The organism is Streptomyces sp. NPDC051677, assembly GCF_044453465.1.
Taxonomy (GTDB): Bacteria; Actinomycetota; Actinomycetes; order Streptomycetales; family Streptomycetaceae; genus Streptomyces.
Map to the genome: position 1 here is coordinate 1 of NZ_JBITCT010000054.1, position 57186 is coordinate 57186.

Below are 57186 nucleotides of genomic sequence, written 5' to 3' on the forward strand. Positions count from 1 at the left end.
ACCCCCCAGGTCATGCCTTCGACAGGGGGACACAGTCATGCCGGGCCCGGAGGCCAGCGGCCCCGTTGCAGGACCGCGAAGAACATAACGGGGGTTGGTGTGGACCTGCATGTGGAAGCGGATCCCGGCGAGGGGCGGCGGGCCGGGCTCGAGCGGGCCCTGCGCGACGCCGTGCGGGACGGGCGGCTGTCGCCCGGGACGCGGCTGCCCGCGACGCGCCGGCTCGCGGGGGAGCTCGGCATCTCACGGAACACGGTCAAGGCGGCCTACGACCAGCTCGTCGCCGAGGGCTACCTCACCGCCCGCCAGGGGTCCGGCACGCAGGTCGCGCCGCTGCCCCCCGTCGCCGCCGAACCGCCGGAGGCCGCCGCACGCGCGCGTGCGCCGCGTTTCGACCTGCGGCCCGGCAGCCCGGACGTCGGGGCGTTCCCGGCCGCGGCCTGGCTGCGCGCACTGCGCCGCGCCATCGCGACGGCGCCCTCACTGGCGTACGACTACGGCGACCCGCGCGGCCGTGTCGAGCTGCGCACCGCGCTGTCGGGGTACCTGGGGCGGGCCCGGGGCGTCGTCGCGCCGCCGGAGCGGATCGTGGTCACCTCCGGGTACGTGCAGGGCCTGGCGCTGCTCACCCGCGTGCTGGACGGCGCCCGGATCGCGATGGAGGACCCGGGGCTGCCCTTCCACCGCGAGGTCGTACGGCGGGGCGGCGGGAGCGTGACGCCGGCGCCGGTCGACGAGCGGGGGGTGCGGGTCGGGGAACTGGGCGACGTGGCGGCCGTGGTCGTCACGCCCGCGCACCAGTACCCGACCGGCGTGACGCTGCATCCCGGACGGCGGCGGGCGCTGACGGAGTGGGCACGCGCGCGTGGCGGACTGATCGTCGAGGACGACTACGACGGCGAGTTCCGCTACGACCGCCAACCCGTCGGCGCGCTCCAGGGCATGGCGCCGGGGCAGGTCGTCTATCTGGGCACCGCCTCCAAGACCCTCGGGCCCGCGCTGCGGCTGGGCTGGATGGTGCTGCCGCCACACCTGGTCGACGCGGTCGCCGACGCCAAACTGCACAGCGACCACCACACCGAGACCATCGGCCAGCTCGCCCTCGCCGAACTGATCGACAGTCACGCCTACGACCGCCACGTGCGCGCGTGCCGGCTGCGCTATCGGCGGCGCCGCGACCTGCTGCTGGACCGGCTCGGTGCGCGCCGGGGCGTACGCGGGATCGCGGCCGGGCTGCACGCGCTGGTGGAGGTCGGCGACGAGGCAGAGGTGCTGGCGCGCGCGGACGCGACGGGTCTGGCCGTGGGCCGACTGAGCGAGCACTGGCACGAGCCGTCCGGCGACCGCCCCCAGGGGCTCGTGATCGGGTACGGCACGCCCCGGGAGCGGGTGTATCCGGAGGCGTTGGAGGCGCTGGCGAGGGTGCTGGACGGAAGCTGACGGGAGCACCGGCACCGGCTGGGCCGACCGATTGATCGAGCTCATTGGGTTGATCGGGCTCATGGGGCTCATGAGGCAGATCGGGCTGATTGGGCCAGTCATATGGTGGGTGATTGGCGCTGTTGAGCGCTCCATTGCGCTTCTAACGTCGTCCGCATGACGAAGAGTTCCCCGCAACGCCTGCTCGCCCTCGCCCAGTTGAGCAACTCGGTCGGGGACGGCGCGTACTACACGACGTCGGCCCTCTACTTCACCCAGGTGATCGGACTCGCCCCCGCGCGCGTGGGGCTCGGTTTGACCGTCGGGTGGGCGGTCGGTTCGTTGGCGGGGGTGCCGCTGGGGCGGCTGGCCGACCGGCGCGGGGCGCGCGGTACGGCGGTGCTGCTGGCGCTGGCGACAGGGCTCGCGGTGGCGTCGTTCACCCTGGTGCGCGGGTTCGTGCCGTTCGTCGTCGTGGCGTGCGGGTATGCGGCGGCGCAGTCGGGGCTCGCGGCGGCGCGGCAGGCGCTGCTGGCCGGCCTGGTGCCCGCCGGGGAGCGGACGCGGCTGCTCGCACGCCTCCAGGCGACGCTGAACGCCGGTCTGGCGGTGGGCGCCGGGCTCGGCGGACTCGCACTGCACGCGGGGACGCGGGCGGCGTATCTGGGGGTGTTCGCAGTCGACGCCGTGAGCTTCCTGCTGTGCGCGCTGCTGCTCGTCGGGCTGCCGCGGGTCGCGTCCGGCGCAGGGCGCCCGCGCGGGGACGGCCTGGGAGTGCTGCGGGACCGGCCGTATGCGTTGGTGGCGCTCCTCAACACGGTCCTGTTGCTGCGGCTGCCCCTGCTCAGCCTCGTGCTGCCGCTGTGGATCACCGAGCGGACCGGGGCGCCCGCCTGGTTGGTCTCCGCGCTGTTCGTGCTCAACACCGCCGCGGTGACGGCGTTCCAGGTCCGGGCGGCGCGTGGCGTGACCGGATTGGCGAGCGCCACGCGCGCGGTACGGCGCTCGGGCTGGGTGATGTGCGCCGCGTGCGCGGTGTTCGCACTGTCGGCGGGCGCCTCGCCGTGGGTGGCGGCGGGCGCGCTGGTGCTGGGTGCGGTGCTTCAAGTGGCGGCGGAGATGGCCCAGTCGGCGGGCTCCTGGCAGCTCTCCTTCGACCTCGCCCCGGCCGACCGGGTCGGCGAGTACCAGGGCCTGTTCGGCACCGGCGTCACCGTGGCCCGCACCCTCGGCCCACTGGCGCTGACCTGGCTGCTCATCGAGTGGGGCACGCCCGGCTGGCTGCTTCTGGGCGCGGCCATGGTCGCGGCGTCGCACGCGATGGGCCCAGCGGCCCGAAGGGCTGCGGCGGGCCGGGAGCGGGACCAGACGACGGCGACCCGGCTGGTACCGGCGAGTTGACGGCGCCGGGCGTGCGGCGGGGAGCGGACGGCGGGCACGCGGGCGGACGGCGACAGACACGCGGGCGTGCGGGCGGCAGGCACTCGGGCGGGCGAGGCCCCTCCCGAGGCCGACGACGGCCGTCGTCGGCCTCGGGAGGGGCCTCGTCGGCGTCGAGTGGCTCGCGCCGGGGGAGACCGGTCCGCGTCGGCCTCAAGGTCCCAGCACAGGGCCCGCGCCCGCCCGTCGACCGTCGTGCCGGTCTCAGGCCGCCCGGGTCAGTGCGGTCGTCGGCAGGGCGTCCACGAACAGGGCGCCTGCCAGGAGGCCTGCGCTGCCGCGGGGGCTCCACGCGCGCGCGTGCAGGTCGGCGTCGAGGTCCGAGAGGGCAGTGCGGCCCGCCGGGGTCGCCGTGCCGCCCGCCTCCAGGACGGCCCGGGCGCCGGCCTGGACGTGGCGCAGGCCCAGGGGCCCGGCGGTGTGCAGGAGTTCGGTGTCCTGGAGGGTGGACATCACGGTGAGCAGGGCGTCGAGCCGGGCCGTGGGATCGTCCGCGCCGGCCGCGCGGGCGGCGGCGAGGGCGCCCAGGGCCCGTCGTACGTGCGGGAAACCGGCGCGGGCCTCGCCGCGGGCGCCGGCCGCGCCGTACTTCGCCGAGACGGTCGCGCCCCGCGAGGGCCGCCGCGGGGCGGCCCGGTCGGGGTGGGCGGCGATCCGCTTGGCGGTCGCGGCGACGTCGACGCCCCGCGCGCGGGGGTCGAGGGCGGCCGCCGCGACGAGCAGGCCGAGCGTCCACAGGGCGCCCCGGTGCCCGCCGCCGGCGAGGCCCACCGAGTGCTCGGTGCACCTCCCGATCGCGCCCAGCTCCGCGCGGAGCCGGGGCGTGGGTTCGCCGGTGCGGCGGGCGGCCGCGGCCATCGCCGCGAGGCCGGGTGCGAGCGCCTTGGCCGACCAGCGCAGCCCGCAGTGGTCCCTGCGGGTGACGCGGGCGGCCAGGTCACGGGGGTCGGGCAGGCCCGGCTTGGGAGCCAGGGCCAGCTGACCGGTCAGCGCGGCCACCGCGGCCTGGGCGAGCTCCTCGTCCTCACGGCTTGTCATGTACCGACCTTATGAGGACGCGGAGGCCGACGGGGCGTCGCTCGGCGGGGCGCCCGTCGGGGCGTCACCGGGCGCACCGCTCGGCGGGGTGCCGCCGCCACCGCCGCTGCCCGCACCGGTGTTCTCGGCGTCGGGGTCGACGCCCAGGGTGAGGGACCCCTTGTAGCCCTTGGACGGGTCGGCCTTGTGCACGGCCTTCAGCGTCAGCAGCCCGCTGGAGGCGCCGCCGCCGTCGTACACCATGTCGTTGTCGAGGGTGGTGTAGCTGCCGGAGTGCTTCGAGTAGGGCTCCAGTGTGAAGATCTCCTCGGCGACGTCGTCGGGGAAGAACAGCTGGCCGGTGTAGTTGACCTTGCCGCCCTCGTAGGTGCCGTCCTCCTTCTGGCCGCCGGTGTGCACCTTGAGGTGGATGTGGCAGGTGCGCGGCGTGTACCAGCCGGGGAAGATCGTCTCGAACTTGACGACCCCGTTGGCGTTGGCGATCTGGTAGCCGCGCAGGTAGGTGTCGTCGTCGGCGGTGGAGCCGTCCTCGCTCTCCGCCGGGGCCGAGCCGCCGGGGTTGGCGGTGGTGTAGCCGGAGTAGTAGCCCCAGGCGTCGCAGTGCCAGATCTCGACGGCGGCGCCGGAGACCGGCGTACAGCCGTCGGTGGCGTCGACGACGGTCAGCCGCAGGGTCAGCGGCACACCGCTCTTGCCCTCGGTGATGTCCTTGCGCACCAGGGCGCCGTCGAGGTAGTACGGCCCTTCCGTGACGCTCGTCATCAGCGTCATGCAACTGCTGCTCGTCGAGGTGGCGGTGGCGGACGCCGACGCGCTCGCCTCCGCGTCCGTGGCCGTGTCGGCGAAGGCCGACTGGTAGCCGGCGACGGCGAGTCCGCAGGCCGCGACCGTGCCGCCGGTCACCGCGAGGGCGCGGCGCCGGGTGAGGGTGGTGTCCTTGTGATGTCCCGTCATGAACAGGAACGTAGGAACGCCACCCGTCAGCGGCATGGGGGAACGCTGGGAGGCGCCTGTGAGTGCTGAGAAAGCTGAAGTGACAGGCGCTCAGACGGCGTTCAGACGACGATCAGACGGCGATGAGAGGCGCGTCCTTGCGCCACTTGAGGATCTTGTCGAAGCTCACCACCGCGCCGCTGAGCCCCGGCTTGTTGCCGATGTGGACGTGGTCGGCGAGTTCCTGGATGAGGTAGAGGCCGCGGCCCTGCTCGGCGTCGGTGTTGGTGCGGACCGGGGCGGGGGCGGGGCTCTCGCCCGTGAACCCCGGGCCCGAGTCGGCGACCTCGATGCGGCACTTCTCGCCGTCGAGGTACGCGGTGACGCGGTACGCCTCCGAACAGCCGCCGTGCGCGGTGTCCCCGCCGTGCTCGACGGCGTTGGCACAGGCCTCACTGAGGGCGACGGACAGGTCGTAACTGACGTCGGGATCGACGCCTGCCGTCTCCATGGTGCCGATCAGCAGGCGGCGGGCGAGCGGCACGCTCGCGGCTTCGCGCCGGAGATGGAGTGACCACCAGATGCTCATGCTCCAGCCTCCTGGCCGCGGCTCGACATACCGATACGTATTGCCGCCCAACGCCGTATGTAAGCGCGATTTCCGCGTGATGCCGCCCATATGGGGGATGCACGCAAGCCGGGAATCGGTGTATGTGGGACCCAACAGCACCAGTCGTACCAGCCGGAACCAGAAGGTGATCTTCCATATCGTAGGGAACCTTGTGGACCTGCCGTATGGGCGCAGTGAGGCCAGTGCGATGATGAGCCCGCCATGACTGCCCCCCACGGTGAGCGCTCCGGACGCGATCTACGGCTGCTGCGGGCCGCGGTGTTCGCCGCGGTCTGCGTCGTGCTGGCCGCGGCCGGGCACACCATGGCCTCCTGCGCCACCGTTCCGCCGTGGACGCTGGGCGCGGGATTCCTGGGCGCCCTCGCGGTCGTGCTGCCGCTCGCCGGACGCACGCGCTCGCTGCCGGGCATCGCGGCGCTTCTCGCGCTCGGACAGACCGTGCTGCACACGCTCCTCGGCCTCGGTCAGCACACCGCCACCGCCACCACCACCGCCGGCTCCGGTGCGCTGTCCGCGTCCGACGCCACGCTCGTCGAACGCGCGGCCCGGCTGGTGTGCGGGGCCTCGGCCGCCGCGATCAGCCCCGCCCAGGCGCAGAAGCTGCTCGTCGACGCGCGGCTCTACCGTCCCCAGGGCGCCGGCAGCGGCGCCGGGGCGGACATGAGCGGGATGCGCGGCATGAGCGGGGCGGGCTCCATGAGCGGGACGGGCGGGATGAGCGGGATGGGTTCCGCGCACCATCCGGCGGACGCCCTGTCCACCGCCGGGTCGTCGATGTCCCTGCTGCCGTCCGTGCCCATGCTGCTCGGCCATCTCCTCGCGGCCGTCGCCGCGGGGTGGCTGCTGCGGCGCGGCGACACGGCCCTGCTGCGACTGCTCGCGCTGTCGGCCCACGGCGTCGCCGAGGGGACGCTCGTACGGTCCCTGCGCGGGGCGCTCGCGCTGGTGCGCGCCCTGCTCGCGGGGCTGCCCGGCCTGCCCGGGGCGGGACCGCGCGTCCCGCACACCGCCCTGCTCGCGCCGTCCGCGCCCCGCACCATCGCACTTCAGCACTCGGTGATCAGACGAGGACCGCCGGCCGCATCGGTTCTCGTCCTCGCTGCCTGACGCGACACGACCAGCACTCCACCACACCCGGGGGGCGGCCGCCGTCGTGCGGCACGCGCGCGTGCACACCACCGAGTGCGCGCCTCTCTCACCCGCAGATTCACTCAGAGTGGAGTGCTCCCTGTCATGAAGGCCTCTCGCATCGCCTCCCGCACCGCCTCCCGCGTCGCCGCCGCCGCTGCCGTCGCCGGCTGTGCCGTTCTCGCCCTGTCCGCGCCCGCCTTCGCGCACGTCAGCGTCGCCGCCGAGGGCGCCGCCGCCAAGGGCGGCTACGCGGTCGTCGACTTCAAGGTCCCCAACGAGCGGGACGACGCCTCGACCACCAAGCTCGAGGTCGCCTTCCCGACCGACCACCCGCTGGCCTCCGCGATGCCGGAGCCGATCAACGGCTGGAAGATCGAGGTCACCAAGGCGAAGCTCGCCAAGCCCCTCACGGTGCACGGCAAGCAGATCTCCGAGGCCGTCTCCAAGATCACCTGGACCGCCACCGGCAAGGGCATCGAGGCCGGCTACTTCCAGAAGTTCCCGGTCTCCGTCGGCGCGCTGCCCGAAGACGCCGAGGAACTCGTCTTCAAGGCGATCCAGACGTACTCCAACAAGGAGGTCGTGCGCTGGATCGAGGTCCAGGAGGACGGCGCGGAGGAGCCGGAGAACCCGGCCCCGGTGCTGGCCCTGTCGGCCGCCTCCGAGGACGGCCACCACGGTACGAGCGCCGAGGACGCCTCCGACAAGTCCACCGACGACGCCAAGGCGTCCGCCGCGAAGACGACCGAGGCCGCCTCGGACTCCGACAGCAGTGACACGACCGCCCGGGTCCTCGGCGTGGTCGGCATCGTCGTCGGCGCCGCCGGTGTGGCGTACGGCGTGCTCGCCGGCCGCCGCCGGACGACGACCGAGGCCTGAGCCCCACCCCACGTCGGACCGACGGCCCCGCGGCCCGGCGCCCGACGCCTGCTCGTCCGCGACGCGCACCGGGGACACGCACGCACCCGCGCGTGCGACCCCGGTGCACGCCGGAGTTCACACATCTGGGACATTTTTCTATGCGCAAGAAGACGTTCGCCGTGGCCGCGCTGCTCGCCGCCGCCACCCTCACCCTCTCCGCCTGCGGCAGCGGCGACAGCGGCGACAGCTCCGTCGCCGCCGTCTCCGAGGACGGCGCCTCGAAGCAGGCCGCGACCGTGCTCGACCAGCCCTTCACCAAGCCCGACCTGGTCCTCACCGACACCCAGGGGAAGTCGTACGACCTCCGCAAGGAGACCGCGGGCCGGCCGACGCTGATCTACTTCGGCTATACCAACTGCCCCGACGTCTGCCCGCTGACGATGAGCAACATCGCCGTCGCCAAGAAGCAGCTGCCCAAGGCCGAGCAGGACGCGCTGCGGGTCGTGTTCGTCACCACCGACCCGGACCGTGACACTCCGGCCGCGCTCGGCAAGTGGCTCAAGGGCATCGACCCCCAGGTCGTCGGCCTGAGCGGGAAGTTCGCGACCATCCAGGCCGCCGCCCGCACCCTCGGCATCTCCGTCGAGGCGCCGCACAAGGACAAGAACGGCAAGATCGTCTCCACCCACGGCACCCAGGTCGTCGCCTTCTCCCCGAAGACGAACGGCGGATACCTCCTGTACGGCGAGGAGGCCACAGTCGACGACTACACAAAGGATCTCCCCAAGATCATCAAGGGCGAGAACCCGTGAGGCGTGTGCGGTCGGCGCGGCGGCCCGCGAGGCTGTTGGCCGTGCCCGCCACCGCCGTCGCCGGGGCACTGCTGCTGGCCGGCTGCGGGTCGGACTCCGACGGGCGGGCCGAACTGTCCGTCCAGGCCGCCTACATACCGCAGCCCGTCTCCGACACCATGGCCGCCGGTTTCCTCACCATCGTCAACAAGGGCGGTGCGCAGGACGAACTGACCTCCGTCACCAGTGCCACCGCGGGCAGCGTCACCCTCCACAAGACCGTCGGGTCGTCGATGGAGCAGGTCACGTCCCTCGATGTGCCCGCGCACGGTCAACTCGTGTTCAAGAGCGGCGGAAACCATCTGATGTTCGAGAAGCTGAAGAGCAAGCCGGTGCAGGGCCAGACGGTGACCGTCGAACTGCACTTCGCCGCATCCGACCCCCTCGAGGTCGAGATTCCGGTCGAGTCCGCCACGTACACCCCGAAGACCGGCCACTGAGGGAGGGACCACCTTGACGCAGACCATCGCCCCCCGCGTCCGGATGTTCGTGCTGCTGTTCCTGGCGGTCACCGGCGCGCTTCTCGCCGGCGCCGGACCGGCCTCCGCGCACGCCGCGCTGACCGGCAGCGACCCCGCGCAGGGGGTGGTGGTCGACAAGGCGCCCACCCAGGTGACGCTGACCTTCTCCGAGAACGTCTCGACGAACGACGACTCGCTGCGCGTCCTCGACCCCAAGGGCACCCGCGTCGACAGCGGCAAGCCGACCAACACCAGCGCCACGTCGTACGCCGTGCAGCTGCACTCGGGGCTGCCCGACGGCACATACACGGTGACCTACCAGGTGGTGTCCGCCGACAGTCACCCCGTCGCCGGCGCCTACACCTTCTCCATCGGCGCCCCCTCCAAGACCAGCGTCTCGGTGTCCGACCAGGCCGCCGGCGGCGGGATCGTCGGCGGGCTCTACGGCTTCGGGCGGTACGTGTCGTACGCCGGGTTCATCGTGATGGTCGGTGGCGCCGCCTTCGTGCTGGCCTGCTGGCAGCGCGGCACCGGGGTGCGGGCCGTGCAGCGGCTCGTCGTCTCCGGCTGGCTCGCGATGACCGCTGCCACCCTGTTCCTGCTGCTCCTGCGCGGCTCCTACGCCAGCTCGGGCAAGCTCGGCGACGTCTTCGACCTCGATCTCCTCGGGCAGGCCCTCCAGACCAAGACCGGCGCGGCCCTGGTCTCCCGGCTGCTGCTGCTCGCCGCGGCCGCACTGTTCATCGCCGTGCTCTTCGGCGCGTACGACAAGCGAGAGGACGAGGAGAAGCGGGATCTGACCTTCGGGCTCGCCATCGGCGGAACCGTCGTCGCCGCCGGGCTCGCGGCGAGCTGGGCCATGGCCGAGCACGCCTCGACCGGGCTGCAGCCGGGCATCGCGATGCCGGTCGACGTGCTGCACCTGCTGGCGGTCGCGACCTGGCTCGGCGGGCTCACCGCGCTCCTCGTCGCGCTGTACCGAGCGCCCGCCGACCGCCCCGTCGAGACCGCCGTCGTCCGCCGCTTCTCCCAGGTCGCCTTCGGCAGCGTCCTCGCGGTGGTCGCCACCGGCGTCTACCAGTCGTGGCGTCAGCTCGGTTCCTGGTCCGCCTTCACCGACACCCGCTACGGACAACTGCTGCTCATCAAGATCGGGCTGGTGGCCCTGCTGGTCGGCATCGCGTGGATCTCACGACGCTGGACGGCCCAGTTGGCGGACACGACGACGAAGCCGGCGGCCCGGAAGTCCGCAACCGAGAAGGCCACCGTCGAAGAGGCCGCGGCCGAAACGGCCACGGTCGAGAAATCCATGGTCGAGAAATCCATGGTCGAAACGGCCACGGTCGAGAAGGCCACCCCGGAGTCCGCCCCCGACTCCGCGGCCGAGTCCGAACCCGAGTCCGAGCCCGAGAAGGAGCGCGTCGCGGCGGCGGCCGGGAGCGGATCCGGGTCCGGATCCGGGGCGGGGGCCGCCAAGGCCAAGGCCGGGTCCGGGTCCGGGGGAGCGAAGCGGGCGGCGCAGCTCGCCCGGCAGCAGGCCGCCGTCGACGCCACCCGGCAGAAGCGGCTGCGGGACTCCGACGCGGGCCGCTTCGGCCTGCGCCGCTCGGTGCTCGCCGAGGCCGGTGTCGCCGTCGTACTGCTCGGCGTCACCACCATCCTGACGTCGACCGAACCCGGCCGCACGGAGCAGGACGCCGCCAAGGCCACCCAGTCCTCCACCTCTTCTTCGTCCTCGTCTTCTTCGTCCTCCTCGGGGGACTCCGCCTCCGGCGCCCTGACGCTGGACATGTCGTTCGACACCGGCGGCACGGACGGCAAGGGCGTGGTCAGCGTCGACCTCGACCCCGCACGGGCCGGCGCCAACGAGATGCACGTCTACGTGACCCGGCCCAACGGGCGCGCCTTCGACGTGCCCGAGGTCAAGGTCGCCTTCACTCTCGAAGCCAAGAAGATCGGGCCACTGCCCGTCTCCCCCGACCACATCACCACCGGCCACTGGTCGGCGACCGGAGTACAGATCCCCCTGGCCGGCGAGTGGAAGATCGCCGTGACCGTGCGGACCTCCGACATCGACCAGGTGACCGTCTCCAAGAACGCGCAGATCGGCTGAACCGCACCATGCCCGACCAGTCCATCCCCGAGGCCCGTACGCCCGAGACCCACACCCCCGTGGACGAGGGCACGCCCTCGGAATCCCGCTCCCCCGAGGGGCTGACGCGGCGCAAGCTGCTCGGCACCGCAGGCGCTACCGGGCTCGTGCTCGGCGCGGCCGGCGGCGCCGTGGGCTATGCGACCGCGCCCTCGCAGGCGACGCCGTTGTCCTCTATCGGCGCCGACGAAGCGATGTTCCACGTGAAACATCAGCCCGGAATCACCCAGGGTCTCCAGGCCCGCGGGCATCTCGTCGCCTTCGACCTCGCCGCCGGCGCAGGCCGCAAGGAGGCCGCCGCGCTGCTGCGCCGCTGGTCGGAAACGGCCCGCCGGCTGATGGCGGGCGAGGCCGCGGCGAACGGCGACACGGACGTGGCCCGGGACGCCGGTCCCTCCTCGCTGACGGTCACCTTCGGTTTCGGCAACAGCTTCTTCGCCCGCACCGGGCTGGAGAAGCAGCGCCCGGTGGCCTTGGACCCGCTGCCCGACTTCTCCTCCGACCACCTCGACAAGGCCCGTAGCAACGGCGACCTGTGGGTGCAGATCGGTGCGAACGACGCCCTGGTCGCCTTCCATGCCCTGCGCGCCATCCAGAAGGACGCGGGCAGCGCGGCGAAGGTCCGCTGGCAGATGAACGGCTTCAACCGGACGCCGGGCGCGACCGCCCACCCCATGACGGCCCGCAACCTGATGGGTCAGATGGACGGCACCCGCAACCCCAAGCCGACCGAATCCGACTTCGACCAGCGCATCTTCGTTCCGGCGTCCGGTGCCAAGGACCCGGCGTGGATGGCCAATGGCTCCTACGCGGTCGTACGCCGTATCCGCATGCTCCTCGACGACTGGGAGAGGCTGTCCCTCAAGGCCCAGGAGCAGGTCATCGGGCGCAAGAAGTCCGACGGGGCGCCGCTGTCGGGGGGCGGCGAGACGACCGCGATGGACCTGGAGAAGACCGACGCCCACGGCGATCTGGTCGTCCCGATCAACGCGCACGCCCGTATCACCCGCCCCGACCAGAACGGCGGCGCGGCGATGCTGCGCAGGCCCTTCTCGTACCACGACGGCATCGACCCGGACGGCGCTCCGGACGCGGGCCTGCTGTTCGTGTGCTGGCAGGCGGACCCGCTGCGCGGCTTCGTCACCGTGCAGCGCAAGCTGGACCGCGGCGACGCCCTGTCGAAGTACATCCGCCACGAGTCGAGCGGCCTGTTCGCGGTGCCGGGCGGCGCGGCCGAGGGTGAGTACGTGGGCCAGCGACTGCTGGAGGCGTGAAGTTACGGCTCGCCGTCCGGATTCATTCCTGCGAGCGGCTGTCGTGAGACGCATACGTCCGGATGCGCAAGGGCCATTAGGGTGAGGTCATGCCAGCGAGCTACGCGTATCTCGGCCCCGAGGGCACCTTCACGGAGGTCGCCCTGCGCACGCTTCCGGAGGCGGCCACCCGGCAGCTGATCCCCTACGTGTCGGTGCAGTCCGCGCTCGACGCGGTGCGCACCGGCGAGGCCGAGGCCGCGTTCGTGCCCATCGAGAACTCCGTCGAGGGCGGGATCACCACCACCCTGGACGAGCTGGTCGCGGGCGCGCCGCTGATGATCTACCGCGAGGTGCTGCTGTCGATCACCTTCGCGCTGCTGGTGCGGCCGGGCACGAAGCTGGCGGACATCAAGACGGTCTCGGCGCATCCGGCCGCGCAGCCGCAGGTCCGCAACTGGCTGAAGGCGAACCTCCCGGACGCCCTGTGGGAGTCGGCCGCCTCGAACGCGGACGCCGCCCGGCTGGTCCAGGAGGGCCGGTACGACGCCGCCTTCGCGGGCGAGTTCGCGGCCGCCCGCTACGGCCTGACGGCCCTGGAGACCGGGATCCACGACGCCGAGAACGCACAGACCCGGTTCGTGCTGGTGGGCAGGCCCGCCCGGCCCGCCGCGCCGACCGGCGCGGACAAGACGTCCGTCGTGCTGTGGCAGCGCGACGACCATCCCGGCGGCCTGCGCGACCTGCTGGGCGAGTTCGCCACCCGGGGCGTCAACCTCATGCTGCTGCAGTCCCGGCCGACGGGTGCCGGCATCGGCAACTACTGCTTCTGCATCGACGCCGAGGGACACATCTCGGACCGGCGGATGGCCGAGGCGCTCATGGGGCTGAAGCGCATCTGCCGCGAGGTCCGTTTCCTGGGCTCGTACCCGCGCGCGGAGGTGAGTCCGGCGGATGTGTCGACTCTGCTGCCGGGGACCTCGGACGGCGAGTTCGTGGCGGCGTCGGACTGGGTGGCCCGCTGCCAGGACGGCCGGTTCTAGCAGCCGGTGCGGGGCCGGTGCGGGACCGGTCCTGGATGTCCTTCACACCGGTCCTATCTGCGTATCTTCGTTATCCACAGAAGTTATCCACAGGGCGGCATCTCGACCTGGGGACAAGTCGACAACGTCGACCGCCGAAGCTCCGCTCAGTCGACAAATCGGCCTCCATGCCACAAGGGCGACTCGCAACCTGCGCGTCACCCCTCGTCCACCTGTTTCCTTCGATCAATCCTTTGGGGCGACCCATTTCCACCCGAAAGTGGGTCCGCGGACGGTTTGGGCAAGGAATTCACCGCCCCCCGCAGCGCTATCGGAATGATCAATTCCAGTATCCACAGATCTTTCGCACACCCTGTGGATAACCGTTCCGGGGGTGTGGATACCTGTGGACAACGCCGCCCCCAAGTCCCCTCCTCCACAAGGAAATCGAGTCAACGAGACGCCCGTCACATGCCCCGTCCCAGGGAGTGAGACACTTTTCATTGACACGTTGGGCAATTCCCCCATAGCAGAACGTAAGCCCTTAATCGGAACCCATCGGAACCCTCGCCCTACGGTTCGGAATGGTGAGTCGTGAGCGGCAACCCCGCACGGGTAGCCTTGACCGCGTGATTGACCTTCGCCTGCTCCGTGAGGACCCCGACCGTGTGCGCGCGTCCCAGCGCGCCCGTGGAGAGGACGTCGCGCTCGTCGACTCCCTCCTGTCTGCCGACGAGCGGCGCAGGTCGTCCGGCGTCCGCTTCGACGAGCTGCGCGCCGAGCAGAAAGCGCTCGGCAAGCTCATCCCCAAGGCCTCCGCGGACGAGAAGGCCGAGCTGCTGAAGAAGGCGAGCCAGCTCGCCGCCGACGTCAAGGCCGCCGACGCCGAGCGTGACGCCGCCGACGCCGAGACCCAGGAGCTCCTGCAGCGGCTCGGCAACCTCGTGCACCCCGACGTGCCCGTGGGCGGCGAAGAGGACTTCGTCACCCTGGAGACGCACGGCACGATCCGCGACTTCGGCGCCGAGGGCTTCGAGCCCAAGGACCACCTGGAGCTCGGCCAGCTCCTCGGCGCGATCGACGTCGAGCGCGGCGCGAAGGTCTCCGGCTCCCGCTTCTACTTCCTCACCGGCGTCGGCGCCCTGCTGGAGCTGGCCCTGGTGAACGCGGCGATCGCGCAGGCCACGGCCGCCGGCTTCACGCCGATGCTGACCCCGGCGCTGGTACGTCCGCAGTCCATGGCGGGCACCGGCTTCCTCGGCCAGGCCGCCCAGGACGTCTACCACCTCGACAAGGACGACCTCTACCTCGTCGGCACCTCCGAGGTCCCCCTCGCCGCGTACCACATGGACGAGATCATCGACGCGAACAAGCTCCCGCTGCGCTACGCGGGCTTCTCGCCCTGCTTCCGCCGCGAGGCCGGCTCGCACGGCAAGGACACCAAGGGCATCTTCCGCGTCCACCAGTTCGACAAGGTCGAGATGTTCTCGTACGTCACGCCCGAGGACTCCGAGGCCGAGCACCAGCGCCTGCTGGCCTGGGAGAAGCAGTGGCTGTCCTCCCTGGAGCTGCCGTTCCGCGTCATCGACGTCGCCACCGGTGACCTCGGCTCCTCGGCCGCCCGCAAGTTCGACTGCGAGGCGTGGATCCCCACCCAGGGCAAGTACCGCGAGCTGACCTCGACCTCGGACTGCACCGAGTTCCAGTCCCGTCGCCTGTCGATCCGCGTCCGCGAAGGCAAGCAGGTCCGCCCGCTGGCCACGCTGAACGGCACGCTGTGCGCCGTTCCGCGCACGATCGTCGCCATCCTGGAGAACCACCAGCAGGCCGACGGTTCCGTGTACGTGCCCGAGGTGCTGCGCCCGTACCTCGGCGGCCGAGAGGTCCTGGAGCCGGTGGCCAAGTGAGCGCCGCGTCTCCCGCCGGGGGGCTCCCCTACCGTCTGATCGCGACCGACCTCGACGGAACGCTGCTGCGCTCCGACGAGTCGATCTCGCAGCGCACCCGTGACGCCCTCGCCGCGGCCACCGCGGCGGGCGCCGCGCACATCGTGGTGACGGGCCGCGGTGTGCGGTGGACCCGGCACATCCTCGACGACCTCGGCTACGACGGCCTCGCGGTCTGCGGCCAGGGCGCACAGGTGTACGACGCTGGCGAGCATCGACTGCTGACGTCGGTGACCCTGGACCGGCAGCTGGCCGGCGTGGCCCTGGCGAAGATCGAGGCGGAGGTCGGCCCGCTGTACCTGGCGGCCAGCCGTGACGGCCTGGACGGAGACGTGCTGGTCGGCCCCGGTTACGCGGTCACCGGCGCACTGCCGTCGACGCCGTTCACGGACGCGTCCGACCTCTGGTCCGCGCCGCTGGGCAAGATCTACATACAGCATCCCGAGCTGTCCGACGACGCTCTGGCCGATGCCGCCCGGCGGGCAGCGGGTGGCTTCGTCACGGTCGCGATGGCCGGCGAGGGCATCGTGGAGCTGCTCCCTCTGGGCCTGTCCAAGGCCACGGGCCTCTCCCTGGCGGCCCGCCGCCTGGGCCTGAAGGCCGCCGACACGATCGCCTTCGGCGACATGCCCAACGACATCCCGATGTTCGCCTGGTCCGCACACGGCGTGGCCATGGCCAACGCCCACGAGGAACTCAAGGCAGTGGCCGACGAGGTGACGACCTCGAACGAGGAAGACGGCATCGCAGCGGTACTGGAACACCTGCTCCCCTAAGCGCTGCGGGCTGCGGGCTGCGGGCTGCGGGCTGCGGGCTGCGGGCTGCGGGGCGCAACGATCGCCGCAGGCGATCAGGGGCGCGGGGAACTGCGCGACCAGCCCCGACGCTCCCGCACCCGAACGACTGCCGGGCCCGCAGAACCCACCCGAGCCCTGCTCCACATACCCTCGGCCAAAGAACCCGGCCAAGTCCCAGTGACAACGTCTCGCGGAGGATGCACGGATCGAACGTGCGCGGGGTGTCACCCCCGACCACGGTTTAGCAAACCGGTGCCTTGCCACTCGGCCAATCCTCCGGGTGGGCGGCCCACGCGAGAGCGACATCGCGTGCTCGAAGCGGCCGCCCCGGGCAGCTCCCCTGTGCGGGACGGGTTCGACGGAGGCGTAACTACTCCGGAACCCGCCCCCGGCTGCCCTGAAGGGAGCTGGACGTACTGCCGTGCATGGGCATCGTCCCGCTCCTCTCCCAGTCGATGGCACCGGAACCCTTCCGGCGCTGCGGGGTACAACCACTGTGCCCGGCGGATGAGTTGGACGCCACCAAATAAAACAGCCGTACGAAAAGCGGGGCCGAGAAGCGACTACCGGCGGCGCCACCTGCGTCGACGCGCCTTGCTGAAGAACCAGCCCGCGGGCGGGTCGTCGGAGCGCCACGGCTGCGGCTCGGGCTCCTCCGCGCGCCAGCGCGCGGCCAGCATCCGGGCCCGGGCGGACGGCTCGGACGTCTCGGCGGCCCGTATGAAGTCCTCGTCCAGGACGAGGTCGTCCCAGACCTCGCCCTCGGCCCGCCCGCGACCGCCGCTCACCGCGTTGTCGTCCGCCATCCCCGCCCTCCAAGCCATGTCCGATTCCGCCCAGTGTGCCGGGGCGCAGGTGAAACCACCGTCAAGACCGACCGGCCCGGGCCCCGGCACGCCCGGTCACTCCTCGCCGGCCAGCGTCAGCGCCCGCAGCTTCTGTCCCGCGTACCAGGTGGCCAGCACCGTCACGACGACCAACAGCACCGTCGCCGTCGTCAGTCCGACGTCGGAGGTGACGAGGTCCCCGCCGGCGACCTTGTGGGCGACGGCCAGCGACCACTGCTGGACGCTGAGCGTGCGCGCGCCCGCCACCAGGGAGCCGAACAGCGCCTCCCAGACCAGGGCGTAGACGAGTCCGAAGACCACCGCATGCCGGGACACCGTGCCCAGCAGCAGGAAGACGGCCGCGTAGGCGATGGAGGAGACCAGCGCGGCCACCGTGTAGGCGACGGCGATCTGCTGGCCGTTGCCGTTGAGGATGAAGCCCGCGATGAGCGTGGGCAGCGCGGAGAACACCATCGTCACCGCGATCGCCACGATCAGCTTGGTGAAGATGATCGTCGGCCGCTTCAGCGGCTTCGACAGCAGGTACACCACGGAGCCGTCGTCGATCTCCGGGCCGATCGCGCCCGTGCCGGCGATGACGCCGATGATCGGCACCATCGTGGCGAGCGCCAGCCCGCCGAGCAGGTCGGACGCCGTCTGGTCGTCGGCTCCGGCGAGGCCGCGCACGACCACGGAGATCGCGATCAGCAGCAGGGGCAGGGCGCCCAGGATGAGGGCCCGGCGACGGCCGAGCAGGGCCCGGTAGGTGAGCCGGGCGACTGTGGGGTCGTACATCTGGGGCCTCCTACGCCGCGACGAGATACGAGAAGACGGACTCGAGGGACTCGTCGGACGGCGAGACCGTGAGCAGCCGGATGCCGTGGTCGCGGGCGACTCTCGGCAGCAGGGTCGTGAAGCGTGCGAAGTCGACGGCCTGGATGCGCAACGCGCCCTCGGCGAGGTCGACTTCGATGCCGGCCGTGGACGGGTCGGCGATCAGCGCGGCCGCGAGCGCCCGGTCGTCGCTGGAGCGCACCAGGTAGCGGTGCGGGCGGTCGGTCATCAGGCGGCGGATCTTGCGGAAGTCGCCGCTGGCCGCGTGTCGGCCCGCGACGACGACCTCGATGTGCCAGGCGAGTTGCTCGACCTCTTCGAGGATGTGCGACGAGAACAGCACCGTGCGCCCCTCGTCGCCCATGCGCCGCAGCAGGTCCATGAGCTGCATGCGCTGGCGCGGGTCCATGCCGTTGAAGGGCTCGTCGAGCAGGAGCAGCGAGGGGTCATGGACGAGGGCGCTCGCCATCTTCACGCGCTGGCGCATGCCCTTGGAGTAGGTGGAGATCTTGCGGTCCTGCGCGTACTCCATCTCGACGGTGGCCAGCGCCTTCTGGGCGGCCTTGGCGCCGAGGCCGTGCAACTCGGCGTTGGCGACGACGAATTCGCGTCCGGTGAGGAAGTCGTACATCGCTTCGCGCTCGGGGACGATGCCGATGTGCCGGTAGATCTCCTCGTTGCGCCAGACCGGCTGTCCGTCGAGGGTGACCGTGCCGGTAGAGGGCGCCAGGAAGCCGCCCATCATGTTGATGAGGGTGGACTTTCCGGCGCCGTTGGGGCCGAGCAGGCCGGTGACGCCGGGGCCGATCGTCATGGTGACGTCGTTGACGGCGACCACGTTGCCGAACCAGCGGGAGACGTGGTCGATGCTGAGCGTGGTCACAGGCCCACCTTCCGGTAGCGGCGGATGAGGAGGCCGTAGCTCGCGGCGATCAGGCCGAGGACGACGAGGACGTAGACCGCGCCCTCCGCGTTGGAGGGGCCGATTCCGCCCGGGAAGGCGGAGGTGGCGCCCAGGAAGGCCGACTGCACGCCGTCGATGAGCGTGACCGGCGAGAACAGACCGATCCAGGCGATGGAGCCGGTGCTGTTCTGTGCGTCGGCGATGGCCTGGAGCGTGGAGACGGCGCCGTAGGAGATGGTCAGGACGGCGATGACGGCGGCGATGCCGAAGCCGCGCCGCGGGGTCGCCGAGGCGATGACCAGGCCGAGGCCGGCGAAGAGCAGTGAGAGCAGTGCCACGGAGACGAGTCCCTGAGCGAATCCCTTGGTCTGGTCGGCGAAGTCGAGCTTCGCCAGCAGCGCGCCCACGTAGAGCACCAGCAACGGGGCCGCGGTGAGGACGAAGAGCGCCGAGGCCAGCGCCGCGAACTTCGCGCGCACGTAGTCCGCGGTCTCGATGGGCCGCGAGAAGTACAGCGGCACGGTCTTGAAGCGCAGGTCGCGCGAGACGGACTGCGGCGCCTGCGAGGCGACGTAGAGGCTGATGACGGCCTGGAGGACGATCGCGTACCGCGTGTAGTCCAGGGGGAGTTCCTTGGCCTTCGTGGCGACCGCTACGGCGACCATGATGGCCGCGGGCACGCACATCACCACGAAGAGCAGCATCGGCAGCACCTTGGACTTCACCGAGCGGCCGAGTCCGTAGGCGCCGCGCAGGGACTGCGAGTAGAGGGAGCGGCGGGCGTAGGCGCGGCCCAGGCGGGGGCCGTCGTAACTGCGGTAGCCGATGTTGTGGATGCGGGTCTGGTCACCCGAGGGGGCGGTGACCGGGTGCTCAACTGCCATGGCCGACGGCCTCCTTCCGCTGCTGGTCGTTGGTGGCGTCGCCGTCCGTGAAGACCTCGGAGATGTGGTGCCTGCGCTGTTCCATGCGCACCAGGCCGAGGCCGAGGTCGGCGACCACGTCCCGGACGACGTCGTACGTGTCCTCGCCCTGTGCTGTCAGCAGCAGGACGTGGCCGGCGCCCGGCAGGCCGGTCTGGCCGTCCAGGACGTCCACCCCGCGCGCGTGGAGCGCCTCGCGGACCGCGCGGGTGCCGTCCGGGTGGTCGTCGTTGTCGGTGACCTCGATCGCGAGGGTGGTCGTGGTCTGGGTGAAGTCGGTGGTGGAACTGGAGCGCAGGAGCTTGCCGCCGTCGACGACCACGACGTGGTCGCAGGTGCGCTCCAGTTCGCCCAGCAGGTGGGAGGTGACCAGGACCGAGATGCCGAAGTCGGTGTAGATGCGGCGGATCAGGCCCAGCATCTCGTCCCGCCCGACCGGGTCGAGGCCGTTGGTGGGCTCGTCCAGGAAGACCAACTGCGGGTCGTGGACGAGGGCCTGGGCCAGCTTCACGCGCTGCTTCATGCCGGTCGAGTAGCCCCCGATGGGGCGGTAGCGCTCCTCGTACAGCCCCACATGGCGCAGGGTGTCCGCGGTGCGCTCGCGCGCGGCCGTGGGCGGCAGGCCGGACATGCGGGCCATGTGCACGACGAACTCGGTGGCCGAGACATCGGGCGGCAGGCAGTCGTGCTCCGGCATGTAGCCGACCCGCTCGCGGATGGCGGCGCCCTTGCTCGCGACGTCGAGGCCGAGCACCTCGGCTCGGCCCTCCGTGGCGGGCGACAGACCCAAAAGGATCTTGATCAGTGTGGACTTGCCGGCCCCGTTGGCTCCGACGAGCCCGGTCACACCGGGCCCGACGTCCACGGAGAGCCGGTCAAGCGCGGTCACCCGGGGGAACCGCTTGCTCAGGCTTTCGGTCGCGATCACAGTCACAGCGTCGAATTTAGTGACGCACGCCACGGAAATCGTCAGACCCAAGAGCCGTTTTCGCGTCAGACCTCAGATGTACGGGCCCGTAGGGGATCCCCTGCCTGAGAGTTACGGGCGGGCTCCACCCCGGGGTGCGCCCCTCCCTATTGACGCTTCCTCTAACAAGTGCCAGATTCGGGCGGGGTCACGTTACGGACACGTACCGCAGTCGACGCGAACCCGGGATTCCGTTCATCAGCGCGCTCGGCGCCCACCCGGTGAGGAGAAGGGGAAGTGACCATGCTGGAGGGTGCGCGGGAGCGCCGGGTGCGGACCGGCGGGATCGAGCTGTGCGTGGCCGAGTTGGGGGACTCCGGGCGACCCACAGTCGTCCTGGTGCACGGCTATCCGGACAGCAAGGAGGTGTGGTCGGAGGTGGCGTCCCGGCTGGCCGACCGCTTCCATGTGGTGCTGTACGACGTCAGGGGCCACGGCCGTTCCGGCGCGCCGCAGCCGCTACGGGGCGGGTTCACGCTGGAGAAGCTGACGGACGACTTCCTGGCGGTCGTGGACGCGGTCAGCCCGGACCGGCCGGTGCACCTGGTGGGGCACGACTGGGGCTCGGTGCAGTCCTGGGAGTTCGTGACCGTGCCGCGCACCAAGGGCAGGATCGCGTCCTTCACGTCGATGTCCGGGCCGTCCCTCGACCACTTCGGCCACTGGCTCAACAAGCGTCTGACCAGGCCGACTCCGCGCCGGGTCGGCCAACTCCTCGGCCAGGGCGCCAAATCCTGGTACGTGTACCTGCTGCACACGCCCGCGCTGCCCGAACTCGCCTGGCGCGGCCCGCTCGGCAAGCGCTGGCCGGGCATCCTGCGACGGATCGAGAAGGTGCCCGGCAGCGACTACCCGACGGCGTCACTGCCGTCGGACGCGGCGCACGGCGCCTGGCTGTACCGGGACAACGTCCGCAGCCGGCTGAGCCGTCCGCGTCCCGACGCGTACGCGCACGCGCCCGTGCAGCTCATCACCCCTGTGGGGGACAGGTTTCTGTCGGAGCGGCTGTACGACGAACTGGAGGAGTGGGCCCCGCGGTTGACCCGGCGCACGCTGCCGGCCGGGCACTGGATCCCGCGCACTCGCCCCGACCAGCTCACCGCCTGGATCGACGACTTCGTCACGTCGGTGGAGTCGGAGAAGGAGCAAGAGGGCGCGGCGGCCGGGAAGGACCTGAAGAAGCACGGCGGCGAGCCTGTGCGCAAGGCCGCCACCGGGCGGTACGCCGAGCGCTTCGGCGGGCAGTTGGTGCTGGTCACCGGGGCGGGCAGTGGCATTGGGCGGGCCACGGCGTTCGCGTTCGCCGAGGCGGGCGCGCGCCTGATCGCCGTCGACCGGGACGCGGAGAGCGCGGCCCGCACCGCCGAGCTGTCCCTTCTGAAGGGCGCCCCCGATGCCTGGGCCGAGGTGGTGGACGTCTCCGACGAGCAGGCGATGGAGAAGCTCGCGGCGAAGGTCCACACGGACCACGGCGTGGTGGACGTGCTGGTGAACAACGCGGGCATCGGTCTGTCGGGTTCCTTCTTCGACACAACTCCCGAGGACTGGCGCAGGGTTTTGGACGTCAACTTGTGGGGTGTGATCCACGGTTGCCGCCTCTTCGGTCGGCAGATGGCGGAGCGCGGGCAGGGCGGCCACATCGTCAACACCGCCTCGGCGGCCGCTTATCTGCCCTCCAGAGCGCTGCCCGCGTACAGCACCTCCAAGGCGGCGGTGCTGATGCTGAGCGGGTGTCTGCGTGCCGAACTCGCGGGCCAGGACATCGGAGTTACCGCGATCTGCCCCGGCCTGGTGAACACCAGCATCACCTCGACGGCGACCTTCGTGGGAGTGGACGCGGAGGAGGAACGGCGCCGTCAGAAGCGTGCCGCGCGCGCGTACGGGTTGCGCAACTACCCGCCGGAAAAGGTGGCGGAGGCGATCCTGCGGGCGGTCACGCTCAACGAGGCGGTGGTTCCGGTCACTTCGGAGGCGAAGATCTCATATGCCCTGTCACGGTTCATGCCCAGGGCGCTGAGAGCGCTGGCGCGGGTGGAACCGCCGCTGTGAGCCGCCGCTGAACTGGGGGTGCGGGCCTGTGACTTGGATCGCCCACATCAAGTCATGGGCTGGCACGTGCTCTTGATGAAATCTCTTGATACGGCGGCCAGTTGTCCACAGAATCGCCAATTAGCCTGTGGATAACTACAGTTGGTTGTGGATCAAACCTCCGGTCCAAAATTACCTGCGTGATCCACGTCTCTCCCCTCATGCTGAGCGGATGAACGAAAAGGACAGAGACGAAAGACGCACCGTGAAGGTGTCGAAGTACCTCTCGAAGCATCTGCGGCACCAGCCCGAGCGCATCGGCCTCACCCTCGACGAGGCCGGCTGGGTGGAGATCGACGAGCTGATCGCCGCGTGCGCCGCACACGGCTTCCGCTTCACCCGGGAGGAGCTGGACCACGTCGTCGCCGCGAACGACAAGAAGCGCTTCGCGATCGAAGGCACCCGGATCCGTGCCAGCCAGGGCCACAGCGTCGAGGTCGACCTCGGACTGCCCCCGGCCACCCCGCCGGCGTACCTCTACCACGGGACCGTGGCCCGCTATCTGGACGCGATCCGGGCCGAGGGGCTACGGCCCATGAACCGGCACGACGTGCATCTGTCAGCCGACCGCGAGACCGCGACGCGGGTCGGCTCCCGCCGGGGCCGCCCCGTGGTTCTCTCCGTGGACGCCGGCGCCATGCATCGCGACGGCCATGTCTTCCACGTCAGCGCCAACGGCGTATGGCTGACGAAGGCGGTGCCGCCGCAGTATCTACGGTTCCCCGAACCCCACTGACCCTGCATGATCAGTGACATGGAGCACCTCCCCACCACCGAGGCCGCCGTCACCGCCCTCCGTGCGATCGCGGACGCCTACGCCCTCGAGATCGAGGTCACCCACGACATCGGCGCCGATCAGACCTCCCGCCGCACCGCCGCGGGCGTCGGCGTCACCACCGATTCCGACGGCTCACTACCGCACGAGGCCTACGTCGAGCTCGGCGGCCGGCCGAGTGTGAGGGTGCGGCTGTACCCGGACGACGACGCCCTGATCACCGTCGACGGGGTGGAGTGCCCCGACGTGGATCGCGATGACGTGCCCGCCTTCCTCCGCTCCCTCTACGAGGGCCACGCCTGGGTCAAGGCGCGCCGCTTCCCGCCGAGCCACATCCTGATGGTGCCGCTGCCGGGTGACCGGGTGCACAAGGAGTTCATCCCGGTCGGCCTCAGCCCGTGGCTGGCCGGACGCGTACGGTGACTGTTTCACGTGAAACACGGTCGGCCGCATACGCTCGATGACATGAGTCTGCGCCTGAGCACCGTGATCCTCCCGTACCTCCGCTGGAACGAGGGCGGCCGTTCCGCCTGGACGCGGGCCGAGCAGCTCGGCTTCCACACGGCGTACACCTACGACCACCTGTCCTGGCGCAGCTTCCGCGACGGCCCGTGGTTCGGCGCGATCCCGACGCTGACCGCCGCCGCGGCCGCCACCGAGCGCCTGCGTCTGGGCACGCTGGTGACCTCGCCGAACTTCCGGCACCCGGTCACCCTCGCCAAGGAGCTGATCTCCCTGGACGACATCTCCGGCGGCCGGGTGACCCTGGGGATCGGCGCGGGCGGCACCGGCTTCGACGCCACCGCCCTCGGCCAGGAACCCTGGACCCCGCGGGAGCGCGCCGACCGGCTCGGCGAATTCGTACCGCTGCTGGACCGGCTGCTCACCGAGGACTCCGTGTCCTACGAGGGCGACCACTACTCGGCGCACGAAGCGCGCAACATCCCCGGCTGTGTCCAGCGTCCCCGGCTGCCGTTCGCGGTCGCCGCGACCGGACCGCGCGGGATGCGGCTCGCCGCACAGTACGGGCAGGCGTGGGTGACCACGGGCGACCCCAAGCTGTACGAGAGCGGCACCCCCGAGCAGTCGGTTCAGGCCATTCGCGGGCAGGCCGAGAAGCTCGCCGACGCCTGTGCCGAGCGCGGACGTGACGTGCAGGAGGTGGACAAGATCCTGCTCACCGGGTTCACCCCGGACCGCGGCCGACCGCTGGAGTCCCTGGACGCCTTCGTCGATTTCGCGGGCCGACACCAGGAGCTCGGCTTCACGGAGATCGTGGTCCACTGGCCCATCCCGGACTCCGACTTCGCCGCGGACGAGAAGGTTTTCGAGCAGATCGCCATGGGGGCGGCGGCGCAACTGAGCTGACCTCGGCATCAGGTCATCCGTGCTCCGCCTGTGCCTCATGTGTGCAGGCTCTCGCACGGTCGTGCGGGCACATACGCGAGAATGGCCCGGTGACCTCAGCGACTCGACAGCCCGAGACCCCGGCCGCCGCCCTCCCGCCGCGGCTGATCGCCACCGATCTCGACGGCACTCTGCTGCGCGACGACAAGTCGGTGTCCCCACGCACGGTCGCGGCCCTCGCCGCCGCCGAGGAAGCGGGTATCGAGGTCTTCTTCGTCACGGGCCGGCCGGCCCGCTGGATGGACGTCGTCAGCGACCACGTCCACGGGCACGGCCTGGCGATCTGCGGCAACGGCGCCGCCGTGGTCGACCTGCACGGCGGCCCCGGCGCCCACCGGTTCGTGAAGGTGCGCGAGCTGGCGCGGGAGAACGCGCTGGACGCCGTGCGGCTGCTGCGCGATGCGGCGCCCGGGACCATGTACGCCATCGAGCAGACGTACGGCTTCTACCAGGAGCCGGAGTATCCGAAGATGCACATGGAGATCCCCGACACCCTTGCGCCGGCCGAAGAACTGCTGGCGCCGGACGCGCCGGGGGCCGGCGAACCGGTGCTGAAGATCCTCGCGTTCCATCCCACGATCGACCCCGACGCCTTCCTCACCCTCGCCCGCCTGGCCATCGGCGACCGCGCCGACGTCACCCGCTCCAGTCCCAGCGCCCTGCTGGAGATCAGCGGCCCCGGTGTCTCCAAGGCCAGCACACTCGCCCTGTGCTGCGCGGAACGCGGCATCTCCCACGAGGAGGTCGTCGCGTTCGGGGACATGCCGAACGACGTCGAGATGCTCACCTGGGCCGGCCGGTCCTACGCGATGGGCAACGCCCACCCGGACGTGCTCAAGGCAGCCTCCGGACAGACCGTCGCCAACAACGAGGACGGCGTCGCCGTCGTCATCGAGCAACTGCTCTCCGGGCGGATGTGATCCCGGAGCACCCGCCCCGGGTCCTGGCCATGGACCTGTCCTAGCCGCCGGGCCTGCTCCACCGGGCTTGTCGGTCACCGCGCCGTCGCCAACAGCTCCGCGGCCTCCTCCCGCTCGGCCATGCTCCGCATCGGCCCCTCCACGGCAGTCAGTTCCGCGTATGCGCCGCGCTGCACCACCCGGCCCTCGTCCAGCACGACCACCTCGTCGACCGCGTCGAGACCGGCCAGCCGATGGGTGATGAGCAGGGTCGTACGGCCCTCGGTGGCGGCCAGCAGGTCCTCGGTGAGGGCGTCGGCGGTCGGCAGGTCCAGATGCTCGGCGGGCTCGTCGAGCACGAGAACCGGGAAGTCGGCGAGCAGCGCCCGCGCCAGAGCGAGCCGCTGCCGCTGCCCGCCGGAGAGACGGGCCCCGTGCTCGCCGACGAGCGTGTCGAGTCCGTCGGGCAGCCCGTCGGCCCACTCCAGCAGCCGGGCTCGGGCCAGCGCGTCCCGCAGTTCCTCCTCGCTCGCCCCCTTCTTGGCGAGCAGCAGGTTCTCGCGGACCGAGCTGTCGAAGAGGTGCGCGTCCTGCGCGCACAGCCCGACGAGCCGCCGCACGTCATCGCCGTCCAAGGCGACGGCGTCCACGCCGGCGAGCGTGTACGAGCCCGCGTCTGCGTCCAGGAACCGCAGCAGCACCTGCGCGAGCGTGGTCTTGCCGGACCCGGAGGGTCCCACGACGGCGATCCGGCGTCCCCGGGTCAGGGTGAGGTCGACTCCCGCGAGCGCGTCCCGGTCCTGCCCGGCGTGCCGGGCGGCCAGCCCCTTGACGACGAGCGGGAACGGCGACGCGGGCGCCTGGCGGGGCCGCTCCGGCTCGCGTACCGGCTCGGGGGAGTCCAGCACCTCGTACACCCGCTCCGCGCTCCTGCGCACCCGCTGGCGGTACTGCGCGGCCAGCGGCAGCCCCAGGACGGCCTCGAAGGCGGCCAGCGGGGTCAGGACGACCACGGCCATCGTCACGCCGCCCAGCCGCCCGTCGGCGACCGCCTGAGCGCCCACGAGCGCGGCGGCCACGACGGTCAGCCCGGAGACGAGCGCGGTCAGTCCGTCGCCGAGCGCGGTGGCGGTCGCCGCGCGCGAAGCGATCCGGGTGAGCGCGGAGTCGGCAGCGCGCACCTCCGCGGTGCGGGCGGGCAGCGCGCCCGCGACGGTCAGTTCCGCGGTGCCGGTGAGCAGATCGGCCGTGCGGGTGGCCAGCGCCCCTCGGGCCGGGGCGAGCCGGCGCTCGGCCCGGCGCGCCACGGCGCCGGTGATCAGCGGGACCCCCACCCCGGCGGTCAGCAGCCCCGCGGCGAGCGCGGCCCCGGCCTCGGGCAGCAGCCACGCCGTGAAGGCCACGGACCCGGCCGAGACGGCGACGGCGGCACCGGCCGGCAGCAGCCAGCGCAGCCAGTAGTCCTGCAGCGCGTCCACATCGGCGACCAGCCGCGTCAGCAGGTCGCCCCGGCGGGTCGTTCGCAGACCCGCGGGCGCCAGCCGCTCCAGCCTCCGGTAGACGGCGACCCGGGTGTCGGCCAGCATCCGCAGCACGGCGTCGTGCGACACGAGCCGCTCCGCGTACCGGAACACCGCCCGCCCGATGCCGAAGGCGCGGGTCGCCGTCACGGCCACCATCAGATAGAGCACCGGCGGCTGTTGCGACGCCCGCGAGATGAGCCAGCCGGAGGTGGCCATGAGCCCCACGGCACTGCCGAGGGCGAGGCTGCCCAGCAGCAGCGCGAGCGCCAGCCGGCCACGGCGGGCGCCCGCCGTCGCACGGACTCGCGCAAGAACGCCGACACCGCCGCCGCTCGGGGCGCCCCCCGTCTCCGGCTCCCCCGCGACGGACACGGCCGCCGCGTCTTCCCGTGGGACGGGACCATCCTTGACCGCGACTTCCACAGGCCTGTGCGCCTCGGTCTCGGCCAGACGCACCACGCGGTCCGCCACCGCCAGCAGCGCCGGCCGGTGCACGACCAGCAGGACCGTCCGCCCGGCCGCCAGCCGCCGCACGGCCGCCACGACCTCCGCCTCGGTCTCCCCGTCGAGCGCGGCCGTCGGCTCGTCCAACAGCAGCACGGGCCGGTCCGCGAGGAACGCCCGGGCCAGCGCGAGCCGCTGACGCTGCCCGGCGGACAGCCCGGTCCCGTCCTCGCCGAGCACGGTGCCGACCCCGGCGGGCAGGGCGTCGACGAACTCCAGCGCCCCCGCATCCGCCAGAGCCCTGCGCACGGCCGCGTCGTCGGCGTCGGGACGCGCCAGCCGTACGTTCTCGGCGATCGTCCCGGCGTAGAGGTGCGGGCGCTGCGGCACCCACGCGATCCGCGACCGCCACTGCTCCAGGTCGGCGTCCGCGAGATCGACTCCCCCGGCCAGCACCCGGCCCTCGACCGGTCGCACGAACCCCAGCAGCGCGTTCAGCAAGGTCGACTTGCCCACACCGCTCGGGCCGACGAGCGCGACCGTCTCACCGGGTTCGACGGTGAACGTCACGTCCGAGACGGCGTCGCCGGAACGGCCTGGGTAGCGGACGGTCACGCCCTCGAAGGCCACTCCGCCCTCGGCCACCGCGACCGCGCCGGACTCCGGCGCCGGCGTCTCCAGCACCTCGAAGATCTCCTCGGCGGCCGCCAGCCCCTCCGCAGCCGCGTGGTACTGCGCCCCCACCTGCCGCAGCGGGAGATACGCCTCGGGAGCGAGCACGAGGATCACCAGGCCGATGTACAGGTCCATCTCGCCGTGCACGAGCCGCATGCCGATCGTCACGGCGACCAGGGCCACCGAGAGCGTCGACAGCAACTCCAACGCGAACGACGAGATGAAGGCGATCCGCAGCGTCCGCATGGTCGCCTGCCGGTACTCGCCGGTGATGCGCCGGATCGACTCGGCCTGCGCCTTGGCCCGACCGAACACCTTCAGCGTGGGCAGCCCCGCGACTACGTCCAGGAAGTGTCCCGAGAGCCGGGACAGCAACCGCCACTGACGGTCCATCCGCGACTGCGTGGCCCAGCCGATCAGCACCATGAACACCGGGATCAGCGGCAGGGTGCCGATGATGATCGCGGCGGACACCCAGTCCTCGGTCACGATCCGCGCGAGCACCGCGACCGGCACGACCACCGCCAGCCCCAACTGCGGCAGGTAGCGCGAGAAGTAGTCGTCGAGCGCGTCCACACCCCGGGTGGCGAGGGCGACCAGCGAACCGGTGCGCTGCCCGCTGAGCCAGCCGGGCCCCAGCACGGTCGCCCGCTCCAGCAACCGTCCGCGCAGCTCCGACTTCACGGCGCCGCTCGCCCGGTGCGCGGCGAGCTCGGTGAGCCAGCTGACCAGGCCACGGCCGACCGCGACGGCCACCAGCAGCATCAGGGGAGTACGCAGTTCGGCGACGGCCATGCCGTGCTGGAAGGCGCCGACGACCACCTCGGCGATGAGCATCGCCTGAGCGATGACCAGCGCTGCTCCGACGGCGCCCAGACCGACGACCGCCACCAGGAAGAGGCGAGTGGCGCGGGCGTACCGGAGCAGACGTGGGTCGATCGGTTTCACGTGAAACACCCTCTTCTCAAAGAGCCTGTTTCACGTGAAACACGCTCTCTCCTCATGAGGCATGTTTCACGTGAAACATGCCCCAACTCGGACTCAGTGCGCAGCGTCGGCGATGTGCTGCGTGCCGATGCGCTTGCGGAACACCCAGTACGTCCAGCTCTGGTACAGCAGCACGATCGGCGTGGCGATCCCCGCGCACCAGGTCATGATCTTCAGGGTGTACGGGCTCGACGAGGCGTTGGTCACCGTCAGGCTCCAGTCCGAGTTGAGCGTGGACGGCATGACGTTCGGAAAGAGCGTCAGGAAGAGCATCGCCACGGCGGCCACGATGGTGGCGCCGGAGAAGGCGAACGACCAGCCCTCACGTCCCGCCTGGTTCGCCACGAGCGCTGCGACCAGGGCGGCGATCGCCCCGACCAGCGCGACCAGACTCTTGGCGTCACCGCTGTCGACCTGTGTCCACAGCAGGAAGACCAATGCGAAGACGGCGGTCACGAGACCCACCTTCAGCGCCAGTTTCCGCGCCCGTTCACGGATCTCGCCGACGGTCTTGAGCGCCGCGAACACCGCACCGTGGAAGGTGAACAGCGTCAGGGTCACCAGACCGCCGAGCAGCGCGTACGGGTTGAGCAGGTCCCAGACGTCGCCCACGTACTCGAAGTTCTGGTCGAGCTTGACGCCGCCCACGATGTTGCCGAAGGCGACACCCCACAGGAACGCGGGCAGGAGCGAGGTCCAGAAGATCGCGGTCTCCCAGTTGCGCTGCCAGTTCTCCTCGGGCCGCTTCGCCCGGTACTCGAAGGCGACGCCTCGCACGATCAGGCAGACCAGGATCAGCAGCAGAGGCAGGTAGAAGCCGGAGAAGAGCGTGGCGTACCACTCGGGAAAGGCGGCGAAGGTCGCGCCGCCCGCAGTGAGCAGCCACACCTCGTTGCCGTCCCAGACGGGTCCGATGGTGTTGATCAGCACCCGCTTCTCGACCCGGTTGCGGGCGAGCAGCTTGGTGAGGATGCCGACCCCGAAGTCGAAGCCCTCCAGGAAGAAGTAGCCGGTCCACAGGACGGCGATCAGGACGAACCAGACGTCGTGCAGTTCCATGACTGTGCAGCTCCCTCGGCCTAGTACGAGAAGGCCATCGGCTTGTCGGCGTCACGGGAGTCGCCGCCGATCTTCGTGGGCGGGTTGAGGTCGGCCTCGGTGAGCTCGGGCGGGCCGGCCTTCACGTACTTCGCCAGCAGCTTGACCTCGACGACGGCGAGGATCGCGTACAGCGTGGTGAAGACGATCATCGAGGTGAGGACCTCGCCCTGGGAGACCCCGGGGGAGACCGCGTCGCGGGTCTGCAGGACGCCGTAGACGACCCAGGGCTGGCGGCCCATCTCGGTGAAGATCCAGCCCCAGGAGTTGGCGATCAGCGGGAAGCCCAGGGTCCAGATCGCGGCCAGCCAGTAGAGCTTGGTGAGCTTGGGATTGAGCGCCTTGTTCCTGAAGAGCACCACATGCGGCACCTCGTCCTCGCCGACCCTCAGGTGCTGGGGCAGCAGGAACTTCTTCCGGGTCAGCCAGAGTCCGGCCAGGCCGATGGCGAAGGACGACATGCCGAAGCCGATCATCCAGCGGAAGCCCCAGTAGGCGACGGGGATGTTGGGCCGGTAGTCACCGGGCCCGAACTTCTCCTGTTCGGCCTTGTTGACGTCGTTGATGCCGGGGACGTACGAGGTGAAGTCGTCGTTCGCGAGGAAGGACAGCAGGCCGGGGATCTCTATGGCGACCTTGTTGTGCCCCTTCTCGACGTCGCCGTAGGCGAAGACCGAGAAGGGCGCGGGCGCCTCGCCGTCCCACAGCGCCTCGGCGGCGGCCATCTTCATCGGCTGCTGCTTGAACATGACCTTGCCGAGGGTGTCGCCGCTGATGGCGGTGAGCAGGCCGGCGATGACCACGGTGACCAGACCGAGCCGCAGGGAGGTCTTCATCACCGAGATGTGCTTCTTGCGGTACAGGTGGAAGGCGGCGATGCCGACCATGAAGGCGCCACCGGTGAGGAAGGCAGCGGACATGGTGTGGAAGACCTGGGCGAGCGTGGTGTTCTGGGTCAGCACGGCCCAGATGTCGGTGAGCTCGGCCCGCCCCTTCCCCTTGTTGATCCGGTAGCCGACCGGGTGCTGCATCCACGAGTTGGCCGCGAGGATGAAGTACGCCGACAGGATCGTCCCGATCGAGACCATCCAGATGCAGGCCAGGTGGATCTTCTTCGGAAGTTTGTCCCAGCCGAAGATCCACAGACCGATGAAGGTGGACTCGAAGAAGAAGGCGATCAGGGCCTCGAAGGCGAGCGGGGCGCCGAAGACGTCACCGACGAAGCGCGAGTAGTCGGACCAGTTCATGCCGAACTGGAACTCCTGCACGATGCCGGTGACGACACCCATCGCGATGTTGATCAGGAAGAGCTTGCCCCAGAACTTCGTCGCCCTGAGGTACTTCTCGTTCTCCGTGCGCACCCAGGCGGTCTGCAGCCCGGCGGTGAGGGCCGCGAGGGAGATCGTCAGGGGGACGAAGAGGAAGTGGTAGACGGTCGTGATGCCGAACTGCCAGCGCGCCAGTGTCTCCGGCGCCAAAGCCAGGTCCACGTCGTCACTCCTCTGCTCACAGGCTTGTGGATCACGCTTGTGAAAGCGTTCACATTCACAAGCTAGTATGACGCACCGATTTTCGACAAGCGAGGGGGGGTCCCCGCTACCCGCGGAAACCCCCCAGAACGTCACTGAACGCCACCGACCCGTCGAACCTGGCGCAGGCTACAGATCCTGACGGAACCCTTCCGCCACCTTCAGGAAGATGTCGTTCGCCTCGTTCTCGCCGATCGTCACCCGGACGCCCTCGCCGGGGAACGGCCGCACCACGACGCCGGCCTGCTCGCACGCCGCCGCGAAGGCCACCGTGGACTCGCCCAGCCGCAGCCACACGAAGTTGGCCTGCGTCTCGGGCACCGTCCAGCCCTGCGCCCGCAGCCCCTCGGCCACGCGCAGGCGCTCGCACACCAGGGACCCGACCCGGCCGAGCAGCGCGTCCTCGGCGCGCAGCGAGGCGATCGCGGCCTCCTGCGCCAGCTGGCTCACGCCGAACGGCACGGCCGTCTTGCGCAGCGCCTCCGCCACCGGCTCGTGGGCGATGGCGAAACCGACGCGCAGACCCGCGAGGCCGTACGCCTTGGAGAAGGTCCGCAGCACACAGACGTTGGGGCGGCTCCGGTACAGCTCCACGCCGTCCGGCACCTCGGGATCGCGGATGAACTCCCGGTAGGCCTCGTCGAGCACGACCAGCACGTCACGCGGCACCCGGTCGAGGAATCGTTCCAGCTCGGCCCGCTTCACGACGGTGCCCGTGGGGTTGTTGGGGTTGCAGACGAAGATCAACCGGGTCCGGTCGGTGATCGCGTCGGCCATCGCGTCCAGGTCGTGCACGTCCCCCGGCGTCAGCGGCACCTGCACGGGGGTCGCGCCGCCGATCCGCGTGATGATCGGGTACGCCTCGAAGGACCGCCAGGCGTAGATCACCTCGTCGCCCGGGCCCGCGGTCGCCTGGACGAGCTGCTGGGCGACGCCGACCGAACCGGTGCCCGTGGCGAGGTGGGAGGCGGGGACCCCGAAGCGCTCGGAGAGCTCGTTCACCAGCGCCGTGCAGGCCAGGTCCGGGTAGCGGTTGAAGGAGGCGGCGGCAGCCGTCAGGGTCTCCATCACGCCCGGCAGCGGCGGATAGGGGTTCTCGTTGGAGGACAGCTTGTAGGCAACGGGACCACCGGCCACGGCCGGCTTGCCCGGCTTGTAGGTGGGGATCCCCTCCAGCTCGGCGCGCAGCTTGGGGCTCGTCTCGCTCACCGCAGTCCTCCTCTTGACCACCACCGGCTTCAATACTGCTCACCTTATGAGGATTCGGCGCGGGTGCGTAGGTGACGAGGGGCCTCCGTCCGAACCGCAGGGGCCGAGCAGCCGACGCCGGGACCGGAGCCACCCTGCAGTTTGCTCGAACGACCGGCGGAGGACGTCCGTGACTTCTGTGGACGAAGGCGCACGAAGGCGTACCCGCCTGGGGGCGCGCTGTACATATATCTACGCGCCGGTGGCTCACGCCGTGGCGCGCATCCCTCGTGCAGGTGAGTTGAGACCTCTTCGAAACATCGGTGCCTTGGCAGGCTCATGCGTGCCGACACGCCACGTCCTGGCATTGAAGCGGTCAACTGCCTTTGTTTCTGAAGCACTTGACCCCTAACGACCTTGCAGAAACGTGCCTGTCAACGCGTGCATATGCGTCCGCCCTACCCCACCGAATGAGCCCTACTATCGGCTCGCCATGACAGCAGCAGGGAAGCACCAGGTGAGCCGCGCGGAAACCTCACGCCGAGGCAGCCGGCCGGGCCGGGCGGGCATCAGGGACGTGGCCGCCGCCGCCGGAGTCTCCATCACGACCGTCTCCGACGCCCTCAACGGCAAGGGCAGGCTCCCCGACGCCACCCGACGCCATGTCCGCGAGGTCGCCGACCGACTGGGCTACCGCCCCTCCGCGGCGGCCCGAACCCTCCGTACCGGCAAGTCAGGACTCATCGGCCTGACCGTGACCACGTACGGGGATGAACCTTTCACCTTCACCGAGTTCGCGTACTTCGCGGAGATGGCGCGCGCCGCGACCTCGGCCGCGCTCGCCCGCGGCTACGCACTCGTCATCCTCCCCGCGACCTCGCGCCACGACGTGTGGTCGAACGTCGCCCTGGACGGCACGGTCGTCATCGACCCCTCCGACCAGGATCCGGTGGTCAGCGAGCTGGTCCGGCAGGGTTTACCGGTCGTCTCCGACGGCCGCCCGGCCGGCCCGCTCCCGGTCACCGCGTGGGTGGACAACGACCACGAGGCCGCGGTCCTCGACATCCTCGACCACCTCGCCGACGCCGGCGCCCGCCGCATCGGCCTGCTCACCGGTACCACGACGGACACGTACACACACCTGTCGACCAGCGCGTACCTGCGGTGGTGCGAGCGGGTCGGCCAGGACCCGGTCTACGAGGCCTACCCCGCCCACGACCCGTGTGCGGGCGCCGTGGCCGCCGACCGGCTGCTGGCCCGCCCCGACCGCCCCGACGCCGTCTACGGCCTGTTCGACCCCAACGGCACCGACCTCCTCGCCGCCGCCCGCCGTTACGGGCTGCGCGTCCCGGAGGACCTGCTGATCGTCTGCTGCAGCGAGTCCACGGTGTACGCCAACACCGAGCCGCCCGTCACCACCCTCTCGCTGAAACCGCGCCGCATCGGCACAGCAGTGGTCCAACTCCTCATCGACGCGATCGAGGGCGTGGAGTCGGACCGACCGGTCGAGCAGGTGATACCGACCGAGCTGATCGTGCGGACTTCGTCCCAGCGACGCCCACCACGAACAACGGTCAGCCCACCCCGAACCCCGGAAGAGAAGTAAGCCACCGCCCTCTCCCCGACCCACGAACTGACGTGGGGTGGGAGGGGGCGGCGGTTTTTGGGGCTGGGTGGCCTGGTGGGGCGGGGGCAGCGGGCGCTGGCCCGAGGGGGGTCATGGGTGCAGGGGTGCGGTCACGGGTGCCGGGGTGCAGTCATGGTGCCGGGGGCGGGGGCTGGTCAGGGAAGGCGGGAGCAAGGACCCGGGGGGCGGGAGCACGGGGCGGCCGGGGCCCGTGGTTCGCGTCAACACAGGTTGGTGAGAGGCACGTACGGGCGTTTTCCGTCGGCGTCGAACGCCGCTCGGAAGCCCGGCGCTCTCCGGGGCGTCTGAGAGGGCGGGCGTCTCCCCGGAAGCCGAGAACTTCGGGCGGAGTCCGGCCGCTGCTCCGGGAGGTCCGGGGCACTGACGCCCCCAGCAGACCGTGCCCCTGCAACTCGACTACGCCGTACGCAACGCCGTAGGCCGGCCCTCCCCCGGACGCCCGGGACGTCCGCGTCGGTCGTCTCCCGCCGCCTGCGACGTTGCACTTGATCAATGCGACACCACATGGTGAGACGCCATCTCCGAAGCGCTCGAAGCAGCGCGCAGCGGTGGCGGGGCAGGGCTCCTCCGCCTCAGCCCGCAGCGAACAGGCCGCCGCTGCCCTCCTGCCCAGCCGTCGAAGAGGCCGACGCCATCGGCCGACCGTGAGGGATCCGGAGAAATGCCGCTCCGCCTCGGCCGACCCGCCCAGCGCAAAAGCCCCCACGCCCCCGTCGGCGGACGCACCCGCACCTCGGCCACCGCCGAAACGCGCTTCCCCCCAGCCACCGAGATCCCGGCTTTCCTGAACCACCCACATCCACCCACACCCCTCCCTCCAGCCTCCGAAATCACACTCTCCCCAGCCACTCAGTCCGCCGCTCAACCCGGCGGATCCGCCCCTGGGGCGTGGGGTGCGGGTGTGGGCACGGTGCGTGGTGGGTGAGTGTGGGCTGCCGAAGCCGGGCCCAATCGGGGCGAAAGCCGCGATGAACAGGACCCTTGCTCCGATTCACCACCCCTGGGTCATCACACGGCACGATCCGCATTCCTATGATGGGCGCACGGCACCGCGGGCCGCTGCGACCAGGCAGCCCGAAGAGTGCAGATGCGGCGCGATGGTGGAGGGGTCTGATGACTCAGGGGGCCGGTCAGGGACCCGAGGTGGAGCGGACGGCGACGTTGCGTGACTTCCGGGTGCCCGCGTACGTCCATGAGACCGGTCCGTACGACCACGGCGTGCACCCCGGCAACGCCGCGCCGCCCCTCGAGGAGCCACTGGAGCATCCGGAGGGCTACACGCCCACCCAGCGCGACCTGCCCGTCATCAACCGCCGCGGCGACACCCTTCAGGTGGCCGTGGACCCGACGGCCGTCCAGGCTCCGCTGCCCGCGACCGGACCGGGCCCCCTTTTCGTCGTCGGCGACGTGCACGGCTACCTCGACGAACTGGTGGCCGCACTGCAGGAGAAGGGCCTGATCGACGCCGGCGGCAACTGGTGCGCGGGCACCGCCCGGCTGTGGTTCCTCGGTGACTTCACCGACCGCGGCCCGGACGGCATCGGCGTCATCGACCTCGTCATGCGGCTGTCCGCCGAGGCCGCCGCGGCCGGCGGATACTGCAAGGCCCTGATGGGCAACCACGAGCTGCTGCTGCTCGGCGCCAAGCGCTTCGGCGACACCCCCGTCAACTCCGGCGCGGGCACCGCCACCTTCCAGGCAGCCTGGCTGCTCAACGGCGGCCAGAAGTACGACATGGACCGCCTCCAGGACCACCACCTGCAGTGGATGGCCCGCCTCGACGCCGTCGAGGAGGTCGACGGCCACCTGCTCGTCCACTCCGACACCACCGCCTACCTCGACTACGGGGACTCGATCGAGGCGGTCAACGACACCGTCCGCGAGACGATCACGCGCAACGACGCGGACGAGGTGTGGGATCTGTTCCGCAAGTTCACCAAGCGCTTCTCCTTCCGCGACGAGGGCGGCGCCGACGCAGTCCGCTCCCTGCTCGATACGTACGGCGGCACCCGCATCGTTCACGGCCACAGCCCGATTCCCTACCTGCTGGGCGAAGTCGGCTCCGAGGACGGCGAGGACAACGGCGGTCCGCATGTCGAAGGACCACACGTCTACGCCGACGGACTGGCCATCGCGATGGACGGTGGCGTGACGATGGCCGGAAAACTGCTGGTCCAGCAACTGCCCCTGGATATCTGAGCGTTCCGGGGCCGACCAGGCCCCCCTTTGGACACCCCGGCGACGCCGCAGGCCAGGGGCCAATTTCGGCAAACCCCCTGTCACCCCATGCCGTCGCCGCTCTACCATCGGCTTATCCGTAGCAGGCTCCCCTCCGTTTCTGCCCGACGGCTCGTTGGCATGCGAGCCCCAAGCCCTACGGAGCATCGGGGGATGCACATGAACAGCGTTCCGCAGCACCTGCACAGCGAGGACCGCCAGGAATACGAGCGGATCCTCGACGAGGCGCTGCGCTCCGCACCACACCACCCGGAACTGGCCGCAGTGGGACAGCGGCTCAACCCCGAACAACTGCGCACCATGGCGCTCAACGCCTCCGCGCTCATCACGGTGGCCGCGGCGTCCGAGTACCAGCACTACATAAAGGTCCGCGAGGAACTGCGCCACCCCGCGCCGTCCACCCCGTCGTCCACGTCCGAGACCGGCTCCGCCGAGCCGGGCGCGGCCGCGATGGGGCTCGCCACCACCATGGGGGAGGCGGCCCAGGCCGCCGAGGCCGCCGGGGCGGGCGCCGTCGCCGCCGTCCTCACCCCCGTTCTCGCCGGGACCGCCGCGGTGATCTTCCTGCTCGTGGGCTATCTCCTCAGGGCGCTGGACCCCGACCAGGCGTTCGCCCGGACCATGCTCACCGCCGGCTGGGCGTTCGGGGCCGTGGCTGTGGCCGCGATCGTCGTCGCCACCGTCGCGCTGCTGCTCGCCGCCCTGCGCAACCGGCCCTCCCTGGAGGCCGAACCGTACGGCGAGCTGAGCGAGGAGGTCGCCGCGGCCAGGGAAGCCTGGCGGGAGGCGCTGCTGGAACGCGGCATCCTGCCGTTCCTCCGGGAGGCGCTCGCCGCTCCCGGGACGGCGCCCGCCCTGCACACCGACCCGGTCCCGCCCGCCGCCACCGGCCGCCTTCCGAAGATCGGCTACGACCGCCCGGGCTTCACCAGCCCCGACGACGGCCGTTCGTCAGGGCCACGCCCGAGCTTCAGCAGCCCGGACTACACGAGCCCGGAGTTCGGCGGCCCGGAGCACCGGCCGGAATAGGCACTCGGCTTGCGCCCCCGCCGACCCCTGCCGAAGGGAGCGCAAGCCGTACGCCGAACCGGCCGTGGTGCAGTGCCGACAGTCGGCCGGCGACTCCCCGTCGCCCTGCAGGACTCCCAGGGCAACCGGGTGGCCGAAGGCCCGTCATAAGGCAGGCAGCCCGTTACGAGGGGCGGCAGGCCGTCCGGCGGGCACACAGGCAGGCAGCCCGTCAGTCGGCCAGCGGCAGGTAGACCCGATTGCCGCTCGCCGCGAACTCCTTCGACTTCTCCAGCATCCCCTCGGCGATCTCCTCCGCCGAGGCCCCGTCCGCCGCCCCACCGCCGAACCGCTCGGTGATGCTCTGGCTGATCTTCATCGAGCAGAACTTCGGCCCGCACATGGAGCAGAAGTGGGCCGTCTTCGCCGGCTCCGCCGGAAGTGTCTCGTCGTGGAACTCCCGTGCGGTGTCCGGGTCGAGGGCGAGGTTGAACTGGTCCTCCCAGCGGAACTCGAAGCGGGCGTCGGACAGCGCGTCGTCCCATTCCTGCGCACCGGAGTGCCCCTTGGCGAGGTCGGCTGCGTGGGCGGCGATCTTGTAGGTGATGACGCCGGTCTTGACGTCGTCACGGTTGGGCAGGCCCAGGTGTTCCTTGGGCGTGACATAGCAGAGCATGGCCGTGCCCCACCAGGCGATCATCGCGGCACCGATGCCGGAGGTGATGTGGTCGTACGCCGGCGCGACGTCCGTCGTCAGCGGGCCGAGCGTATAGAACGGAGCTTCATCACAGATCTCCTGCTGAAGGTCGATGTTCTCCTTGATCTTGTGCATCGGGACATGTCCCGGGCCCTCGATCATCGTCTGTACATGGAAACGCTTCGCGATCCGGTTGAGTTCCCCGAGCGTCCTCAACTCGGCGAACTGTGCCGCGTCGTTGGCGTCCGCGATGGAACCCGGCCGCAGCCCGTCGCCCAGCGAGTACGTGACGTCGTAGGCGGCGAGGATCTCGCAGAGTTCCTCGAAGTTCTCGTAGAGGAACGACTCCTTGTGGTGCGCGAGACACCAGGCCGCCATGATCGAGCCGCCACGCGAGACGATGCCGGTCTTTCGGTTGGCGGTGAGCGGGACGTACGGGAGGCGGACGCCGGCGTGCACCGTCATGTAGTCCACGCCCTGTTCGGCCTGTTCGATGACCGTGTCCTTGTAGATCTCCCAGGTGAGCTCCTCGGCGCGGCCGTCCACCTTCTCCAACGCCTGATAGAGCGGAACCGTGCCGATCGGGACGGGGGAGTTGCGCAGCACCCACTCGCGGGTGGTGTGGATGTTGCGGCCGGTGGACAGGTCCATGACCGTGTCGGCTCCCCAGCGGGTCGCCCAGGTCATCTTCTCGACCTCCTCCTCGATGGAGGACGTCACCGCCGAGTTGCCGATGTTGGCGTTGACCTTCACCAGGAACCGCTTGCCGATGATCATCGGCTCGATCTCCGGGTGGTTGACGTTGGCCGGCAACACCGCGCGGCCCGCCGCGATCTCCTCGCGGACGACCTCCGGAGAAACGTTCTCCCTGATGGCCACGAACTCCATCTCGGGCGTGATCTCCCCTCGGCGCGCATACGCGAGCTGGGTGACCGCCGCACCGTCCCTACTGCGACGCGGCAGGCGCGGTCGTCCAGGGAAGACCGCGTCGAGGTTGCGCAGACCGCCGCGCGGCGACGTGTGCTTGACGCCGTCGTCCTCGGGACGGACGGGGCGGCCCGCGTACTCCTCGGTGTCCCCGCGGGCGATGATCCAGTTCTCGCGAAGCGGCAACAGGCCCCTGCGGACATCGGTGTCGGCGAGCGGATCGGTGTACGGGCCGGAGGTGTCGTACAGCGTGACCGACTGCCCGTTGGTGAGGTGCACCTGTCGGACCGGCACCCGCAGATCGGGGCGAGCGCCCTCGACATACCCCTTGTGCCAGCCGATGGACTTCCCGGCCTCCGTAGTGTTCGTGTCGACCGCGCTTTCGCCGGTCGCGTTCTGCGTGGAGGCAGGCGTGCGTGCGTCCTTGTTGGTCATGAGACCTACTCCCTACGCCGGCATTACCCGGTAACAGGTTCGGCGGTCGACGCAGCGGCTACCGCCTGCCGACGTTTCATGTGAAACATCACTCGATTCGAGAGACGTTCCACGTGAAACATCGCGAAGACGGAGGTCAGCGCCCTCTCAGCCCGGTGCTCCGAGCTCCCGCGTGTGCAAAGGTGCCTCCACGCTAGCGTCAATTCGGGCGCGGTGAACAGAGGGCCCCTGTCGTTCTTGCGATGATCGGTCGGTGACCACGACACACCAGCCCCCGTACCCGCCCCCCGAGCCGCCCCGCCGACCGGGCTCCGGAAACGGCCCCGGCAATGGCACCGGCCCTGGCGGCGCCTCCGGAGGCGGCCCCGGGAACGACCGCGATTTCAACAGCGGTCACGAGGGCGGCCGTGATCACGGGCAGAACCCCGATCACGGACCCGGATACGCCGGTGGATTGGGCGGGCTGGGCCGACTGGGGCGCGGTGGAACTCCCAGGGACCGGGGACAGGAGCCCGGCGGAGGGCCCGGGCACGGCAACCAGCAAGGACCCGGGAACAGGCGAGAGTACGGGTACGACCCTGGATACGGCCCCGGCACCGGTACCGGCCCCGGATACGGCGCTGGCCCCGGATACGGATACGGCGAAGGCCACGGCGAGCACGGTCATGGGCAGAGCCCTGGGCGTGGCCAGGGCGGCGACCTCAGGAACGGCCCCGGGGGCGGCTCCGGGCACAGCTCTGGGCACGGCTCTGGCGAGGGACCCGGCGACAGCCACGAACATGGCCCAGGCGGCGCTCATGGGCATGGGCATGGGCAACGTCACGATTCCGGCGACGGTCATGGACCGGAGTCCGGTGGTGGGCACGGCCCCGGTTCCGGGGGTGGACACGGGCATTCGCACAGCCACAGCCATGGCCCGGCGGCACCCGTCTCCAAGCACCTGCGCAAGGTCATCGCGGCCATCCTCATCCCGTTCGGCGCGGCCGTGCTGGTCGGGCTCGTGGTGCTGTGGCCCGGTGGCGCCCCGGAGCATAAGCGCACCGGGGTCGGCTTCGACCGGCAGACCCAGCAGGCCACGGTCACCAAGGTCGTGAGCGTGAGCTGCGCGTCGGTGAACGCCTCGAGCGAGACCCCGACCGGCGACACCTCCACGGCCGAGGGATCCTCCGCACAGCAGCAGGCGACCGGATCCTGCAAGAAGGCCACGATCCGTGTGGACACCGGCAAGGACAAGGGCCGGACGTTCACCGAGATCGTCCAGCCGGACCAGTCACGGCAGTTGGAACAGGGCGAGAAGGTCGTGGTCGCCTACGAGCCCTCCGCGCCGAAGGATCTGCAGTACTCGGTCACCGACGTGAACCGCCGTGTCCCGATGACCGTGCTCGCCCTCATCTTCGCGGTCGCCGTCGTGGTCGTCGGGCGGCTTCGGGGCGTCATGGCGCTGGTCTCACTGGCCATCAGCTTCCTGCTGCTGAACTTCTTCGTCCTGCCCGCGATCCTGCAGGGTTCGAACCCGCTGCTCGTGGCGGTGGTGGGGTCGAGTGCGATCATGCTGATCGCGCTCTATCTGTGTCATGGTCTCTCCGCCCGTACCTCGGTCGCGGTGCTCGGCACGCTCATCTCGCTGCTGCTGATCGGCGTCCTGGGTTCGCTGTTCATCGACTGGGCCGCTCTGACGGGCAACACGGACGACAACACAGGCCTGATCCACGGGCTGTACCCGTCGATCGACATGAGTGGCCTGCTGCTCGCCGGGATCATCATCGGCTCGCTCGGTGTCCTCGACGATGTGACGGTCACCCAGACTTCGGCTGTCTGGGAGTTGCACGAGGCGAACCCGTCGATGGGCTGGCGCGGGCTGTACCGGGCAGGCATCCGCATCGGCCGCGACCACATCGCGTCCGTGGTGAACACGCTCGTCCTCGCCTATGCCGGTGCCGCGCTGCCGCTGCTGCTGCTGTTCTCGATCGCCCAGAGCAGTGTGGGTTCCGTCGCCAACAGTGAGTTGGTCGCCGAGGAGATCGTGCGCACGCTGGTGGGGTCGATCGGCCTGGTCGCCTCCGTGCCGGTCACGACGGCCCTGGCAGCCCTTGTGGTCTCCGCCGATCGTCCGGGCATCGCGACGGCCCCCGCCCCGACGCCGGAGACGTCTCCGGCGGCTACGTCGGCTACGTCGGCTACGGCAGGAGCGACGGCCGCGGGTCCCGCCCAGGGCCGGGGCGGCCGGGGCAGGCGGCGCAAGCGCTGAGGCGGCAGGCACCCGCGTCCGAGAGCCGAACGCACCGGCCGGCTCTCGGGCTGCGCCCAGTGTTCCCGCACCACCCCAAGAAGAAGCGTTCCTGCATGGCCCCACCCGTGACGAAGCGTTCCGTCACCCCCGTGCCGCCGACGCGTCAGCCGGCGCTCTGCTCCTCGGCCAGGATCCGGTCCAGCGCCTCGTCCAAATGCGCGTCGAAGTCGGCGAGTGCGCCCTCCTGGCCCAGCGGCACCAGCTTGTCGGTGCGGTCGAGGAACGCAACGAGCGGAGCCGCCGAGGAGCGGAACAGCGCCTGGTCACCCCCGACCTGAAGCCGGATCAGCACCTCTCCCAACACGTCGGGGTCGACGGGCGAGACACGGACGTCCCCTTCGCCGCACGCCCGGCCCACTCCGTCGATGAGCAGCTCACGCCCGAAAGCCCAGGTCACCGGGGCGTCACCGGGCAGGTGGAAAGTGAGTCGCACGGCATAGGGATCGCACGACTCGTAACCAAGCTCCACCGGGATGCGGAACGAGAGCTCCTCGGAGACGAGGAAGCTCATCATGACCTCTGCCTGTACTGCCTGTACGGACTCGCGCATCGCGTTACCCCGTCATTTGCTGTCGAATGGCCGGTAATCAACCCCTGACACTGCACCGCATCTTGCTGAACGTACACAACAGATCACAAGGAGTGAGTTTTCAGATACTGATAGAGATCGCGATTGACCCCAGCATCCGTCCGACCTCGCTCTGCAGTTGCCGCGCCGCCGGGAGCAAACGGTCGGCGTGATGGGCGGGGAGGGAGATCGCCATCGTCGCCGCCGTGGTGCCCACGGTGATCGGGATCGCGGCGCACACCGTGCCCAGCGCGTACTCCTGTCGTTCGACGACCGGTTCCATGCGCCGCGTCCGTTCCAGGCGCCGCAGCAGGGTGTGGTTGTCACGCACGGTGTACGGGGTGATGGACTGCACCGGGTAGCGATCCAGGTGGTCGCGGCGGGCGTCCTCGTCCAGCTGGGAGAGCAGGCACTGGCCGATGGCGTGCGCGTGACCGGTCTCGCGGAAGTCGGCCCATTCCTCCACGGCGGGGTTGCCCGGGGTGTCGGAGACGCACATGATCTCGATCTCGCCGTTGCGGTACCGCGCGTAGTACACGGGCACACCGATCGAATCACGCCATTGGGCAAGGGTGTCGGCGACCGTGCTGCGACGTTTCTGCGCCGCCCCGCTGCTGCCGAGTCGCTCGGCTGCCTCGCCAAGGAAGAACAGCCCTTTGTCCCGGCGCAGATAGCCCTCATGCACGAGGGTGCGCAGGAGGTGGTAGGCCGTGGGCAGCGCGAGGCCGGTCTCTCGGGCGAGTTGTTTGGCCGGAGCCCCGTACTCATGCTCGGCGACGGTCTCCAGCAGGCGCATCGCGCGCTGGACGGAGCCGATCAGAGTGGCCGCGGGGTGTGGCTGCTCGGGGACGGCGGGGCTCGGCGGGCGTTGGAGCGGGGGTGTGGAGGAAAGCGTCCGGGCGGGGGGTGCGTAAGGCTGTGCGGAGGCGGTGTCAACCATGGCTAAGGGTCACTCCCGAAGCGCGAGGGGGCGGTCCGTGCGGGGGAACACGGGAGGGGGGTGTACGCCGCTCGCGGGGTCGTTCCCCGCGTCGAATTCCGGACTTTAACCGTCCGCCACCGCTTGCAGACGGGCTGTCAGGAAAACTTCCCCCGGCCGAGGGAACCGGTGATTCCTGTTACCGATCACCGGCCTCCCGGACCGCTCACCAGTCGCTTCGCGACGACGAACTCGACATGAACTTCCGTACGACGTAGATGAGTCCGCCGACCAGCGCCACGAAGACCAGCAGCTTGAAGAGCAGGCCGATAACGAATCCGACGACGCTGGCTATCAGTCCGCCGAACACGACCAACGCGATGACCGGCACCGCAACCCACTTCACCCACCACGGCAGTCCCGCGAAGATCTCTCGCATCGCCCTTGTCCTCATCCTCTTCGGTCGATGTCCGGCACCCCTGTCGGGCCGGATCCTTTCGATGTCCTGCCGTCGATGCTAGGTCCGAAGAGGGGGCCTACGGGGGCCTCGCGTCCCTTGTCCTCCCCTGACCGATCCCCTAGGGAACCCCGAGGCCACGGATCGGCTGCGAGGCGGAGACGCTCAGCCTTCGGGCGGCGAGAACACCACCAGGACCCGGAGATCCTCACTGATGTGATGGAACTTGTGGGCGACTCCGGCCGGCACGTACACCACGCTGCCGCGCGCCACCTGCGTGGTCTCCATGCCGACGGTGATCGAGGCGCGCCCGCTCACGACGAAGTACACCTCGTCCTGGTTGTGCGGGTTCTGTGGATCATGCGTGCCGGCATCGAGCGCGTACAACCCGACGGACATGTTCCGCTCACGCAGAAACTGCAGGTAGGCGCCGTCGTTGGCGGCTCGCTCCGCCTCCAGTTCATCCAACCGGAATGCCTTCATCGACCTTGTCCGCCCTCGTTTGGTGCTCGTTTGCGATCTCTCTGCCACGATCAGACACATGAAGAATTTCGTAGTCAAGACGATCGCCAACGCGGGCGCCCTGGCGGTCGCCGTCTGGCTGCTCGACAAGATCACTCTGACCGGTGACAGCACGGGCAAGAAGATAGGCACCCTCATCGTCGTCGCACTGCTCTTCGGCCTGGTGAACTCCCTGGTCAAGCCGGTCGTGAAGGTGCTGACCTTTCCCCTTTTCATCCTCACGCTCGGTCTGATCACCCTGGTGGTCAACGCCCTGATGTTGCTGCTGACCTCGTGGCTGGCCGACAAGCTCGACGTCAGCTTCCATGTGGAAGGCTTCTGGACAGCGGTCCTGGGCGGCCTGATCATCTCCGTCGTCTCCTGGGCGCTCAACGTCGTCCTGCCCGACGGGGACTGAGTCCGCGATGACCTACCGCGTCTGTTTCGTCTGCACCGGCAACATCTGCCGCTCGCCGATGGCCGAATCGGTCTTCCGCGCGCGCGTGGCGGACGCCGGCCTCGACGGACTGATCGAGGTCGACAGCGCCGGCACGGGCGACTGGCACGACGGCGAGAACGCCGATCCCCGCACCCTCTCCGTCCTGGAGCAGCACGGATACGTCCTCGACCACACGGCTCGGCGCTTCGAGCCGGCCTGGTTCGCCCGCCTCGACCTCGTGATCGCGCTGGACTCGAGCCATCTCAAGGCCCTGCGCCTCCTCGCACCCACCGAGGAGGACGCGGCGAAGGTACGGCTGCTGCGCTCTTTCGACCCCGCGGCCTCCGACGACCTCGACGTCCCAGACCCCTACTACGGGGGCCGGGACGGTTTCGATGAGTGCCTTGAGATGGTGGAGGCGGCGAGCGCCGGTCTGCTCGCCGCGGTGCGTGACGACGTGGAAGGACAAGAGGCATGAACGATTCCGCTCCGCAGGGAGGGCCTCCGGGAGGCGACGGCGAGGGTACGCGCGCGGTGCGGGCCGGGCTGCCCGAGCCGGTGAAGCACGAGCCGACCCTCCCCGGTCCGGTGTTCGCGGCGCACTTCCACCTGCCCGGCGAGCCCACCGGCCCGTACGCCTACGGCCGTGACGAGAACCCGACCTGGAGCCACCTGGAGCGCGCCATCGGCGAGCTCGAGGCGCCGGGGCAGGACGGCGTCGAGACGCTCGCCTTCGCCTCCGGCATGGCCGCGATCTCGTCGGTGCTCTTCTCCCAGCTGCGGGCCGGGGACACCGTCGTCCTGCCCGCCGACGGATACCAGGTGCTGCCCCTGGTGCGGGCACAATTGGAGGCGTACGGCATCGAGGTGCGCACCGCGCCGACCGGCGACGACGCTCAGCTCCACGTCCTCGACGGCGCGAAGCTGCTGTGGATCGAGTCACCGTCGAACCCCGGGCTCGACGTGTGCGACATCCGGCGGCTCGTCGAGGCGGCACACGCGCGTGGCGCGCTCGTGGCCGTCGACAACACCCTCGCCACCCCGCTCGGGCAGCGACCGCTGGAGCTTGGCGCCGACTTCTCGGTGGCCAGCGGCACCAAGCAGCTCACGGGCCACGGCGACGTCCTGCTCGGCTACGTCACCGGCCGGGCCGGCGAACCGATGACGGCCGTCCGGCGCTGGCGCAAGATCGTCGGGGCCATCCCCGGGCCCATGGAGGCCTGGCTCGCCCATAGGTCGATCGCCACGCTGCAGTTGCGCGTCGACCGGCAGAGCGTCGGTGCCCTGGCCGTGGCCGAGGCGCTGCGGGGGAGGCCCGGGGTGAGTGCCCTGCGGTACCCGGGACTGCCCGACGACCCCTCTCACAAGGTCGCCTCGCAGCAGATGCGGCGCTACGGGTGCGTGGTCTCCTTCACGCTGCCCACGCGCGCGCGTGCCGAGCGTTTTCTCGAGGAGCTGCGTCTTGTGGACGACGCGACGAGTTTCGGCGGGGTGCGCTCCACCGCGGAGCGGCGGGGGCGTTGGGGCGGGGACGCGGTGCCGGAGGGCTTCATCCGGCTCTCCGTCGGTGCCGAGGACCCCGAGGACCTGGTGGCGGATGTGCTGCGTGCGCTGGCGGAGTCGGCGCCGTGACCGGCTTACACACGCCCCTACGTAGTCCCGCTCCGCACAACGGACGGTCCGAGCCTCCCCCCTCGTGGCTCGGACCGTCCTCGGTTCTGCGCGCGAAGAACCGCGCGAACAAGGCTAATTGACTCTGTGTCAGTGTCCAATCACTCTAGCGACAGAGACCTATCGACTTATTTATAGTTGGACCTTGCCTCGGAGCCGGAGGAAAGAGCAGGGAAGAGGGGAGGACACTCCATGGATCTGGCCTTGCTGCGCACCTTCGTGACCGTGCACCGGGCCGGCTCTTTCACCCGCGCCGCCGCTCTGCTGGGTCTGTCCCAGCCAGCCGTCACCTCCCAGATCCGCACGCTGGAACGACAGCTCGGCCGCCCCCTGTTCCTGCGCCAGGCCCGCGGTGTGACGCCGACGAGTATCGGCGACGAGCTCGCCCACAAGGCCGCCCCTCATCTCGACGCCCTCGTCGAGATCGCCGAGACCGGCCTCGACGACGAGTCCGCCTTACGGACACTGCACCTCGCCGGCCCCCTCGAGTTCACCGCCGAACGGGCTCTTCCCGCGCTCACAGAGCTCTCCGGCGACGACGGACAGGGGTTCGCCCTGCGTGCCTCCTTCGGGAACGCCGAAGAGGTCCTGGAGGGCCTGGCCGCCGGACACCACGACCTGGCCATCAGCACGGCTCGGCCGCGCGGAGCGCTGCTCACGGCCACGCTGCTGTGCGACGAGGAGCACGTCCTGGTCGCCGCCCCGCAGTGGGACGAGCGGATCGACACGGGGAAGCTGTGCCGCAAGGGTGCGTCCGCACTGGAGAACCTCCCTGTCGTCGAGGTCCACGAGTCGCTGCCCTTCGTCTCCCGCTACTGGGCCTCCGTCTTCGACTCCCGCCCCGCCGCCTCGGGCACCGTCATCGTCCCCGACCTGCGGGCGGTGCTCGCCTGCGCGGTCGCGGGCGCCGGTCTGGCCGTTCTGCCCCGCTACCTGTGTGCGGCCGCTCTCGAACGTCGTGACGTCGTCGCCCTGCACGAGCCGGCGGTGCCGCCGCTGCGGACGTACGTCCTGGTGGTGCGCACCGGAACGCTGGCGATGCCGCATGTCGCGCGAGCCCACGCGTGGTTGCTGGGGGCAGCCGCCGGGTGGTGCTGACCCGGTTTCCCGCATGAGGTCACAGCATGAGCTCGCCCAGTGACGTTTCGCGATGTTTCACGTGGAACCAGCCGGGCCACATTTCTCCCATGACCGTCCGACCCGTGGTCAAGCGCACCGCACGAGCCGTTCTGCTGGACGGCGACAACCTGATCCTGATCAAGCGCACCAAGCCCGGTGTGGATCCCTACTGGGTTACGCCCGGTGGCGGGGTCGAGCCCGATGACGCAACCGTCGTGGACGCCTTGCACCGTGAGGTCCACGAGGAACTCGGCGCCAAGATCACCGACGTCGTGCCCTGCTTCGTCGACACCGTGGAGCACATCGGCGACGACGGCGGCGCGACCGGCGTCAAAGTGCAGCACTTCTTCGTCTGCCGCCTGGAGTCCATGGACCTGTCCCAGCGGCACGGCCCCGAGATAGAGGAACCCGCTGGCGAGTACGAGATCGTCCGCGTGCCGTTCACCCGGGTCGGAATCGCCTCCGTCCACCTCGTACCGCTGTCCCTGCGGCATTACCTCGACGGCAACATCGAGGGCGTCCGCGCCATGCATGCTCCCGACCTCGGCTGACCACACGGCATCGGGTCAGCTTCCGGCGGCGACGAGTTCCTCGACCGAGTCGTGGCGTATGCGCTCCGCGGGGATGCCGACTCCGCGGAGGGCGTCCACGCCGCTGCGGATCATGCCGGGCGGGCCGGAGACATAGGCGTCGTACTCGGTCCAGGGCCCGAAGGCGCGTATCGCGTCGGGCAGCTGGAGCAGACCGTGCCGGTCCACCACCGGGCGCACCTCCAGCCAGGGGTGGGACTGCTGGAGTCTGAGCATCGTGTCGATGTCGTACAGGTCGTGATCGCTGCGGGCGCCGTAGAACACCTCCACCGGACGGCGGGCGCCGTGCTCGGCGACGTCCTCGACGAGCGCCTTGATGGGGGCTATGCCGGTGCCGCCGCCCAGACAGAGCAGTCCGCTGTCCTTGGTGTGATCGACGGTCATGGAACCGGCCGGCGGACCGAGCCGGATGACGTCGCCCGGCCGGGCGCGGTGCACCAGGGCGTTGGAGACCCAGCCCGCGGGGACGGCCTTCACGTGGAACGTCAGCAGACCGTCGGAGCGCGGTGCCGAGGCAAAGGAGTAGTGCCGCCAGATCCGCGGCCACCACGGCGTTTCCAGGCTCGTGTACTGCCCGGCGAGGAACGGGTAGGGCTGGTTGGGGCGGACGGTGAGGATCGCGACGTCCGGCGTACGAAGGTCGTGCGAGACAACCTCCGCGTACCACCAGGCCGGTGCGCGCAGTTCGTCGGCGGCCGCCGCGTCGATCATCACCTGGGAGATCGTGGTGTAGGTCCGGACCCAGGCCGCCTCCGTCTCGGCGTCCCACACGGAGTCGGCGTACTTGCTCAGCGCGCCGATGAGGCACTCGCCGACGGCCGGATAGTGCTCGGCCCGGGTGCCGTACTTGCGGTGGCCGCGACCGAGGTTCTTCAGGTACTCGACGAGGACCGGGGTGTTGTCGATGTGCTCGGCGGCGGTGAGCAGGGCCTTGAGGAGCCGGTCCCGCTGGGCGTCCATCGCGGGCGGGAAGAGCGAGCGCAGGTCGGGGTGGCGGACGAAGAGCATCGCGTAGAAGTACGAGGTGACCTTGTGGGCCGCCGGGGCCACCTCGTCCATGGTGCGCCGGATGAGGATGGCGTCCGGCGACGCGTCCTCGTCGGGTGCGGACCGCCGGGCGGGCACGAGGGGTTCAAGGGGCGAGGCAGTGGGTTGCTGCGCGGGAGAACGAGGCTCGGCCAACGCGGTCTGCTGCGCGGGCGGATGCGACTCCACGGGTGCTTGCGACTCCACGGCCGCCTGCGGTTGGACGGCCCCTTGGGGCGGGGTGGGGGTCCGGAACTCGGGGAGTGTCTGCTGTTCTGCGGGTATCCGGGACTCTGCGGGGGCGGCCATCGCGGCGGAGGGCTGCGGGGCCGGGGGTATTCGGGGCCCGACGTCCGTGGTGCCGTCCTGAGGTGCGTTGTCGTGGGTGTCGGGCGTGTTCCGCCTCACCGGGCGTAGCGCGGCCAGACGGCGGCCCTCTGAAGCCCCCTGCTCGCCCCCAGCAGCCGGTTCCGGCTGCTTACGCGGCGTGAACCATCCGTCCCCGCCGCCGGACGTGCCGTTGTCGGCCGACCTGGTGGTCGGAGCGTCCATGGTGTGCCTCGCCTCGAACATCATTCGGTCGGTCTGCGCACTTCCTGGATCGGAAGGTGCCTGCTTCCCCCGCAGACGGGTTGCTTTCCCCTTCGGTTCCGCGACCGTGCAAGCCGCGGTCCACCCGTATTTCCGCCCCGCGAACAGGTAAGGCGAGAGCGTGACATGGGGCGCAGCGCTCTCACCGCAGCATCCCATCCTGTGCGGGCGCCTCGGTCACATCACCAGAAATGGAGGTCTTCGATCTCTCCGTCCCGTTAGGCTGCATTGCCCTGCTCTCGGCTCGCGCGGAATGTGTGCACCACGTCGCGCGCCTCTCGTCCCGGAAGCGAACCGGAGTCGACCATACCGGCCGGCGCTCGCGGCACAAGTCCCGCCCTTCCTCTTGGAACACCCTCGGGGTGTACCAACCGCCGGTTCCTTCAATTAACAGGCGCCACGCACCAATTCATAGGCATCCCACAGATCCTTCCCCACGTAGGAGTGGGTCGCGAGGCCGGACAGATGGTCGTCTGCGTTGACCGCCACCGAGACCGGCACGGTCGCGAACAGATCCTTGTCGGAGAGCGAATCGCCGTACGCGACACAGTCATCCCTCGTCAGGCCGAACTGCGCGCACAGCCGGTCCGCGATCAGCACCTTCGCCGCAGCGCTCAGCACCCCGGCCGGGTCCACGGGCTCGGCGAAAGGGAGGGCAGGAAAGCGGGATCCATAGGCCGCATGGGCGCCCCACCCGGTGAGCCTTTCCACAAAGAAGGAAGGCGAGAGCGACACGACGGCGCAGTACTCCCCCATGTTTCTGATCTCCGCCCAGACCTCGCGGATGCGTGCCAGCCAGGGCGCCCCTTCGAAGGCCGCCGTCACATGTTCTTCGGTGAGCTGTGTCCAGAGGTCATACACCTGCGCCGCGTACTCCGGCGGCCCGATCAATCCGGCCGAGATCGACTGGTCCAGTACCAGCGTCTGGGCTTCCAGCCCGAGTTGACGTGAAATCTCCAACGGCGCGGAAGTTCCGTGCAGCAGTGTGCCGTCGAGGTCGAAGAGGTGAAGTCTCGCCATGCCCCGAGGCTAACGGGCGGTCCTGCCAACTCCCTGACAGCCTCCTCCCAAGCGGCCTCGCCGCTGTTTCACGTGAAACAGCGCCATTGCTCGGTCCCTCTGTTTCACGTGAAACATGCCCTCGCGCTCGACGGAGTGCGTAGTGACCGCAGCATGGCCAAAAGCACGTATGCCCACGGGAAACCGGTGGACGCCGACGGCACCGGTCGGACAGCCTGACCTGCGTGCCGACTCCTCCCCTCACCGCTCTACCCATCCGTCGTCTGACGCACCGGGATCTCACCGCCTGCGCCGACTTGTCCGAGGATCGGGGGTGGCCGCGCGAGGAGCACAAGTGGGGCCTCCTCCTCTCGGCCGGCAAGGGATACGGCATCGACGACCCCGGCCGAGGGCTCGTCAGCGCTTGCGTCGTCACCGAGTACGGGCCGTACGGCAGCCCCGCTTTCGGCGCCATCGGCATGGTGCTGGTCGCCGAGCGGTATGCCCGGCAGGGCGTCGGCCGACGGCTGATGCGCCATGTCATCTCCCTGATGGGTTCCACCCCTCTGACGCTGCATGCCACACCGAATGGCCGTCCGCTCTACGAGGAGCTGGGTTTCAAGTCCACGGGCCGGGCGGAAATGGTGCGGGGTCATTTCACGCCGGATGAACGGGCTTCAGGCGTCGCCACCCGTGCGGCCACCGCCGAGGACCTGACCTCGATCCTCCGGCTCGACGAGGAGGTCTTCGGCGCCGATCGCACGCACATGATCACCCGCTTGCCCGCATTCGCCGACCAGTTGCGGGTCGCCGAGGACGAAGGCCGGATCATCGGCTACGCGGCCGCATGGCCCAACATGGACACTCAGGTCGTGGGCCCATTGATCGCCCGGGACACGGAGACGGCGAAGGCACTGCTGTCCTCCCTCGCCGCCCACACGGACCGGCCGCTGCGCACCGACATCGACGTACGGCACGAAAAACTGCTGACGTGGCTAAAGGCACGTGGCCTGGAGCCCGTTGCCTTCAACGCTGTGATGACCTACGGCATCACGGAGTTGCCGGGCGACTGGCGCCGCCGCTTCGCCCCGCTGACGGTCGCGGCCGGCTGAGGACCCGCAGACCCGAAAGAACGCCGGTTCCCCCGTCGCCCGGAACCGGCGTTCCTCGTTGGACCGCCGCCGTCAGACGAGCGTCGCCACGAGGTCATGGCCCCCTGCGTCCAGGACAGTGACATCGACCGCGACCCCGGCGGCCTCGGCGGCGCTGGGGGCCGCCATGCCGAGGGCTTCCGTGTCGTCGATGGTCAGGGGCGCGACGGTGGTGGTGCTCATGAGGGCGTTCTCCTAGAGGTGAGAGAAGGGCCGGCCAGGCGGACGGACCGGGTTCAGCGCCGGACGACCGTCTGCCGCTCGGCGGGCGTGCCGCCCGCGACGACGGCGTCGGGAACGCCCGAGGTCCTGTCGCGGCGTTCCAGGGCGGCCGAGACGAAGGCGAGGAGCAGGGCGCTCGCGGCGAGGGCGGCGCCGACCCAGTTCGGCGCGGTGTACCCAAGGCCGGCAGTGATGACGAGTCCGCCGAGCCAGGCGGACAGTGCGTTGCCGAGGTTGAAGGCGCCGATGTTCACCGCCGACGCCAGGGTCGGGGCACCGTGCGCCTGGTCCAGGACGCGCTTCTGCAGGGGCGGGACGGCGGCAAAGCCCAGGGCGCCGATCAGAACGATCGTGAGGGCCGCGAGGACCTTGTGGTGAGCGGTCACCGTGAAGAGCGCCAGGACGACCGCCAGGGCGCCCAGCGAGGCGTAGAGCATGGGCATCAGGGCGCGGTCGGCGTACTTTCCGCCGACGAGGTTGCCGCCCACCATGCCGAGCCCGAAGAGGACCAGCAGCCAGGTGACGGAACCGTCGGCGAACCCTGCCACGTGGGTCATCATCGGCGCGATGTAGGTGATGGCTGCGAAGACGCCGCCGAAGCCGAGGACGGTCATCGCCATGGCGAGCAGGACCTGGGCGTTCTTGAGGGCGGCCAGCTCGTGCCGCAGGTGGACGCCCTCGGCCCTCGGCAGCTCGGGCACGAGCTTGGCGATGCCGACCAAGCCGACGACGCCGAGCGCGGCGACGACGGCGAAGGTGACGCGCCAGCCGACGTTCTGTCCGACGAGAGTGCCCAGCGGGACACCGACGACGTTGGCGACGGTGAGGCCGGTGAACATCATCGCGATGGCTCCGGCCTTCTTGTCGGCGGCGACCAGTTCGGCCGCGACGACCGAGCCGATGCCGAAGAAGGCGCCGTGGGCCAGGGAGGCCACCACGCGGCCGATCAGCATGACGGTGAAGGTGGGGGCGACGGCGGAGAGCAGGTTGCCGACGATGAACAGACCCATCAGCAGCATCAGCATCCGCTTGCGGGCGACCTTGGTGCCGAGGGCGGTCATGATCGGGGCGCCGAACATGACACCGAGCGCGTAGCCGGTCACGAGGAACCCGGCCGTGGGAATGGAGACCCCGAAGTCGCCGGCGACCTCGGGGAGCAGGCCCATGATCACGAACTCGGTCGTTCCGATTCCGAAGGCCCCGATCGCGAGGGCCAGAAGCGCGAGAGGCATAAGGGATGACACCTTCCGAGACGATTGCATGAGCGTTTTACGTGCGCTCACAATAGTTGCAAGCGCCGGTTAAGTGCAATCGCCGTCTATTTCGAAGTTGTCCTATCCTGGTGTCAGCCGCTCCGGGACCGAGGAGAACCCATGACTGCGACGGACCCCGCGCTCACCGCCCTCGCCCAGGGCTGGTGCGCCCTCTCCCTGCTGCACGGGAGGATCGAGGCCCACATCGAGCGCGCACTGCAGGCCCGCCATGACCTGAGCGTGCGCGAGTACTCCCTGCTCGACGTGCTCAGCCGACAGCACGACGGCGACGGCGGGCATCTGCAGATGAAGCAGGTGGCCGACGCGGTCGTCCTCAGCCAGAGCGCCACCACCCGGCTGGTGACCAGGCTCGAGGACCGCGGCCTGCTCGAGCGCTATCTGTGCCCCACCGACCGCCGCGGCATCTACACCGACGTCACCGACGCCGGTCTGAAGCTGCTCGCCGAAGCCCGCCCGACCAACGACGCCGCCCTGCGCGAGGCCCTCGACGAGGCCGCCAAGAACCCGGAACTGGCCCCGCTGGTGCAGGTCGTGGAGTCGCTGAAGGCACCCGCCGCCGCGGGTGCATAGAGTCGCGGGCATGAAGGATCTTGAAATACGGGCGGCCGTCGCCGAGGACATCCCCGCGATCGTCGGCATGCTCGCGGACGACCCGCTGGGCGAACAGCGCGAGTCTCCGAACGACCTCAGCCCGTATCTGACCGCGCTGGAGCGGCTCACCGCCGACCCGAACCAGCGCCTGGTCGTCGCTGTCCGTGAGGGGTGCGTCGTCGGCACCCTCCAACTGACGATCATCCCGGGCCTGTCCCGCCGCGGCTCGACCAGGTCGATCATCGAGGGCGTGCGGGTACACGCCGACGAGCGCGGCAGCGGTCTGGGCACACGGTTCATCGAGTGGGCGGTCGAGGAATCCCGGCGGGAGAACTGCCAGTTGGTGCAGCTGACCTCCGACAACACACGTACCGACGCCCACCGCTTCTACGAGCGGCTGGGTTTCGTGGCCTCGCACGTGGGCTTCAAGCTGCAACTCTGAAGGCACTGCGTTCCGGGGCGTGAGCGCGCTGTTTCACGTGAAACAGCGCGCTCACGCCCGGCCGTGTGGCTAGCCGATGGCCCGCCACCCCTCCGGGTCGACGCCACCGGGTACAGCCGCCCGCTCGTCGTACGGCTGACGCGTGAACACGAACGACCCGAGGTCCAGGTGGTCCACGCTCCCGTCCGGCCGTCGTACGGCCCGCAGGAGCTCTCCGGCGTAGTAGCCCTCCAAACCGGTCCAGGTGCCGTCCCCGTTCGGCCGGAACCGGGAACGCCGGCCGCCGCCGGACAGCGGCCCCAAGGAGATGTGCCCGTCGGCCGTCACACGCAGGGCGAAGGGGTTCGTCCCCCAGTACCACTGGCCCGCCAGCGCCAGGGCGGACGAGTCGACCTCCCGCAGCGGTCGCCACGGTTCGGGAATCCGCGGCTCGGCCTCGGCGACGATGCGTACGAGATCGGTGGCCACCTGGGACGTCAGAAGGCCGGAGGTGCAGTTGGCGAGCACCACCGCGGCGACGTCGTCAGCCACACTCACGGTGAGGGTCGCCAGGAATCCGGGAACCGAGCCGGAGTGCCCCACGAGCAGTCGGCCGTCCCGGTGCTGGACCTGCAGTCCGAGGCCGTATGTGGCGCCGTCCGCCACATCCGCCAGCCCGGCCGGAGCCGCGGGCGTCCACATCTCGCGCAGGGTTTCCGCGCTCAGCACCCGGTCTTCGCCCCGCGTCAGGAAGGCGGCGAATCGCGCGAGGTCGCCGCTCGTGGACCAGAGCTGTCCCGCCGGGGCCATCCGCCCGAAGTCCTCGGCAGGCTCGGGCAGCATCACGTCCGCCCACGGATGCACCGCCCACCCGCCCGCAGCCGGCGCCTGAGGCCGGACACTCGTCCGATCGAGGCCCAGAGGTTCGAGCACTTCACGCCGCAATACCTCTTTCCAGGACGCCCCACGGAGCTCTTCCACAAGAGCGCCCAGGAGGGTGTAACCAGGGTTCGAGTAGTGGTACCGGCGACCGGCCTGGTGCGGGGCGGCCTGGTCACCGAGGACATCGGCGAGTTCGGGCCGCAGCGAGCCCGGGGTCCGCTCCCACCACGGTCCGGGCGCCTCGGCAGGCAACCCACTGGTATGCGCGAGCAGTTCGGCCACCGTGGCCTCCCCCGCGCCGGTGCCGGGCAGATGCTTCTCCAGCGGGTCACCGAGGTCAAGCACCCCCTCGTCGCGAAGCCGCAGCACAAGGACGGCGGTGAAGGTCTTGGTGATGGAGCCGATCCGGTACTGCACGTTCTCGTCCGGCGCATGACCGTCGACCGAGGTCCGTGCCCCGTGCCACACAGCCCGCCCGTCCCGTACGACCGCGGCGACCACCGACGGGGCACGCCCTGCGCTCTGGGCCACGGCGATCCGATGGAGCAGCGCACGCCGCGTGCCGGGGAGAAGCTCTTCCTGAGGTGTCGTCATGGGCCCAGTCCACCGGCCCGCGCGGCCGGCGTCGAGCTCATTTCACCCCAAGGGGGATCAGGTCTGCGCCATGTCCACGAAGCGCGAGTAGTGGCCCTGGAAGGCCACGGTGATCGTGGCCGTGGGGCCGTTACGGTGCTTGCCCACGATGATGTCCGCCTCGCCCGCGCGCGGGGACTCCTTCTCGTACGCGTCCTCGCGGTGCAGCAGGATCACCATGTCGGCGTCCTGCTCGATGGAGCCGGACTCACGCAGGTCGGACACCATCGGCTTCTTGTCCGTGCGCTGCTCGGGACCACGGTTGAGCTGCGAGAGCGCGATCACCGGGACCTCCAGCTCCTTGGCCAGCAGCTTGAGGTTACGGGACATGTCCGAGACCTCCTGCTGACGGCTCTCGGAGCGCTTGGAGCCACCGGCCTGCATCAGCTGCAGATAGTCGATGATCACGAGCTTGATGTCGTTGCGCTGCTTCAGCCGGCGGCATTTCGCGCGGATCTCCATCATCGACAGGTTCGGGGAGTCGTCGATGTAGAGCGGTGCGGAGGACACCTCGGGCATCCGGCGGGCCAGGCGGGTCCAGTCCTCGTCCGTCATGGTGCCGGACCGCATGTGGTGCAGGGCGACGCGGGCCTCAGCCGACAGCAGACGCATCGCGATCTCGTTGCGCCCCATTTCCAGGGAGAAGATGACGCTCGGCAGGTTGTGCTTGATCGACGCCGCGCGCGCGAAGTCCAGCGCGAGCGTGGACTTGCCCATGGCGGGACGGGCCGCGATGACGATCATCTGGCCCGGGTGCAGACCGTTGGTGAGCGAGTCGAGGTCCGTGAAGCCGGTGGGTACGCCCGTCATCTCGCCGCTGCGCGAGCCGATGGCCTCGATCTCGTCGAGGGCGCCCTCCATGATGTCGCCGAGCGGGAGGTAGTCC

50 protein-coding genes, 1 tRNA gene, 1 pseudogene and 1 riboswitch (1 of these 53 only partly in view) are annotated in these 57186 nt (G+C 70.3%); of the genes and pseudogenes, 28 read left to right on the forward strand and 24 right to left on the reverse strand.

Going from position 1 to position 57186, the window contains the following annotated elements; translation table 11 throughout:
• Positions 1–99: 99 nt before the first annotated feature.
• Complete coding sequence (locus ACIBAF_RS40890; protein WP_399470405.1) at positions 100–1440, forward strand: PLP-dependent aminotransferase family protein; 1341 nt, start codon at positions 100–102, stop codon at positions 1438–1440.
• A 156-nt stretch (positions 1441–1596) separates the two neighbouring features.
• Positions 1597–2820: an MFS transporter gene (locus ACIBAF_RS40895; RefSeq protein ID WP_399470407.1), complete on the forward strand. Its 1224-nt coding sequence runs from the start codon at positions 1597–1599 to the stop codon at positions 2818–2820.
• Positions 2821–3063: 243 nt separating this feature from the next.
• On the opposite strand, the gene ACIBAF_RS40900 is transcribed toward ACIBAF_RS40895, so the two are convergent.
• The 3 genes from ACIBAF_RS40900 to ACIBAF_RS40910 all read right to left on the reverse strand — a co-directional run bounded on the left by ACIBAF_RS40900 (position 3064) and on the right by ACIBAF_RS40910 (position 5419).
• Positions 3064–3897, reverse strand: coding sequence for a triphosphoribosyl-dephospho-CoA synthase (locus ACIBAF_RS40900; RefSeq protein WP_399470409.1), 834 nt, complete (start codon positions 3895–3897; stop codon positions 3064–3066).
• Positions 3898–3906: 9 nt separating this feature from the next.
• Positions 3907–4851, reverse strand: a complete 945-nt coding sequence (locus tag ACIBAF_RS40905; RefSeq protein ID WP_399470412.1) for an intradiol ring-cleavage dioxygenase — start codon at positions 4849–4851, stop codon at positions 3907–3909.
• A 112-nt stretch (positions 4852–4963) separates the two neighbouring features.
• Positions 4964–5419, reverse strand: a complete 456-nt coding sequence (locus tag ACIBAF_RS40910) for an ATP-binding protein (protein ID WP_399470414.1) — start codon at positions 5417–5419, stop codon at positions 4964–4966.
• A gap of 243 nt (positions 5420–5662) precedes the next feature.
• Between ACIBAF_RS40910 and ACIBAF_RS40915 the strand changes: the two genes are divergently transcribed.
• The 9 genes from ACIBAF_RS40915 to ACIBAF_RS40955 all read left to right on the forward strand — a co-directional run bounded on the left by ACIBAF_RS40915 (position 5663) and on the right by ACIBAF_RS40955 (position 15914).
• Positions 5663–6568, forward strand: coding sequence for a hypothetical protein (locus tag ACIBAF_RS40915; protein WP_399470416.1), 906 nt, complete (start codon positions 5663–5665; stop codon positions 6566–6568).
• 126 nt (positions 6569–6694) lie between these two features.
• Entirely contained in the window at positions 6695–7471 is a 777-nt protein-coding gene (locus ACIBAF_RS40920; protein ID WP_399470418.1) for a YcnI family protein, read from the forward strand.
• 140 nt (positions 7472–7611) lie between these two features.
• The gene (locus ACIBAF_RS40925) at positions 7612–8265 is read left to right on the forward strand and encodes an SCO family protein (protein ID WP_399470420.1); all 654 of its coding nucleotides are present in this window, start codon (positions 7612–7614) and stop codon (positions 8263–8265) included.
• A 41-nt stretch (positions 8266–8306) separates the two neighbouring features.
• Complete coding sequence (locus tag ACIBAF_RS40930; RefSeq protein WP_399470422.1) at positions 8307–8744, forward strand: copper chaperone PCu(A)C; 438 nt, start codon at positions 8307–8309, stop codon at positions 8742–8744.
• 13 nt (positions 8745–8757) lie between these two features.
• Complete coding sequence (locus ACIBAF_RS40935) at positions 8758–10878, forward strand: copper resistance CopC/CopD family protein (RefSeq protein WP_399470424.1); 2121 nt, start codon at positions 8758–8760, stop codon at positions 10876–10878.
• Positions 10879–10886: 8 nt separating this feature from the next.
• The gene (gene efeB / locus ACIBAF_RS40940; protein WP_399470426.1) at positions 10887–12191 is read left to right on the forward strand and encodes an iron uptake transporter deferrochelatase/peroxidase subunit; all 1305 of its coding nucleotides are present in this window, start codon (positions 10887–10889) and stop codon (positions 12189–12191) included.
• Positions 12192–12280: 89 nt separating this feature from the next.
• Positions 12281–13213, forward strand: a complete 933-nt coding sequence (gene pheA / locus ACIBAF_RS40945) for a prephenate dehydratase (protein ID WP_399470428.1) — start codon at positions 12281–12283, stop codon at positions 13211–13213.
• Positions 13214–13821: 608 nt separating this feature from the next.
• Positions 13822–15099, forward strand: coding sequence for a serine--tRNA ligase (gene serS / locus ACIBAF_RS40950; protein ID WP_399470430.1), 1278 nt, complete (start codon positions 13822–13824; stop codon positions 15097–15099).
• A complete protein-coding gene (locus tag ACIBAF_RS40955; protein ID WP_399470432.1) occupies positions 15096–15914 on the forward strand; it encodes an HAD family hydrolase in 819 nt (272 codons plus the stop codon). The genes serS and ACIBAF_RS40955 overlap by 4 nt, the downstream gene beginning before the upstream one ends.
• A gap of 212 nt (positions 15915–16126) precedes the next feature.
• Here the strand turns inward: ACIBAF_RS40955 and ACIBAF_RS40960 are convergent.
• The 6 genes from ACIBAF_RS40960 to ACIBAF_RS40985 form a co-directional block, all read right to left on the reverse strand.
• Positions 16127–16213 (reverse strand) — tRNA-Ser (locus ACIBAF_RS40960).
• A 285-nt stretch (positions 16214–16498) separates the two neighbouring features.
• Positions 16499–16741: a hypothetical protein gene (locus ACIBAF_RS40965; RefSeq protein ID WP_399470434.1), complete on the reverse strand. Its 243-nt coding sequence runs from the start codon at positions 16739–16741 to the stop codon at positions 16499–16501.
• 96 nt (positions 16742–16837) lie between these two features.
• The gene (locus ACIBAF_RS40970; RefSeq protein WP_399470436.1) at positions 16838–17557 is read right to left on the reverse strand and encodes an ABC transporter permease subunit; all 720 of its coding nucleotides are present in this window, start codon (positions 17555–17557) and stop codon (positions 16838–16840) included.
• A gap of 10 nt (positions 17558–17567) precedes the next feature.
• A complete protein-coding gene (locus ACIBAF_RS40975; RefSeq protein ID WP_079661224.1) occupies positions 17568–18479 on the reverse strand; it encodes an ABC transporter ATP-binding protein in 912 nt (303 codons plus the stop codon).
• Entirely contained in the window at positions 18476–19384 is a 909-nt protein-coding gene (locus ACIBAF_RS40980) for an ABC transporter permease (protein WP_399470438.1), read from the reverse strand. Before ACIBAF_RS40980 ends, ACIBAF_RS40975 begins: the two co-directional genes overlap by 4 nt.
• Complete coding sequence (locus ACIBAF_RS40985) at positions 19374–20351, reverse strand: ABC transporter ATP-binding protein (protein ID WP_399470440.1); 978 nt, start codon at positions 20349–20351, stop codon at positions 19374–19376. Before ACIBAF_RS40985 ends, ACIBAF_RS40980 begins: the two co-directional genes overlap by 11 nt.
• Before the next feature lie 282 nt (positions 20352–20633).
• Between ACIBAF_RS40985 and ACIBAF_RS40990 the strand changes: the two genes are divergently transcribed.
• The 5 genes from ACIBAF_RS40990 to ACIBAF_RS41010 all read left to right on the forward strand — a co-directional run bounded on the left by ACIBAF_RS40990 (position 20634) and on the right by ACIBAF_RS41010 (position 25580).
• Entirely contained in the window at positions 20634–22439 is a 1806-nt protein-coding gene (locus tag ACIBAF_RS40990; protein ID WP_399470504.1) for an SDR family oxidoreductase, read from the forward strand.
• Between the two features lie 211 nt (positions 22440–22650).
• Positions 22651–23214 (forward strand): RNA 2'-phosphotransferase, encoded by a 564-nt coding sequence (locus tag ACIBAF_RS40995; protein ID WP_399470442.1) that lies wholly within the window; start codon positions 22651–22653, stop codon positions 23212–23214.
• A gap of 18 nt (positions 23215–23232) precedes the next feature.
• Positions 23233–23676: a hypothetical protein gene (locus ACIBAF_RS41000; RefSeq protein ID WP_399470444.1), complete on the forward strand. Its 444-nt coding sequence runs from the start codon at positions 23233–23235 to the stop codon at positions 23674–23676.
• Positions 23677–23718: 42 nt separating this feature from the next.
• Positions 23719–24621 (forward strand): LLM class flavin-dependent oxidoreductase, encoded by a 903-nt coding sequence (locus ACIBAF_RS41005; RefSeq protein ID WP_399470446.1) that lies wholly within the window; start codon positions 23719–23721, stop codon positions 24619–24621.
• Positions 24622–24710: 89 nt separating this feature from the next.
• Positions 24711–25580 (forward strand): Cof-type HAD-IIB family hydrolase, encoded by an 870-nt coding sequence (locus ACIBAF_RS41010; protein ID WP_399470448.1) that lies wholly within the window; start codon positions 24711–24713, stop codon positions 25578–25580.
• A gap of 74 nt (positions 25581–25654) precedes the next feature.
• Here the strand turns inward: ACIBAF_RS41010 and cydD are convergent, their stop codons facing one another.
• The 4 genes from cydD to hisC all read right to left on the reverse strand — a co-directional run bounded on the left by cydD (position 25655) and on the right by hisC (position 33024).
• A complete protein-coding gene (cydD, locus tag ACIBAF_RS41015) occupies positions 25655–29149 on the reverse strand; it encodes a thiol reductant ABC exporter subunit CydD (protein ID WP_399470450.1) in 3495 nt (1164 codons plus the stop codon).
• 93 nt (positions 29150–29242) lie between these two features.
• Entirely contained in the window at positions 29243–30247 is a 1005-nt protein-coding gene (gene cydB, locus ACIBAF_RS41020; RefSeq protein WP_399470452.1) for a cytochrome d ubiquinol oxidase subunit II, read from the reverse strand.
• 20 nt (positions 30248–30267) lie between these two features.
• Positions 30268–31776, reverse strand: coding sequence for a cytochrome ubiquinol oxidase subunit I (locus ACIBAF_RS41025; RefSeq protein WP_399470454.1), 1509 nt, complete (start codon positions 31774–31776; stop codon positions 30268–30270).
• 168 nt (positions 31777–31944) lie between these two features.
• The gene (gene hisC / locus ACIBAF_RS41030; protein WP_399470456.1) at positions 31945–33024 is read right to left on the reverse strand and encodes a histidinol-phosphate transaminase; all 1080 of its coding nucleotides are present in this window, start codon (positions 33022–33024) and stop codon (positions 31945–31947) included.
• Between the two features lie 472 nt (positions 33025–33496).
• Here hisC and ACIBAF_RS41035 point away from each other — a divergent pair, with 472 nt between their 5' ends.
• The 3 genes from ACIBAF_RS41035 to ACIBAF_RS41045 all read left to right on the forward strand — a co-directional run bounded on the left by ACIBAF_RS41035 (position 33497) and on the right by ACIBAF_RS41045 (position 37918).
• Positions 33497–34609 (forward strand): LacI family DNA-binding transcriptional regulator, encoded by a 1113-nt coding sequence (locus ACIBAF_RS41035; protein ID WP_399470458.1) that lies wholly within the window; start codon positions 33497–33499, stop codon positions 34607–34609.
• Positions 34610–35764: 1155 nt separating this feature from the next.
• Positions 35765–36850: a metallophosphoesterase gene (locus ACIBAF_RS41040; protein ID WP_399470460.1), complete on the forward strand. Its 1086-nt coding sequence runs from the start codon at positions 35765–35767 to the stop codon at positions 36848–36850.
• A 192-nt stretch (positions 36851–37042) separates the two neighbouring features.
• Positions 37043–37918: a hypothetical protein gene (locus tag ACIBAF_RS41045; protein WP_399470462.1), complete on the forward strand. Its 876-nt coding sequence runs from the start codon at positions 37043–37045 to the stop codon at positions 37916–37918.
• 211 nt (positions 37919–38129) lie between these two features.
• On the opposite strand, the gene thiC is transcribed toward ACIBAF_RS41045, so the two are convergent.
• Positions 38130–39956 (reverse strand): phosphomethylpyrimidine synthase ThiC, encoded by a 1827-nt coding sequence (gene thiC / locus ACIBAF_RS41050; RefSeq protein ID WP_399470464.1) that lies wholly within the window; start codon positions 39954–39956, stop codon positions 38130–38132.
• Positions 39949–40138, reverse strand: a riboswitch (TPP riboswitch). It overlaps the preceding gene by 8 nt.
• A 290-nt stretch (positions 40139–40428) precedes the next feature.
• On the opposite strand from thiC, the gene ACIBAF_RS41055 reads away from it, so the two are divergent.
• Positions 40429–42204: a YibE/F family protein gene (locus ACIBAF_RS41055; protein WP_399470506.1), complete on the forward strand. Its 1776-nt coding sequence runs from the start codon at positions 40429–40431 to the stop codon at positions 42202–42204.
• A gap of 145 nt (positions 42205–42349) precedes the next feature.
• Here ACIBAF_RS41055 and ACIBAF_RS41060 read toward each other — a convergent pair whose 3' ends face one another.
• The 4 genes from ACIBAF_RS41060 to ACIBAF_RS41075 form a co-directional block, all read right to left on the reverse strand.
• Entirely contained in the window at positions 42350–42796 is a 447-nt protein-coding gene (locus tag ACIBAF_RS41060) for an SsgA family sporulation/cell division regulator (RefSeq protein ID WP_079661209.1), read from the reverse strand.
• A 100-nt stretch (positions 42797–42896) separates the two neighbouring features.
• Positions 42897–43754 (reverse strand): IclR family transcriptional regulator, encoded by an 858-nt coding sequence (locus ACIBAF_RS41065; RefSeq protein ID WP_399470466.1) that lies wholly within the window; start codon positions 43752–43754, stop codon positions 42897–42899.
• 205 nt (positions 43755–43959) lie between these two features.
• On the reverse strand, positions 43960–44172 hold the full coding sequence (locus ACIBAF_RS41070; protein WP_079661208.1) for a DUF5326 family protein: 213 nt from the start codon (positions 44170–44172) through the stop codon (positions 43960–43962).
• Positions 44173–44355: 183 nt separating this feature from the next.
• Complete coding sequence (locus ACIBAF_RS41075; protein WP_079661207.1) at positions 44356–44673, reverse strand: cupin domain-containing protein; 318 nt, start codon at positions 44671–44673, stop codon at positions 44356–44358.
• A 58-nt stretch (positions 44674–44731) separates the two neighbouring features.
• On the opposite strand from ACIBAF_RS41075, the gene ACIBAF_RS41080 reads away from it, so the two are divergent.
• From ACIBAF_RS41080 to ACIBAF_RS41100, 5 genes are all read left to right on the forward strand, one after another.
• The gene (locus ACIBAF_RS41080; RefSeq protein ID WP_399470469.1) at positions 44732–45109 is read left to right on the forward strand and encodes a phage holin family protein; all 378 of its coding nucleotides are present in this window, start codon (positions 44732–44734) and stop codon (positions 45107–45109) included.
• 7 nt (positions 45110–45116) lie between these two features.
• Positions 45117–45608, forward strand: a complete 492-nt coding sequence (locus ACIBAF_RS41085) for a low molecular weight protein-tyrosine-phosphatase (RefSeq protein WP_399470471.1) — start codon at positions 45117–45119, stop codon at positions 45606–45608.
• Entirely contained in the window at positions 45605–46762 is a 1158-nt protein-coding gene (locus ACIBAF_RS41090) for a cystathionine gamma-lyase (RefSeq protein ID WP_399470473.1), read from the forward strand. The genes ACIBAF_RS41085 and ACIBAF_RS41090 overlap by 4 nt, the downstream gene beginning before the upstream one ends.
• A 231-nt stretch (positions 46763–46993) precedes the next feature.
• Positions 46994–47899 carry a LysR family transcriptional regulator gene (locus ACIBAF_RS41095; protein ID WP_399470475.1) on the forward strand — a complete coding sequence of 302 codons (906 nt, stop codon included), beginning with the start codon at positions 46994–46996 and terminating at the stop codon, positions 47897–47899.
• Positions 47900–47988: 89 nt separating this feature from the next.
• Positions 47989–48471, forward strand: coding sequence for an NUDIX domain-containing protein (locus ACIBAF_RS41100; protein ID WP_399470477.1), 483 nt, complete (start codon positions 47989–47991; stop codon positions 48469–48471).
• Positions 48472–48486: 15 nt separating this feature from the next.
• Here ACIBAF_RS41100 and ACIBAF_RS41105 read toward each other — a convergent pair whose 3' ends face one another.
• Positions 48487–50088 (reverse strand): globin domain-containing protein, encoded by a 1602-nt coding sequence (locus ACIBAF_RS41105; protein ID WP_399470479.1) that lies wholly within the window; start codon positions 50086–50088, stop codon positions 48487–48489.
• Positions 50089–50514: 426 nt separating this feature from the next.
• Entirely contained in the window at positions 50515–51147 is a 633-nt protein-coding gene (locus tag ACIBAF_RS41110; RefSeq protein WP_399470480.1) for an HAD family hydrolase, read from the reverse strand.
• A 224-nt stretch (positions 51148–51371) separates the two neighbouring features.
• Here ACIBAF_RS41110 and ACIBAF_RS41115 point away from each other — a divergent pair, with 224 nt between their 5' ends.
• Positions 51372–52238 carry a GNAT family N-acetyltransferase gene (locus ACIBAF_RS41115; RefSeq protein WP_399470481.1) on the forward strand — a complete coding sequence of 289 codons (867 nt, stop codon included), beginning with the start codon at positions 51372–51374 and terminating at the stop codon, positions 52236–52238.
• 96 nt (positions 52239–52334) lie between these two features.
• Here the strand turns inward: ACIBAF_RS41115 and ACIBAF_RS41120 are convergent.
• Positions 52335–52460 (reverse strand): annotated as a pseudogene (locus tag ACIBAF_RS41120) (heme-binding protein); the annotation flags it as partial.
• Positions 52461–52513: 53 nt separating this feature from the next.
• Positions 52514–53731 carry an MFS transporter gene (locus tag ACIBAF_RS41125; protein ID WP_399470482.1) on the reverse strand — a complete coding sequence of 406 codons (1218 nt, stop codon included), beginning with the start codon at positions 53729–53731 and terminating at the stop codon, positions 52514–52516.
• A gap of 141 nt (positions 53732–53872) precedes the next feature.
• On the opposite strand from ACIBAF_RS41125, the gene ACIBAF_RS41130 reads away from it, so the two are divergent.
• On the forward strand, positions 53873–54343 hold the full coding sequence (locus ACIBAF_RS41130; protein WP_399470485.1) for a MarR family winged helix-turn-helix transcriptional regulator: 471 nt from the start codon (positions 53873–53875) through the stop codon (positions 54341–54343).
• A gap of 10 nt (positions 54344–54353) precedes the next feature.
• Complete coding sequence (locus ACIBAF_RS41135; RefSeq protein WP_399470487.1) at positions 54354–54806, forward strand: GNAT family N-acetyltransferase; 453 nt, start codon at positions 54354–54356, stop codon at positions 54804–54806.
• Between the two features lie 69 nt (positions 54807–54875).
• Here ACIBAF_RS41135 and ACIBAF_RS41140 read toward each other — a convergent pair whose 3' ends face one another.
• Together ACIBAF_RS41140 and dnaB are read right to left on the reverse strand one after the other, a co-directional pair.
• Complete coding sequence (locus ACIBAF_RS41140) at positions 54876–56261, reverse strand: serine hydrolase domain-containing protein (RefSeq protein WP_399470489.1); 1386 nt, start codon at positions 56259–56261, stop codon at positions 54876–54878.
• A 57-nt stretch (positions 56262–56318) separates the two neighbouring features.
• On the reverse strand, positions 56319–57186 hold the 3' portion of the coding sequence (dnaB, locus tag ACIBAF_RS41145; RefSeq protein WP_399470491.1) for a replicative DNA helicase. The gene runs 611 nt beyond the window's last position; the window shows 868 of its 1479 coding nt (coding positions 612–1479); its start codon lies off the right edge, out of view; it ends in the stop codon at positions 56319–56321.

Bases quoted from the DNA above. Each gene is read 5' to 3' on its own strand.
- ACIBAF_RS41070 (WP_079661208.1), bottom strand. From the start codon at position 44,172: ATGCGAGAGATCTTCGCGGGACTGCCGTGGTGGGTGAAGTGGGTTGCG.
- thiC (WP_399470464.1), bottom strand. From the start codon at position 39,956: ATGACCAACAAGGACGCACGCACGCCTGCCTCCACGCAGAACGCGACC.
- pheA (WP_399470428.1), top strand. From the start codon at position 12,281: ATGCCAGCGAGCTACGCGTATCTCGGCCCCGAGGGCACCTTCACGGAG.
- ACIBAF_RS40905 (WP_399470412.1), bottom strand. From the start codon at position 4,851: ATGACGGGACATCACAAGGACACCACCCTCACCCGGCGCCGCGCCCTC.
- ACIBAF_RS40980 (WP_399470438.1), bottom strand. From the start codon at position 19,384: ATGGCAGTTGAGCACCCGGTCACCGCCCCCTCGGGTGACCAGACCCGC.
- ACIBAF_RS40965 (WP_399470434.1), bottom strand. From the start codon at position 16,741: ATGGCGGACGACAACGCGGTGAGCGGCGGTCGCGGGCGGGCCGAGGGC.
- efeB (WP_399470426.1), top strand. From the start codon at position 10,887: ATGCCCGACCAGTCCATCCCCGAGGCCCGTACGCCCGAGACCCACACC.
- ACIBAF_RS40915 (WP_399470416.1), top strand. From the start codon at position 5,663: ATGACTGCCCCCCACGGTGAGCGCTCCGGACGCGATCTACGGCTGCTG.
- ACIBAF_RS40925 (WP_399470420.1), top strand. From the start codon at position 7,612: ATGCGCAAGAAGACGTTCGCCGTGGCCGCGCTGCTCGCCGCCGCCACC.
- ACIBAF_RS41045 (WP_399470462.1), top strand. From the start codon at position 37,043: ATGCACATGAACAGCGTTCCGCAGCACCTGCACAGCGAGGACCGCCAG.
- ACIBAF_RS41005 (WP_399470446.1), top strand. From the start codon at position 23,719: ATGAGTCTGCGCCTGAGCACCGTGATCCTCCCGTACCTCCGCTGGAAC.
- ACIBAF_RS41095 (WP_399470475.1), top strand. From the start codon at position 46,994: ATGGATCTGGCCTTGCTGCGCACCTTCGTGACCGTGCACCGGGCCGGC.
- ACIBAF_RS41140 (WP_399470489.1), bottom strand. From the start codon at position 56,261: ATGACGACACCTCAGGAAGAGCTTCTCCCCGGCACGCGGCGTGCGCTG.
- ACIBAF_RS41090 (WP_399470473.1), top strand. From the start codon at position 45,605: ATGAACGATTCCGCTCCGCAGGGAGGGCCTCCGGGAGGCGACGGCGAG.
- ACIBAF_RS40910 (WP_399470414.1), bottom strand. From the start codon at position 5,419: ATGAGCATCTGGTGGTCACTCCATCTCCGGCGCGAAGCCGCGAGCGTG.
- ACIBAF_RS40920 (WP_399470418.1), top strand. From the start codon at position 6,695: ATGAAGGCCTCTCGCATCGCCTCCCGCACCGCCTCCCGCGTCGCCGCC.
- ACIBAF_RS41130 (WP_399470485.1), top strand. From the start codon at position 53,873: ATGACTGCGACGGACCCCGCGCTCACCGCCCTCGCCCAGGGCTGGTGC.
- ACIBAF_RS41085 (WP_399470471.1), top strand. From the start codon at position 45,117: ATGACCTACCGCGTCTGTTTCGTCTGCACCGGCAACATCTGCCGCTCG.
- ACIBAF_RS40995 (WP_399470442.1), top strand. From the start codon at position 22,651: ATGAACGAAAAGGACAGAGACGAAAGACGCACCGTGAAGGTGTCGAAG.
- ACIBAF_RS41105 (WP_399470479.1), bottom strand. From the start codon at position 50,088: ATGGACGCTCCGACCACCAGGTCGGCCGACAACGGCACGTCCGGCGGC.
- ACIBAF_RS41065 (WP_399470466.1), bottom strand. From the start codon at position 43,754: ATGGTTGACACCGCCTCCGCACAGCCTTACGCACCCCCCGCCCGGACG.
- ACIBAF_RS41000 (WP_399470444.1), top strand. From the start codon at position 23,233: ATGGAGCACCTCCCCACCACCGAGGCCGCCGTCACCGCCCTCCGTGCG.
- ACIBAF_RS40895 (WP_399470407.1), top strand. From the start codon at position 1,597: ATGACGAAGAGTTCCCCGCAACGCCTGCTCGCCCTCGCCCAGTTGAGC.
- cydB (WP_399470452.1), bottom strand. From the start codon at position 30,247: ATGGAACTGCACGACGTCTGGTTCGTCCTGATCGCCGTCCTGTGGACC.
- ACIBAF_RS41135 (WP_399470487.1), top strand. From the start codon at position 54,354: ATGAAGGATCTTGAAATACGGGCGGCCGTCGCCGAGGACATCCCCGCG.
- ACIBAF_RS41040 (WP_399470460.1), top strand. From the start codon at position 35,765: ATGACTCAGGGGGCCGGTCAGGGACCCGAGGTGGAGCGGACGGCGACG.
- ACIBAF_RS41110 (WP_399470480.1), bottom strand. From the start codon at position 51,147: ATGGCGAGACTTCACCTCTTCGACCTCGACGGCACACTGCTGCACGGA.
- ACIBAF_RS40900 (WP_399470409.1), bottom strand. From the start codon at position 3,897: ATGACAAGCCGTGAGGACGAGGAGCTCGCCCAGGCCGCGGTGGCCGCG.
- ACIBAF_RS40990 (WP_399470504.1), top strand. From the start codon at position 20,634: ATGCTGGAGGGTGCGCGGGAGCGCCGGGTGCGGACCGGCGGGATCGAG.
- ACIBAF_RS41100 (WP_399470477.1), top strand. From the start codon at position 47,989: ATGACCGTCCGACCCGTGGTCAAGCGCACCGCACGAGCCGTTCTGCTG.
- ACIBAF_RS41060 (WP_079661209.1), bottom strand. From the start codon at position 42,796: ATGCGCGAGTCCGTACAGGCAGTACAGGCAGAGGTCATGATGAGCTTC.
- ACIBAF_RS40970 (WP_399470436.1), bottom strand. From the start codon at position 17,557: ATGTACGACCCCACAGTCGCCCGGCTCACCTACCGGGCCCTGCTCGGC.
- ACIBAF_RS41125 (WP_399470482.1), bottom strand. From the start codon at position 53,731: ATGCCTCTCGCGCTTCTGGCCCTCGCGATCGGGGCCTTCGGAATCGGA.
- ACIBAF_RS41075 (WP_079661207.1), bottom strand. From the start codon at position 44,673: ATGAAGGCATTCCGGTTGGATGAACTGGAGGCGGAGCGAGCCGCCAAC.
- ACIBAF_RS41035 (WP_399470458.1), top strand. From the start codon at position 33,497: ATGACAGCAGCAGGGAAGCACCAGGTGAGCCGCGCGGAAACCTCACGC.
- ACIBAF_RS41080 (WP_399470469.1), top strand. From the start codon at position 44,732: ATGAAGAATTTCGTAGTCAAGACGATCGCCAACGCGGGCGCCCTGGCG.